Genomic DNA, 53,482 nt, shown 5'->3' on the forward strand with positions numbered 1-53,482 from the left:
GCTGGGCCTCGGCGACGACCACAACGGCATCATGGTGCTGCCCGCCGGCACGCCCATCGGCACCGACGTGGTCGAGCTGCTGGGCCTGCGCGACGACGTGATCGAGCTGGAGATCACCCCTGACATCGGCTACGCCCTGTCGATCCGCGGCGTGGCCCGCGAGGTGGCGACCGCGTTCGGCGTGGCCTTCCGCGACCCCGCCGACGTCGACGTGCCCGCCGAGGCCGAGCCGTCGTGGCCGGCCTCGATCGGCGACCCGACGGCGTGCGACCGGTTCGTGCTGCGCGAGGTACGCGGCTTCGACCCGGCCGCCCAGAGCCCGCTGTGGATGCGGGTGCGCCTGAGCCGGTCCGGCATGCGCCCGGTGTCGCTGGCCGTCGACATCACCAACTACCTGATGCTGGAGCTCGGCCAGCCGCTGCACGCCTTCGACCGGTCGAAGCTGACCGGCGAGATCGTCGTACGGCGGGCGCGGGCGGGCGAGCGGCTGGAGACGCTCGACCACGTCGTACGCGAGCTCGACCCCGACGACATCCTCATCACCGACGAGTCGGGCCCGATCTCCATGGCGGGCACGATGGGCGGCCTGGAGACCGAGATCTCCGACGGCTCGACCGACATCGTCATCGAGGCCGCGCACTTCTCGGCGACCGGCATCTCGCGCGAGTCGCGCCGGCACGGGCTGGTGTCGGAGGCGTCCAAGCGGTTCGAGCGCGGCGTCGACCGCGAGCTGCCGCTGGTCGCGTCCTGGCGGGCGGTGAGCCTGCTGGCCGAGCTGGGCGGCGCGAGCGTGCAGCCCGGCCTCACGCACGCCGAGGTGGAGGTCACCCCGGCGCGCATCGCGATCCCGGCGGGCCACCCGGCGGCCGTGGCGGGCCTGCCCTACTCCAAGGAGGTCGTGGTCGACCGCCTGGAGCAGGTGGGCTGCGTCGTGACCGACGGCGACGACCCGGCCGTACGCTCGGGCGGGGTCGACCCGACCGGCGTCGTGACCGGCGGCGAGCTGGCGGCCCGGCTGGCCGTCACCGGGCCCGACATGATCACGGTGACGCCGCCGTCGTGGCGGCCCGACCTCACCGACCCCAACGACCTGGCCGAAGAGGTCATCCGGCTCGAAGGCTACGACCGGCTGCCGTCGGTGCTGCCCAGCGCTCCGGCGGGCGCCGGGCTGACCGAGGGGCAGCGGCTGCGCCGCCGGGTCGGCCGGGCGCTGGCCGAGGGCGGCTACGTCGAGGTGCTCAGCTACCCGTTCATCGGGGCCGACGACTTCGACCACCTGCAGCTGCCCGCCGACGACGCGCGCCGCCGGGCCATGCGCCTGGCCAACCCGCTGTCGGAGGACGAGCCGCTGATGCGCACGACGCTGCTGCCCGGCCTGCTCAAGACGCTGGTCCGCAACGTCGGGCGCGGCTTCGGCGACGTCGCGCTGTTCGAGACGGGCGCGGTCTACCGGCCGCGGGAGAACGCCCCCGCCGTCGCGCCGGTGCTCGGCGTCTCGCGCCGGCCGACCGCCGAGGAGCTGGCCTCCATCGAGGCGGCGCTGCCGGACCAGCCGCTGCGGGTCGCGGTCGTGCTGGCCGGGGAGTTCGAGCGGTCCGGCTGGTGGGGTTCCGGCCGCCAGGCCTCGTGGGCCGACGCGGTGCAGGCCGCCCGGCTGGTCGCCGCCGAGTCGGGCGTCGAGCTGTCGATCAGCGCCGACCAGCACGAGCCCTGGCACCCGGGCCGGTGCGCCGCCCTCTACGCGGGCGACACGCTGGTGGGGCATGCCGGTGAGCTGCACCCGCGGGTCGTGGAGGCGTACGGGCTGCCGCCGCGTACGGCCGCCATGGAGCTGGAGCTGTCGCGGCTGGAGTCGAGGATGCCGGGGCCGGTGGAGACGCCGCCGGTGTCCCCGTACCCGGTGGCCACGCAGGACGTCGCGCTGATCGTGCCCGACTTCACGCCGGTGGCCGACGTGGAGGCGGCGTTGCGCGACGGGGCCGGCGAGCTGCTGGAGTCGGTGCGGCTGTTCGACGTGTACGCGGGGGAGCAGGTGGGCGAGGGGAACAAGTCGCTCGCCTACACGATGCGGTTCCGGGCTCCCGGCCGTACGTTGACGGTGGAGGAGACGACGGCGGCCAGGGACGCGGCGGTGGCGATGGCGGCCGACCGCGTGGGCGCGCACCTGCGCGGCGCCTGACGTCCAGGGAGAAGGCCGGTACGGCGGGTCGCCGTACCGGCCTTCCACGTGATCGGGGGGATGCGGCATGCGGGAGTTGCTGGTGTTCGCCGGGCGTGAGGACGCCGAGGAGGTCGCCGAGACGCTGGGGGAGTGGTTCCCGGCCCTCGGCGTGCCGAGGGTGGTGCGCGAGACGCTCGCCGGCGAGGACGACGCCGAGGACGCTCAGTGGGTCGTCGTCGTGGCGGGGCTCGACGAGGCCGCGCTGCTGCAGGTGGACGAGCTGGTGGAGCGGTACGAAGGCTGGCGGGAGACGGAGTGACCCGCCGCCCGCCGGCCGGATGCGTCAGGCGGGGGCGGCCTGGCCGGCCGCGGGATCGGCCGCGGGATCGGACGCGGGATCGGACGCGGGATCGGACGCCGTACGGCGGGCGCGTTCGGCCACGGCGTGTTCGTCGGTCGTGGCGTCGTAGCGGCGGAACTTGGGAAGGGCGGCGCTCAGGCCCAGGACGGCGGCCACGCACAGCAGGCCGCCCGCGCCCAGCGAGAAACGCAGGCCGCCCAGGTTGGCCATCAGGCTCGCGCGGGTGTTGCCCAGCATCGGGCCGCTGGCGTACGAGAGCAGTTCGATGCCCGCCAGCCGCCCGCGCAGTTCCTGCGGGATGGTCTGGTTCCACATCGTCGTACGGAAGATGCCGCTGATCATGTCGGCCGCGCCGGCGAGCGCGATGCACAGGAAGACCAGCCACACGGAGGGGGCCAGGGCGGTCAGGGCGATCGCCGCACCCCAGCACACCGCCGCGACGATCACACCGAGGCCCTGCCGCTGCACGCGGGCCGTCCAGCGGCCGGTCACCGAGGCGACCAGGGCGCCCACCGCGGCCGCCGAGTACAGCAGGCCGAGCGACTCCGGCGAGTCCAGCTCGTCGGCCAGGAACGGATAGAGCGCCTGGGCCATGGCGAACACCATGGCCGCGATGTCCACCAGGTACGTGCCCATGAGGTCGCTGCGGCCGGTGGCGTAGCGCACCCCCTCGACCAGCGACTTCAGTGACGCGGGCGCGGCGTCCTCGGCGGCCGGCAGCGACCTGATGCGCCAGAGCAGCGCCATGGAGAGCACGAAGGTCACCGCGTCGATGGCGTAGGCGACGTGCGTGCCGAGCTGGACCAGCAGCAGGCCGCCCAGCGCCGGGGCCAGGATCGCGCCGAAGTTCCAGCGCAGGCTGTTCAGCACCGCCGCCGCGGCCTGCTGGTCGTGGCTGACCACCTGCTGCATCACGGCCTCCAGGCTCGGACGCTGCAGGCAGGCGATGCCGGTGGACAGGGCGCCCATCACGTAGAGCACCCAGACCTGGGGGTCCGGGAGCAGCGCGTTGACCATGAGGGCGGCGGTGGTCACCAGCAGGCCCAGCTCGCTCAGCACGATGATCCTGCGCCGGTCGAGCGCGTCGGCGATCGCGCCGCCCCACAACCCGCACACCACCATCGGCACGAACTCCGCCAGGCTCATCAGCCCGACCGCGACGTAGGAGCCGGTCAGCTCCTTCATCTGGTACGGCAGCGCCACCATGGTGATCATCGTGCCGAACATGGTGATGACTCCGGCGCCGAACAGCAGGCGGTAGTCGCGGGAGTCGCGCAGCGGGCTCAGGTCGGGAGTGAGGTGACGGAGCAGGCGCATGAGTCGAGCGGGCACGAAGTCTGATTGTCCGGTGAACACCTGGGCTCGGGCAAACCATTTTGGAACGGCACAGGCCCCCGGCGATGACCGGGGGCCTCAGGGGGAGGGCCGTCAGGCGGGCACCTTGTCGAGGAAGCCGAGGACCCTGCGGATCCTGCCGTCCTCGGCCAGCTCGACCACGTCGAACCCGACGGCCAGGGGCTCCTCGCCGGCCGGGCCGAGGTGCCAGGTGAAGCGGGCGATGTTGTGGTGGGCGTCGAACACCTCGCCGGCGGTGAACACCAGGCCGGGGAACATGCCCTGCGCACCCTCGATCACGGCGGCGATCCCGGCGTGACCGGCCACCTCGGCCATCGGGTCGGTGTAGGTCGCGTCCTCGGTCCACAACTCGGCCACGGCCTTGGCGAGGGCGTCGGCGTCGGTCTCGTTCCAGGCGGCGATGTAGCGCTCGACAAGTTCGGTGGTCATGACGGTGCCTCTTTCTTCAGGGTCTCTTCAGGGGTTCTCAGGGGGTTCAGCGGCGGGCCTTGCGCAGGCCGGTGATCTGCAGCTCGGCGAACAGGGCCACGACCAGGGCCTGGGCGATCGCCCAGACGGCGCCGATCGTGGTGAACCCGAGTGCGCCGGTGACGACCGCGGCGACGCTGCCGAGGGTCCAGACGATGTTCAGGGCGATGATGACCTTGACGGCGGCCTGGCTGATCGAGGGGCGTGCGGCCACGAGGCCGACGCCGGCGCCGTACACGAGGAGGAAGATCCCGATCTCGCGCAGCAGGCCCGCCTCCGGGCCGAGCAGGCCGCTCACCGGGGCGGCGAGCGCCAGGTAGACCAGCCCGTTGACGCCGGTGACGGCGGCGAGCGCGGCCAGCGCGAGGCGCAGGAACTTGGTCCGGTCGGCGGTGACGGTGAGGGCGGTCATCTCGGTCTCCTTCAAGTGGTCGTTGCGACACTTGAACGATGTCAGCGAAGGCGTAGGGGCCGCGATTACGCGCCAGGTAATGAGCGCCGCGACCAGGCCGCCGACCTGCGGATCCGCCGGGAAAAGAAAACGGGGCACCCCCTTGCGGAGGTGCCCCGGAGGTGCGTCAGGAGCCCAGGACCTCCCTGCGCAGGTGGGTCTTGAGGATCTTGCCGCCCGGGTTGCGGGGCAGTTCGCCCTCGCGGAACCACACGTGCACCGGGATCTTGAACTTGGCGATCCGGTCCGCCAGGAACGAGCGCAGCTCCTCGGTCGTGACCGCCTGGCCCGGCGCCAGGCGCAGCAGCGCGCCGACCTCCTCGCCCAGCTCGTCATGGGGTACGCCGATGACCGCCGCGTCGTCCACGGCCGGGTGCTCGAACAGGGCCGCCTCGACCTCGGCGCAGTAGACGTTCTCGCCGCCTCTGATCACCATGTCCTTGGCGCGGTCCACGATGTAGACGAAGCCCTCGTCGTCGATCTTGGCCAGGTCGCCGGTGTGCAGCCAGCCGCCCACGAACGTCTGCGCCGTCGCCTCGGGCTGGTTCCAGTAGCCCATGATCACGTTCGGGCCGCGTACGCACAGCTCGCCGACCTCGCCGGGTGGCAGTTCCGTGCCCATGGGGTCCACCACGCGCACGTCCACCACGGCCGAGGGCCGGCCGATGCTGTCGGGCCTGGCCCGGTAGTCGTCGCCGCCGTTGCCGATGGCCAGGGCGGTCGTCTCGGTCATGCCGTAGCCGTTGGAGGGGGCGCGGTCGGGCAGGTTCGAGGTGATGCGCTCCAGCAGCTTGGGCGGGGCGGGGGCGCCGCCGTAGCCGAGGGTGGTCAGGGACGACAGGTCGTACTTGCCGAAGTCGGGGTGCGACATGAGCTGCCAGGCGTTGGTCGGGACGCCGATCATCGTGGTGACGCGCTCGCGTTCGATCAGGCGCAGCGCCTGCTCGGGGTCCCACTTGTACATGAGCACCAGGCCGCCGCCGGTGAACATCGAGGTGGTCATGCCGGAGAAGCAGCCCGTGACGTGGAACAGCGGCACCGTCAGCAGCGTCACCCGGCGCACGCCCGCCACCGCCCCCGCGTCCTTGCCGGCCATGGTGAGCGAGTGGATGAGGCCGTAGGCCACGGTCATGGGGGACTGGCCGAGGTTGCGGTGGCTGCCGAGCGCGCCCTTGGGCCGGCCGGTGGTGCCGGAGGTGTAGAAGATCGTCGCCGGGTCCTCGGGGGAGAGCTCCACGTCGGGCAGCCTGACGTCGGCGCCGACCTCGCCCAGCACGTCGGCGAACGAGCGCGCGCCCTCGGGCGCCTCGCCCCTGGTCACGATCATCGGCACGCCGGTGGAGGCCAGCCTGGCCGCCCGCTCGCCATCGGCGATCAGGACCTTGGCCCCCGAGTCGCTCACGCCGTAGGCCAGCTCGGCCTCCGTCCACCAGGCGTTCAGCGGTACGGCGACGGCTCCGGCGGCCAGCGCGGCCGAGAACGAGACCACCCATTCGGGGTAGTTGCGCATGGCGATGGCGACGCGGTCGCCCTTGGTCACCCCGTACTCATCGACCAGGCGGTTGGCCAGGGTGGCGGCGCGGCGGAAGTGCTCCTCGAACGTGAGGTGCTCGTCCTCGTAGGCCAGGAAGACCTGCTCGCCGTGGAATCTGCTCGTCTCCAGCAGGGTGCGGAAGTGGGCTGGCGCGTGCTTCCACGTACGGACCCCGGTCCCGCCGATCTCCTCGATCTCGAACAGCTGGCCGGGTCCGGTGAGCTGGGCCTGGACCTGGGCGTGCGAAAGGGACATACGCAGAACTCCCGCATCAGACGATTATTCCGGACTTCACAGTACCGACCGGCTGGTACGTCGCGCTAGAGCAGCGGAAATCGGTGCGAGTGATGCTGTGAAAGTTTCATGATTCTGACGATATTTTCAGGCTGTGAACTGCTGGTTTAGGTGTGGTACGTGGTTGGCATTGACCGTCCCCTTGCATGTCAATACCGTCTGCGGTGCGATCCGAGTGGGATCGAAAAGTTTCGGAATCGAGCGCCTTCCTCCGGAGGTAGATGCCCGTGCTCTCGTCCCTGTTCGTCAGAGTCCTCGCCTTGCTGGGGATTCTCGCAGCATTCCTCCTCCCCGCCACCTCCGCCGACGCCTCGGCGCCCCTGCGTACGCACGCGGCCGCCAAGGGCAAGTTCATCGGCACGGCGCTCGCCACCGGCCCCCTGGCCAACGAGACCTCCTACAAGAACATCGCCGCGACCGAGTTCAGCCAGGTCACCGCCGAGAACGCGATGAAGTGGGACGCCACCGAGCCCAGCCAGGGCCAGTTCAACTACTCCGGCGCCGACGCGATCGTCAACTTCGCCACCCAGAACAACCAGCAGGTGCACGGCCACACCCTCGTGTGGCACAGCCAGACGCCGGGCTGGGTGCAGAACCTGGGCGCGACGGCGATGCGCGCGGCCATGCAGAACCACATCTCCAACGTCGTCGGCCACTTCGCCGACAACCCGGCCGTGGTCTCGTGGGACGTGGTCAACGAGGTCTTCGACGACAGCGGCAACCTGCGTACGTCGTTCTGGTACAACACGCTCGGCTCGGGATACATCGCCGACGCCTTCCGCGCCGACCTCGCCGCCGACCCCGACGCCAAGCTGTGCATCAACGACTACAACACCGAGGGGATCAACGCCAAGAGCACGGCGATCTACAACCTGGTCTCCTCGCTGCGCCAGCAGGGCGTGCCGATCGACTGCGTCGGCTTCCAGTCCCACCTGGCCATCCAGTACGGCTTCCCCAGCGACTTCCAGCAGAACCTGCAGCGCTTCGCCGCCCTCGGCGTCCAGGTCCGGATCACCGAGCTGGACGTACGCGTACAGACCCCCAGGGACGCCACCAAGGACGCCACCCAGGCCACCTACTACCGCAACGTCGTCAACGCCTGCCTCGCGGTGACCGCCTGCCAGGGCGTGACGATCTGGGGCTTCACCGACAAGTACTCCTGGGTGCCCGACACCTTCCCCGGCCAGGGCGGCGCGCTGATCTACAACGAGAGCTACCAGCAGAAACCGTCGTACACGGCCGTGCACGACGCGCTGGCGGGCGGCACCACGACCGACACCACGCCGCCCACCACACCCGGCACCCCGGCGGCGAGCAACATCACCGCGAACTCGGCCACCCTGACCTGGGCCGCCTCCACCGACAGCGGCGGCAGCGGCCTGGCCGGCTACAACGTCCACCGGGAGCAGGGCAGCACCGACCCCCAGCTCGGCCAGTCCACCTCCAACACCGTCAACCTGACCGGCCTGACCGCCAACACCCAGTACCAGGTCTACGTGCGGGCGCGGGACGGCGCGGGCAACCTGTCCGGGAACTCCCCGCTGGTCACCTTCACCACCCTCACCGGCGGCGGGGGCGGCGGCTGCACCGCCGCCGGGACCGTACAGACGCAGTGGAGCGGCGGGTACGTCATCCAGCCCGTCACCGTCACCAACGCCGGCACCTCGGCGATCAACGGCTGGACCGTCACCTTCACCCTGCCCGCCGGGCACGCCGTGACCGGCTCCTGGAACGCCGCGATCACCGTCAGCGGGCAGAACGTCACCGCCAGGAACGCGGCCTACAACGGCACGCTCGCGCCGGGCGCGAACACCAGCTTCGGGTTCCAGGTCAGCAGGCCGAACGGCGACACCGCGACGCCGTCCTCCTACACCTGCGCCTGACCGGCCAGGCGCCCCGGGCGGGACATGGCCACCGCCCGGGGTCCGGCGCGCGCTTCCGCAGATAGTTGTACGCGCATATAAGATGGTCCGCGTGACCAGGGATGACGGCGGCGCCGTTCGACCGGGCGTGCCTGTCAGGGGACGGGGGTCAGAGGTTCTCCTCGTCGCGTTCGGCCTGGGCGAGCAGGTCGCGCATGGCCGACTCGGCCGCCTCGGGCTCGCCCGCGCGCACGGCGTCGAGTACCGCGCGGTGGGTGGCCGAGAAGCCGGGACGCTCGCCGGTCGAGTGCACCAGCCGGTCACGGGCCGTCAGCGCCGCCGCGATCACGACCTCCAGGCATTCCAGCAGCTCGTTGTGGGAGGCGGCGAGCAGCAGGCGGTGGAAGGCGACGTCGGCCTCGGTGTGGGCCACCGGGTCGGCGGCCGTCGCGGCCATGTGCTCATACGCCTTCTCCAGCGCCGCGACGTCGTCGTCGGTACGCCGGGCCGCCGCCAGGCGCGCGCCCGCCGGCTCGACCACGGCCCGCACCTCGGCCAGGTCGCGCAGCATGTCGCTGTCGCCGCGCTGGGTGAAACGCCAGCGCAGCACGTCGGCGTCGAGCAGCGACCAGTCGCCGCGCGGCCGCACGTACGTGCCGCGCTTGGGCCGGGCGTCGACCAGCCCCTTGGCGGCCAGCGTCTTCAGCGCCTCCCTGACCACGGTATGACTGACCTGGTAGCGGCGGCCCAGCTCGGCGGGGTCGAGCTGGCCCGAGGCGCCGGGGTCCCCGGCGACGATCCGGCGGCCGAGATCTTCGACGACCTCACCATGCATGCCTCGCCGTGGATAGCTCACGCGGCCCCTCCCCTTCCCTGTCTCATCCGGTCCTGTTAAATCATATTTTATGAAAAGCCGTCCACGTGTCCGCCGGGGCGGAGCGCGTGCGGGAGGGGCAGGGAGGTCGGCTCGTCTTCCTTCCCGGTGCGGGACAACCAGGTTCCCATGCCGCGGACCCTCCTGCGGGGCCCTTGGTGGGGCCTGCGGGCGGTGGTACACAGTGCACATGGCAGAGATCATCCTGTTGCACTCCGCACAGGGCCTGCGACCGGGGGTGCTGGGGGCGGCGGAGGCGCTGCGCGAGGGCGGGCACGTGGTGCGCACGCCCGACTACTACGACGGCGAGGTCTTCGACGACCTCGAATCCGGGCTTCGCAAACGGGACACGATCGGCTTCGAGGAACTGGGACGCCGCTGGCGGGCGATCGGCGAGCAGGCCCGCGGGCCGGTCGTGTTCGCCGGGTTCTCGCTGGGAGGATTCGGGGCGCAGGTCCTGGCCGCCACGCATCCGCTGGCCCGGGGGGCGCTGCTCTATCACGGGTGCGCGGCGGTGCCGGAGGTGAGCGACCGGGGGTGGCCGGTAACGGTCCCGATGCAGCTCCACTACGCCGAGGGTGATCCGTGGGTGGACGCCGACGACGTGCGGAGTCTGCGTACGGAGCTGGGGCCGATATTCGCGTGCTTCATTTATCCGGGAAATGTGCACTTGTTCGCCGATCCCGATCTCCCCGGATACTCGGCGGAGTCGGCGTCGCTAATGTGGAAACGATCACGCGACTTTATTTCACTGGTTTAAGGCATTTTTCGGATATTTTGTACTTGGGTCTATCAAAAGGGGTGATCGTTACTTTATGATCGCAGCGGCCCATCAAGATCGACGGAAGGATCGCTCATGACGATCGAGATCAAGAAGGTCGAAGAAGTCGAGACCACCGGTAACAGCAACAGCTGCTGACCGCTTCGGGCCTCCCGCGGCGTGGCCAACCCCCGCGGGAGGCCCTGACTCGTCCGGGAGCATCCCCCATGCCCAGGATTCAGGTGAATCCGGCCTTTCCCCTGTTCATCGACGACGCCCGCGGGCGCGTACGGCTCGGTGACTTCCCCCCGACCGGCCTGATCCTCGACCCCGCGCCGCCGCCACTGCGGCGATTGCTGCGGCTGTGCGCCGAGACCCCCGTCGAGCAGCCCGACCTGTACGCCCTCCTCGACGACGTCACCCCCGCCGAGATCGACTCGGCCGTCGAGCAGTTGCGCGCGGCCCGTTTCCTCGTGACGGACGCCGACCTCGACGCGCTGGCCGCCGACGCGAGGTTGTCCAGGTTCGCCCTGTTCCTGGCCATGTTCCACCCGGCGGACCAGGCCGTGGCCACGCTCGGCGACCTGGCCGGCAAGCACGTGGCGGTGCTCGGCGCGGGCGCGATCGGCGGCCAGGTCGCCCTCCAGCTCGCCACCTCAGGCGTCGGCCGCCTGACCCTCCTGGACGACGACCGCGTCGAACTCGGCAACCTGCACCGCCAGCACCTCTACACCGTCCGCGACCTCGGCGAGCCCAAGACCGACGCGGCGGCCCGCAGGCTGCGCGAGCACTGCCCGGACGTGCGCGTCACCCGGGTCGAACGGCGCATCACCGGCCCCGACGACGTGGTCACCGACGCCGACCTCGTGGTCAACACCGTCGACACCCCGCAGCCGCACATCCGCCGCTGGGTGAACCGGGCCTGCGTACGGGCCGGCACGCCGTTCGTCACCGGCGGGTTCAACCAGCACGTCGGCCTGATCGGCCCGCTGGTCGTACCCGGCGGAACGGGCTGCCTGGCCTGCCAGGAGGCCGCCCTGGCCGAACGGTACGGCTCGGCCGTCCTGCCGGCGAGCGACAACCCCGGGCGTGCCATCCCGTCGTTCGGGCCGCTGTGCGGGATCGTCTCGGGCATGATCGCCGCCGAGGTGATCCGCTTCCTGACCGGCGCCGGCACCACGGCCGTCGAGGGCCGCGCCGTCTGGCTCGACCTGCTGACGCTGACCACCACGGCCTACGAGTTCGACCGCCTGGACGGCTGCGAGGTGTGCGCGTGACGGCCGGGCCGCTGCCGGACCTGTCGTACCTGAGCGTGGTGGCCGACGGCCCGGACGACTACGTGATCGGCAACGGCGAGACGTTCGTCAACGTGCCGGGTGTGGCGGCGGCCGTGGTCGAGGCGCTCGACGGCACCAGGACGGCCGCGCAGGCCCGCGCCCTGGTGCTGGCCGAGCGCGGCGTGGACGTGGACGTGGCCGAGTTCGTGACCGGGCTCGACGCCGCCGGGCTGCTCGGCCGGCCCATGCGCCCGCCCAACCTGTGGGACCGGATCCGGCCCGGCCACGTGGCCTGGCTGTTCTCCCGCCCGGCGCACGCCGCGCTGGCCGTGCTGACCGGCTGCGCCCTGGCCGCGGCGGTCGCCAGGCCGGACGTGCTGCCGTCCTTCGCCGCGCTGGTGTGGTCGGACAGCCTCGCCTTCACCGTCGCCTTCGCGGCCGGCTCGTGGCTGCTCGTGCTGGTCCACGAGCTCGGGCACATCGCGGCGGCCCGGTCCCTGGGCGTACGGGCCGAGTTGTCGCTCGGCACCCGGCTGCAGTTCCTCGTCGTGCAGACCAGGATCACCGGGATCTGGGGTGTGCCCAGACGCGCCAGGTACCGGGCCTATCTGGCCGGCATGCGGATGGACTGGTTCCTCGTCTGCGCCGCGGCGTGCGTCCTGTACGTCGCCGACGTGCCCGCGGCGCGGCTGGTCATGGTCATCTGCCTGTCGCAGATCGCCTGGCAGTTCCTGTTCTTCATGCGGACCGACGTCTACTACGCCTTCGCCAACGCCAGTGGGAACAAGAACCTCATGGCCGACGCGCAGGCGTACCTGCGGGCACGACGGCCCCGTACGGCGCGGCGCAGCGTACGGGTCTACGCCTGGTTCCTCGTCGTCGGGCGGGTGCTCGGGCTGGCCTTCTTCGCCCTCTACACGGTTCCGGTGACGGTCGCGGTGTGCCGCCGGGCCCTCGCGGAGCCGCCGGGCTGGCAGCCGGTCGCCACACTGGCCGTGGTGGGCGCCGGCTGGGCGCTCTACCTGGCGGTGCTCGCCCGCCGCCTGCTCACCTCGGCGCCCTGGCGTACCCGGCGGGCCTCCTGAGAGTGACCGGCCGCCGGGCGGCGAACCTCTAGCGGGCCGCGACCCAGGCGGCGGACGGGGAGTCCAGGGCCGGGTCGTGGGCGCGGGTCAGCAGGGACTGGGAAACGCCCGCCTTGAGGAGGGCCGCGATCCGCAGCACCGGGACCAGCGTGAGCGCGAACAGCACGCCCGCCAACGTGTTGAACACCACGAACGGCACGGCGCCGGTGCCCAGGCCGAGCAGGGCGGGCAGGCCGCCGTCCACGCCGGGGATGGCGGCGATCGCCCAGCCGTACAGCGGGAAGGTCAGCCCGAGCACGGTGCCCGCCCACCACACCGCCCCCAGGACGAAGGCGGCCAGCGAGACCGGGAACGTGATGATCGCGTGCAGCAGGTCCATCGCCGCCTGGCCGGAGGCCAGCGGGTTCATCATGCGGCGGAACGAACCCGCCCCCGCGGGGGCCTGCGCGTAGCGAGGGCGGGCGATCGGGTGGCCCAGGACGCCGGGGAGCGCGGCGCGCTCCAGGTCGGCGAAGTTACGGGCCATGGCGGCGGTGCCGGCCAGGACGGGCAGTCCGACGAAGGCGACCGCCGAGCCCAGGCCGGCCGAGACGCCGGCGGCGGCGAGGGTGAAGGAGGCGGCGGCCGTGGGGAGGCCGAGCAGGACGTATCGGGTGTCGGCGGCGACGCGGTGCCGGAGGGATGTCATGCCCATGACGTTACGGATCCGGCGCGGCATGATCGATCCTGGCCACGGCCCTGTCCATGGTAGGGCCAGCCCTACCGGAACCCTCGGTGCGCGCGGTCCAGCCGGAAGGCGTCGAGGCGGTCGAGGTCGAGCCGGCAGGAGGACAGCGGCTCGTCCGGGCAGGCGGTGAAGAAGCCGTCGGCGGTGTCCGGGCAGGGGTTGGCGAACCCGGTCACGCCCGCGCACGGCCGGCCCTGGTAGGCGGCCTCGTGATGCCAGTCGCTGACCGCGACGTACGTCATGAACTCGTACGCCCGCGCCACGCTCATGTGCCGCCACAGCGCGCGGGCCGGTCCCGGGCCGTCCCAGCGGGTGACGGAGAAGGCGGCGACGAGCACGGCGTCGAGGTCGTCCTGACCGGCCAGGGTCGCCGAGTACCACAGGTCGGCGCAGAGCAGCACGCGCAGGCGGCGGCCGGCCAGCTCGAACGCGCCGCCGGCCCGGCCGGGCACCACGCCCGAGCGGCGTTCGACGTCGTAGGGGTGGACCTTGTCGTACTCGGCCACCAGCGCGCCGGACGGGTCGATCACCGCGCCCCGGTTGACCAGGCCGGCCTCGGTGCGGTCGTAGTGGGAGCCGCCGGCGACCGTCGCGCCGGTGCCCGCGGCCAGGGCGGCGACCCGGGCCAGGTAATCGGCGCGCGGTAAGGAGGATCCGGCCAGCTCGGGCAGGAGCAGCACGCCCCCGCGTGCGGGCTCGCGGGCGGCCAGCTCCTCGATGGCGTCGAAGTTGGCGTGGCCGTCGGGGGACCAGGCGGGGGGTTGGACGAGGAGGACGTTCACCCCTCTACTGTGGCTGGTCCACGCGGATGACGGTCAGGTCCTCCGGGCGTACCGGCTCCCGGCAGCTCGCGCACACCGTGAGCGGCTCCAGGGGCTCGCCGCACGAATGGCGCCACACGGTGGGCGGCTCGCCCTCGGTGACGTACCGGTCGCCCCAGTCCATGAGGGCGAGCAGCACCGTGTGCAGGGCCTGGCCCGCCTCGGTGAGCACGTACTCGTGGCGCGGCGGGTGCCGTTCGTACGGCACCCGCTCCAGCAGGCCCACCTCGACCAGCTTGCGCAGGCGGGCGGTGAGGATGTCGCGGCTGGCGCCGGTGTTGCGGGCGATCTGGTCGAAGCGGCGCACCCCGAGCATGATCTCGCGCATCGCCAGCAGGCTCCACCGCTCGCCCACGACGGCCAGCGCGTTGGCGATCGAGCACTCTCTCGGGCGGGACACAGCGCCTCCGCTCAGGTAGGTCCGGATTTCCAACTTACCATCAGGCGGCCTGCCCCGGGATGGCGGCGAGCAGCTCGCGGGTGTAGTCGGCCCGCGGCGAGCCGAAGATCTCGGCCGTGGTGCCGCTCTCCACGATCCGGCCCGCCTGCATCACGTGCACCCGGTGGGAGATCATCCGTACGACGGCCAGGTCGTGGCTGATGAACAGGTAGCTGAGCCCGAGATCGCGTTGCAGCTCGGCGAGCAGCTCCAGGATCTGCGCCTGGACCAGCACGTCCAGGGCGGAGACGGCCTCGTCGAGCACGACCAGCTCGGGGGAGAGCGCCAGCGCCCGCGCGATGGCCACCCGCTGGCGCTGGCCGCCGGACAACTCGTGCGGCAGCCGTTCGGCCAGCGACGCGGGCAGGGACACCTTCTCCAGCAGCTCGGCCACGGTCCTCGCGCGTTCGGCCGGGGTGCCCACGCGGTGCACGCGCAGCGGCTCGGCGATCGACTTCTCCACCGTGTAGCGGGGGTCCAGCGAGGCGTACGGGTTCTGGAAGACCGGCTGCACCCGGCGGCGGAAGGCGAACAGCTCCCGCCGGCCGAGCGAGGTCAGGTCGGTGCCGTCGAACAGGATCCGGCCCGAGGTGATGCCGTCCAGGCCGAGCAGCAGGTTCGCGGTGGTCGACTTGCCCGAGCCGGACTCGCCCACGACCGACACGGTACGACCGCGCGGGATCGTGAAGGAGACCCCGTCCACCGCGGTGAACTCCCCGGCGCCGCCCCTGAGCGGGAACACCTTGCGCAGGTCCTCCACCACCAGCAGGTCGTCGGCCGGCTCCCCGGCCGGGGGCTCGGACACCCGTACCGACGACAGGCTCGGTACGGCCTTCAGCAGCCGCCGGGTGTACTCGTGCCGCGGGTCGGCCAGGATCTCGGCCGCCGGGCCCGTCTCCACGATCTGGCCCCGGTACATGACGGCCACCACGTCGGCCCGTTCGGCGGCCAGCGCCAGGTCGTGCGTGATGAGGAAGACGGCCGTGCCCATCTCGGCGGTGAGCTGTTCGAGCTGGTCGAGGATGCGCCGCTGGACGGTCACGTCCAGGGCCGAGGTCGGCTCGTCGGCGATGAGCAGCTTCGGCCGGCAGGCCAGGCCCATGGCGATGAGCGCCCGCTGCCGCATGCCGCCGGAGAACTCGTGCGGGTACTGCCCGGCCCGCCGCTCCGGGTCCGGGATGCCGACCATCTCCAGCAGCTCGGTCACCCGCGCCCGCGCGGACCTGCCCGCGGCGATGCCGTGCACCTCCAGCGCCTCGGCGATCTGGTCGCCGATGCGCATGAGCGGGTTGAGGTTGGACATCGGGTCCTGGGGCACCAGGCCGATGCCCGCGCCCCGGACGGCGGTCATCTCCCGCTCGCTCACCCCGGCCAGGTCGCGGCCGTCGAACAGCACCTGGCCGGTCGTGATGCGGCCGCCCGCGGGCAGCAGCCGGTTGACCGCGGCGGCGGTGGTGGACTTGCCCGAGCCCGACTCGTCCACCACGGCCACGGTCTGTCCCGGCATGATCTCCATGGAGACGTTCTGTACGACGGTGACGTCCTGCTTGCGGGTACGGAAGGCGACCGAGAGGTCGCGGATCTCCAGGAGCGGGGTCATGCGGTCCTCGATCGGTGGGTGATGGCCTGCAGCAGGCCGGTCCAGAGGGCGTCGGTGGGCGTCGGGGCGGCCTCGGTCAGCAGCCGGTTGCTCGCCAGCGCGATCGCGACGTCCCGGCCGGGGACGAACCCGACGGCGCAGCCGACGTAGCCGGGGTGGCCGAGCACGGTGACGGTCTCGTCCCGCAGGGTGAGCTCGTACGTGCGGAAGCCGAGCGCCTGGCCGGGGTCGGGGCCGGGGCGGAAGAACTCGCGGGCGACCTCGGGCCGCCACAGCCGGTCGTGCTCCTCGTAGCGGGACAGCGCGGTGGCCCAGCGCAGCAGGTCGGGCACGGTGGAGAACAGCCCGGCGTGGCCCGACACGCCGCCGAAGGCGTGGTAGGCGTTGCCGTCGGCGACTTCGCCGAGCACGGGCGCGTGCCGCCAGCCGGTGAAGCCGGCGCTGCGGAAGGGCACCGGGTAGGGCTCCGAGGTGTCCAGCATGCGCATCTCGACCCGGTCGTCCAGGGCGCTCATGGCGACCTCGGGCCCGGCGGGCCGCGCGTACGTCGTGTCCGCCAGGCCGAGCGGGCCGGTGACCAGTTCGGCCACCGCCCGCTCCAGCGACGTGCCGGTGACGGCCTCCACCACCCGGCCGAGCAGGATGAAGCCCAGGTCGGAGTAGTGCCGTTCGCGGCCTGGCCGGTAGCGCGGCGCGGGCACGTGCGGGTCGAGGTACATCGGCCACCACTCCCACAACCCGGCCCGGTGCAGGAGCAGGTCGCGCACGGTGACGTCCTCGGGGCAACCCGCCGCCAGGTACGCCCGCGCCCGCCCGTCCAGATCCACCAGGCGGTCGGAGACCAGCCGGATGAGGGCCGTCGTGGTGGCCATGACCTTGGTGACCGAGGCCAGGTCGTGCCACGTGCCGAGCGTCATGGGCGCCTCGCCGGCGCGTACGCCGTCCGCCCACCGCACGGTGCGGTGGCCGGTGCACTCGGTCAGCTCGAACCACGGCGTACGAGCCGCCCGTACCAGCCCGGCGGGCCCGTCGGGGCCTGCCGGGGCGGCAGCGGCGCCGGGGGCCGGGGTCATCGGCGCAGCACCAGCGAGCGGGGCGGGGCGGGCAGCGGCGCGGGCAGGACGAGCGGGTCCGCGCCCGGTGTGAGCGTGCCGAGCACGCGGGCGGCCCGCGCGCCCGTCCCGCCGGGGGCCGTGCCGGGCAGGCCGTGGGCGGTCAGCCAGCCGATGAGCGCGAAGGCGATGGCCTCCTTGTCGTCGGCCGGGGCGCCCAGCTCGTCGGAGAGCGACACCCGCACGCCCGGCAGGGCGGCACGCAGGCCGTCCATGATCACCGGGTTGCGGCAACCGCCGCCGGAGGCGACGAGCACGTCCACGCCCGCCGCGGCGACGTCCCTGGCGACCGTACGGACCGTCAGCTCGGTCAGCGTCGCCACCAGGTCGGCGTCGGAGGGCCCGGTGCCCGCCCTGGCGACGGCCTCCTCGACGTAGGCCAGGTGGAACAGCTCCTTGCCGGTGCTCTTCGGCGCCGGCAGGCCGTAGTACGGCTCGTCCAGCAGCACGGCCAGCAGGAGCTCGTCCACCTGGCCGGAGGCCGCGATCCGGCCGTCCTCGTCGTACCCGCGCGGGTTCAGGCCCCGGGCGGACACGACGGCGTCGACGAGGGCGTTGGCGGGGCCGATGTCGTAGGCGCTCAGGCTCGCGCCGCGCACGACGGTCATGTTGGAGATGCCGCCCAGGTTGAGCGCCGCCGCGCCGCCCTCGTGCCCGCCCAGCAGCAGGCCGTCCAGCACGGAGACCAGCGGGGCGCCGTGCCCGCCCGCGGTGATGTCGCGGATGCGCACGTCCGACAACACGGGCGCGCCGGTGCGCTCGGCGATCCAGGCGGGCTGGCCGATCTGCAGGGTGCCGCGTGCGTGCGTGCCCTCCACCCAGTGGAACACCGTCTGGCCGTGGGAGACGATCAGGTCCACGGGCCCGGCCTGCTCGACCGCGGCCTCGGCGGCCTCGGCGAAGCACTGGCCGATGAGCGTGTCGAGCACGCACACCTCGGCCAGCGTCACCGGCGCGGGCGGCAGCGCCGCCACCAGCCGGGCGCGCAGCTCGTCCGGGTACGGGGTGCTCGCGGTGTGCAGCACGCGGCCGGTCAGGACGTCGCCCCCGTCGCCGGACCCGAGGTCGAAGTCGACCACGGCCACGTCGATGCCGTCGTGCGAGGTGCCGGAGATCATGCCGAGGACTCTCATGCCGACTCTCCCAGGGCCGCGCGCAGCCGTCCGCCGCTGCGTGCCAGCATCGCCGCGGCCTCCTGCGGCCCGAGCCCGAGCCGGGCGCCGAGCACGGCCTGCTTGACGTTGAAATCGTGCTGGTCGAGCACCCGTTCCGCCTCCTCGCGGTCCACTCCTGCGATCGTGCGCACGATCCTGATCGCCCGCTCGCGCAGCTTGCCGTTGCTGGCCTTGACGTCGACCATGAGGTTCCCGTACGTCTTGCCGAGCCGCACCATGACGATGGTCGAGAACATGTTGAGCACGAGCTTCTGCGCCGTGCCCGCCTTGAGCCTGGTCGAGCCGCTGACCACCTCGGGGCCGACCAGCACCTCGATCGCGTGCTCGGCGGCCTCGCTGAGCGGGGTGCCCGGGTTGCACGACAGGCCGACCGTCAGCGCGCCGCGCTCGCGGGCCCGCCGCACGGCGCCCAGCACGTACGGCGTGCGCCCGCTGGAGGCGATGCCCACCAGCGTGTCCAGCGGTCCGATACCGGCCGCGTCCACGGCGGCCGCGCCGGCCCCGGCGTCGTCCTCGGCCCCCTCGCACGGGTGCACGATCGCCCGCTCGCCGCCGGCGATGATGGCGAAGACCTGCTCGGGCGGGGTGCTGAAGGTGGGCGGGCACTCGGAGGCGTCCAGCACGCCGAGCCTGCCGGGCGTCCCGGCGCCCACGTAGACCAGCCGGCCGCCGGCCCGTACGAGCTCGGCGGCGGCCTCGATGGCCCGGGTGATCTGCGGCAGCGCCGCCGCGACCGCGCCGGGGACGGTGGCGTCGGCCGTGTTCATGGTCTCCGCGAGCTCGGCCACGCTCATGGTGTCGATGCCCGCGAAGCGCGGGTCGGCCGATTCCGTGGTCAGTTCTGAGAGGTTCACCGCTTGCCTCGGGTTCTGGGGTCGAGAGTGTCACGAAGGCCGTCGCCGAGCAGGTTCAGGCCCACCACCAGCAGGACGACGACCGCGCCGGGCGCGATCAGCGTCCAGGGGGCGATGAAGACCAGGCTGCGCGCCTCGAAGATCATCGAGCCCAGGGACGGGGCGGGCGGCGGCGTGCCCAGGCCGAGGAAGCTCAGCGACGCCTCGGTCAGCACCGCCCACGACAACGACAGCGCCACCTGGATGACGATGATCGAGGTGATGTTGGGCAGCACGTGCCTGAACATGATCTGCCAGCGGCTCTGGCCGGTGGAGACCGCGGCCTTGACGTACTCGATCTCCCTGAGCGAGAGCACCGGGCCGCGCGTGACACGGATGAAGATGGGGACGTACACGATCGCGATGGCGACGGCCACCGTGAACCAGTTGCGGTCCAGCACCGAGGCCAGCGAGAGCGCGAGCAGCAGCGGCGGGAACGCGAACAACACGTTCGTCACGCCGCCGATGGCGCCGTCGGCGAAGCCGCGGTAGAAGCCGGACACCAGACCGCCCAGCGTGCCGACCACGGTGGCGAAGGCCACCGCGACCACCGCGATGAGCGCCGAGTTGCCGACCCCGGCCGCCACCCTGGAGAAGACGTCCCGGCCGAACTGGTCGGTGCCGAACAGGTGCGCGCCCGACGGTGACAGGAACCGCTGGGGCGGGTTCTGCGCGATCGGGTCGTAGGGGAGCAGCCCGGCGTACGACAGCGCCGCCAGCACGGCCAGGACCAGCAGCACGATCGTGCCCGCCAGCATGGCGGGGCTCCTGCGCAGCGCGGTCACGACGCCCTCACCCGCGGGTCGATGATCCGGTACAGCGCGTCGGTCAGCAGGTTGACCAGCACGAACGCCAGCGCGATGACCAGGACCGTGCTCTGCACGACCGCGTACTCCTTCTGCTGGATGCCGAGCAGCACCTGCCGGCCCACGCCGGGCACGGAGAAGATCTGCTCGACCACGACCGCGCCGCCGAGCAGGTAGCCGAACTGCAGCCCGGTCATCGTCACGATCGGCACCAGCGCGTTGCCGAGCACGTGCCTGACCTGCAACCGGCGCGGCGGCACGCCCTTGGCGCGGGCGGTGCGCACGAAGTCCTCCGAGCGCACCTCCAGCACCGCCGTACGGGTGGTGCGCAGGATCGGCGCGGCGATGCCGAAGCCGAGCACGAGCGAGGGCAGGAACATCTGCTGAAGGTTCAGCAGCGGGTTCTCGGCGAGCGAGGCGAAGCCCTGGCCGTTGGGGTTGAAGCCGAACGACGCCGCGAAGACCGACAGCAGCGTCGTGGCCAGCAGGAACGCCGGGACCGACAACCCGGCCAGGCTCACGACCTGGCCGAAGGCGTCCCGCGGCGAGTTCGTCCTGGACGCCGACAACATGCCGAGCGGCACGCCCAGCAGCAGCGCCAGCACGATCGAGAACACCGCCAGCTCGAACGTCACCGGCAGCGAGTGCAGCGTCATCTCCAGCACGCTCTGCTGCGAGCGCGCCGAGTAGCCGAAGTTGCCCGTGAGCATGTTGCCCAGCCAGGAGAAGAACTGCGTGACCGGCGACTGGTCCAGCCCGTAGTACTGCTCCAGGGCCGCGCGCTGCGCCGGGGTGAGCGCGGCGGCCTCCGTGCCGAGCCCGGCCGTGATCTGGTCGCCGGGGATCGCCCGGAGCATGACGAAGACGAACACGGCCACCCCGAACAGGGTGCCGATCGTCGCGGCCACGCGCCGGACGGCCCGGTTGGCGAGGATCCGGCGCATCAGCCGACGGACGTCGTACGCAGGTACTGCAGTGATCCGCTGACCATCGGTACGAACCCGGACACGTTGGACGTGGTGCCGGTGTAGGTGTAGCTGGTGAACAGCCAGATCCAGGGCGCGTTGGCCTCAAGCTCGGCCGAGACCTTCTCGTAGATCGCCTTGCGGGCGGCCGGGTCGGTCGTGGCCTTGCCCTCGGCGAACAGCTTGTCCAGCTCCGGCGAGCTGTACCCGGCGACCTTGTTCAGGTTGCCCTTGCTGGTGAAGTAGCGGCCGTAGGAGCCGTCGGGGTCGGGACGCCCGCCGTTGAGCGCGACGGCCGCGTCGAAGTCGGCCGCCACCCAGCGGTCCACGAACGCGCCCGACTCCAGCACCTCCAGGTCCAGGTTGATCTTCGCCTCGGCGAGCTGCGCCTTGAGGTTCTGGGCCTCGTTGACCGAGGTGGCGTACTCGCCCTGGGAGACGATGGCCTTGACGGTCAGGCCGCCGGACTTGCCCGCCTTGCCCAGGTACTCGGCGGCCTTGGCCAGGTCGCGCTGCGGGCAGGGACGCTTGGCCGGGTCGGACTTGAAGGCCGGGGCGGTGATCGGCCCGGTCACCTCGCCCTCGCCGAGCGCGGCGGTGTCGAGCACCTGCTTGCGGTCGATCGCGCACTGGATCGCCAGGCGCACGTTGACGTCCTTGAGGTCGCCGTGCTGGGCGTTGAGCTGGAGGGCGTGGTAGCTGAGCTGCGGCGTCTTGGTGACGGTGATCGTGCCGCCGCCCTGCGCGGTCTGGGCGACCAGCGGGTCGTTGAAGACCGCGAGCTGCACGTTGCCCGACTGCATGGCCGAGACGATGGACGACTCGTCGGGGATCACCCGGAACTCGACGCTTGCCACCTTCGGCTTCTCGGCGCCCCAGTACTTGTCGTTCCTGGCCAGCGTCAGCGACTGGCTCGGGACACGCTTGCCCAGGGTGAACGGGCCGGTGCCGTTGGGGGTGGCGTTGAGCTTCTCCTCGGTGTCGTCGGAGGAGAGCATGGCCATGTTGACGGTGGCCAGGTTCGCCGGCAGCGCGGCGTCGGGCCCGGTCAGCTCCAGCACGACCGTGTTCTCGTCGGGGGCCTCGACGGACTTCACCGAGGCGAGCGACGCCCGCGCCACGGCGGCCGTCTTCTCGTCCATGATCTTCTCCAGGGACGCCTTGACGTCCTTGGAGTCGAAGGCGCTGCCGTCGCCGAACGTCACGCCCTTGCGGAGCGTGAGGGTCAGCTTCTTGCCGTCCTCGGAGGCCTGCCAGGACTCGGCCAGGCCCGGCACGACGTTCAGGTCCTTGTCGAACTCGGTGAGCGTGCCGTAGATGTTCTGCAGCACGTTCACGGCCGTGAACTGGGTGGCCTTCCACGGGAAGAGCGTGTCCGGGTCGGAGGTCACGCCGACGACGAGCGGTCCGCCGGACTTGCCCGTTTCACCGGTGCTGGTCGCGGGCCCGGAGGATGATGAGCAACTGGTCAGGGCGATGGACAGCACAGCGGCGGCGCCGATCGCGGAGAGCGCGCCACGGGGCATGTGGTCTCCTCAGGGCAGTAGGTCATAAAATTACGCAGACCCTACCACTCAGGTACTAACTTTCCTCAACAGGGATGGATGACGCATGGTGGAAGACGACGGCAGCCTGTTGATCCGCATCCGGGCCGCCATGCCCGCACTGCGGCCCTCGGAAAGGCGCATCGCCGAGACGTTCACCGGCGACCCGGCCGCCGCCGCCAACCTGTCGATCGCCGAACTGGCCGCCCGCTGCGAGACCTCGACCACCTCGGTCGTGCGCTTCTACCAGCGCATGGGCTACGCCCACTTCAAGGACTTCCGGATCGCCCTGACCAGGGCCGCCGCCCGGGAGGAGCTGACCACGTCGAGCCTGCCGGAGGTGTCGGGCGACATCGACCGCCACGACAGCCTGGAGGGCATCGTCTCCAAGGTGGCGACGAACGAGACCCTGTCCATCGCCGACACCGCCCGCTCCCTCGACATGGACGCCCTGGCCCGCGCGGTCTCGCTGCTGCTGTCCGCGCGCCGGATCGACACCTTCGGCGTGGGCGCCAGCGCCCTGGTCGGCCTCGACCTGCAGCAGAAGCTCTCGCGCATCGGGCGTACCGCGATCAACTGGCACGACTCCCACTCCGCCTGGACGTCGGCGGCCACGCTCGACGCCTCCTGCGTGACCGTCGCGGTCTCCCACACCGGCGCCACGGTGGACACCGTCGAGTTCCTGGCCATCGCCCGCCGGTCGGGCGCGGCCACGGTGGCGATCACGAACTTCCGCGACTCGCCGCTGGCCGGCGCCGCCGACGTGACGCTGACGACGGCCGCCCGCGAGACGCAGTTCCGCTCGGGCGCCCTCGGCAGCCGTATCGCCCAGCTCATGGTCGTCGACTGCCTGTTCACCGGCGTCGCCCAGGCCAGCTACGACGAGTCGATGGCGGCCCTGCGCAACACGTACGCGGTCGTGCACGAACGGACCGTGCACAAACGGGGGTGATGTTCACAGGCCGGATTCACCTGCGGTTCACGGGGTCTGTCTAGCTTGAGGGCGCATGAGCTGGAGGTACAAGGCCAACGCGACGCTCGAAGGGCTGACGGGCTACACACTGAGCCGGCGGCTGCGCAGGGAGACGCCCAAACCGCCCCCCAAGGTGCCGCTGGAACTGCAACGGCTGCCGGGGGACGCGGTCAGAGGGCCGGTGGACGGGGTTCACGACCGCTTGCTGCGTGAGCCCGTCTTCCTGCTGTCGTCGGTCCGGTCGGGATCGACCCTGCTGCGGGTCATGCTGAACAGCCACTCGCGGGTGCACTCGCCCATCGAGACGCATTTCCGCCGGATGACCGTCGGCCTGCCCACCGAGCCCGTACGGCAGGCCGCGCAACTGCTCGGCCACACCCACAGCGACCTGGAACACCTGGTCTGGGACCGGCTGCTGCACCGGGAGCTGGGCCGCAGCGGCAAGCCGATCCTGGTGGAGAAGACGCCGAGCAACGTTTTCGCCTGGCGGCGCATCGCCACCTGCTGGCCGGACGCCAGGTTCGTGTTCCTGCTGCGGCACCCGGCCTCCATCACGCAGTCCTGGCACGAGGCCGATCCCGGGCGGCGGCCCATGGAGGAGGCCGTACCGCGCACGCTGAGCTACATGACCTACCTCCAGGAGGCCCGTACGCATCTGACCGGGCTGACCCTGCGCTACGAGGACCTGGTCGCCCGCCCCGAGGACGAGCTGCGCCGGGTGTGCGCGTTCCTCGGCGTGCCGTGGGAGCCCGCGATGCTGGAGTACGGCGCCCAGGACCACGGCGCGTTCGTCAAGGGCATCGGCGACTGGCGGGACAAGATCCGCGCGGGCACGGTCGTCGAGGCGCGCCCGCTGCCCACCCCGGAGGAGGTGCCCGCCGAACTGCACGAGATCTGCCGGTTGTGGGGATACGGCCCCTTCGCGTAGCCGGGTCGGCGCGAGAGTTCGCCTCGCGTTCGCCGTGCGTTCCGGCACGGGCTCGATAGGTTGCCCCCGTGATCACCGGGCCCTCGCGCCGCGCCATGCTCGCCGGAACCCTCGCCTCCCTCGCCGTGCCCGCGCCTGCCGCTGAGGCGGAGGTGGAGGTGGAGGCCGCCGGGCTCCCGCACCGGCCCAACGTCGTCGTCATCCTGGCCGACGACCTGGGCTGGGGCGAGATCGGCAGCCAGGGGCAGCGCCTGATCCACACCCCGAACCTGGACCGGCTGGCCCGGGAGGGGGTGCGCTTCACGACGGCGTACTCGGGCGCGCCGCTGTGCGCGCCCTCGCGCTGCGCCCTGCGCACCGGCCTGCACGCCGGGCACGGCACGGTCCGCGAGAACCCCGAGGGCGGCGAGCAGCGCGCGCTGACGGCCGCCGACCTCACCTTCGCCGAACTGCTCCGGCTCGCCGGCTACCGGACGGCCTGCATCGGCAAGTGGGGCTTCGGGCCCGACCGGGCCGGCCAGGACTCCCATCCCAACGCCCGCGGCTTCGACGAGTTCTTCGGCTACATCGGGCACAAGCACGCCCACCAGTACTATCCCCGCTACCTGTGGCACAACGGCAGGAAGGTCTGGCTCGACGGCCGCTCGTACGCGCCCGACCTGTTCCGCGAGCGGGCGGCCGACTTCATCAGGCGGCGCGGCCGGGCGCCCTTCCTGCTCTACCTCGCCGACATCCTGCCCCACTCGCCGAGCGTGGTCCCCGGCGACGCGGGCCGCTACCGCGACGAGCCCTGGAGCGGCCCCAACCGCCGGCACGCCGCGCAGGTCTCCCGCCTGGACGCCGACGTCGCCGCCCTCGTGCGCACGCTGCGCGCGGAGGGCGTCGCCCGTTCCACGCTCGTGCTGTTCACCAGCGACAACGGCCCCCACAGCGAGAAGGGCGTGACGCCGGAGCTGTTCGACTCCAACGGCCCGCTGCGCGGCGACAAACGCGACCTGTACGAAGGCGGCATCCGCGTCCCGCTGATCGCCTGGTCGCCCGCGCTGCGCCCGCGCGTGGAGGAGCAACCGGTGGCCTCCTGGGACGTGCTGCCCACGCTGGCGGACCTGGCCGGGATCCCGGTCCCGGCCCACCTGGACGCCCGCTCCTTCCGCGGCCTGCTCACCGGGACCGGCGCGCCCGCCCACGACCACCTGGTGTGGAACCGGCCGCGCAAGATCCAGGCGATCCGGCGCGGCCGGTGGAAGGCGATCAGGTTCGCCCCGCACATCGCCGCCGCCGGGCCCGGCGGCCGGACCGAGCTGTACGACCTGGCCGCCGACCCCGCCGAACGCCACGACCTGGCCGCCGTACGGCCCGCCCTGGCGGGGGAGCTGCTGGCCCTGCTCGACCGGGAGATCGGGGCCGATCCGCGGACCCCGTACGGGCTGCGGGCACGCGTACGGGACGGGCGGCTCGTCGTGACCCTGCGCAACGGTTCGGGCGTGCCCTGGCACGACGTGCGCCTCGGCGTACGGGCGCCCCACCGGCACGAGGCCCCGCCGGTCGCCCGCGTGGACCCCGGGACGGCCGCCGAGGCGACCTTCCCCCTGCCCGCTGCAGGCCCGGTCACCGTACGGGCCCGCTTCCGGGCGGAGGGCCGCCCGCACACCTTCACAGTGGTCCGCGGCGGCCTGACCAGCAGAGAAGTCTCACTTTGACGGCACGTGAATCTAGTGACAAAAAGTGATGACACGGCTACTTTAGGTTGACATTCTGCTGGCGAGGCATCGTCTACCAGGAGAGACACCACATGCAGCTGATCACTCGTGCCGACTGGCACGCGAAGAAGCCCAGCACCAGCTACACGCGCCTGGCCTCCACGAAAGGCGTCAAGATCCACTACACCGGCGGCAAGGTGCCCGCCGACCTGCCCGACGCCGACAACCACGAAAAATGTGTCGACCTGGTGAGGGACATCCAGCGTATGCACATGTCCGGCGGGCGCGGCGAGACCTACATCGACGTCGGCTACAACATGGTGTGCTGCCCGCACCGGCGCACCTTCATGGGCCGCGGTCCCCACGTCCTGCCCGCCGCCAACGGCCCCGGGCTCAACTCCGGCCACTACGCCGTGCTCGCCCTGCTCGGCAACACCGGCTTCACCGAGCCCAACGACGACCTGCTCAACGCCCTAGTCGACGCCATCGAGTACCTGCGCGAGCACGGCGACGCCGGCCACGAGGTCAAGGGCCACCGGGACGGCTACGACACCGACTGCCCCGGCGACCCTCTCTACCACTGGGTACGAGGAGGCGCCGAACGCCCCTAGACCAGCCGGCCCACGTGCGCCAGCGCCTGCTTCAGCAACACTCCCTGCCCGCCGGTCATCTCCTGCTGCACCGCCGGCGAGGCCGCCTCCTCCGGGGTGAACCAGACCAGGTCCAGCGCGTCCTGCCGGGGCCGGCAGTCACCGGCGACGGGCACGATGTAGGCCAGGGACACCGCGTGCTGCCGCGGATCGTGGTACGGCGTGACACCCGGCGTCGGGAAGTACTCGGCGACGGTGAAGGGCTGCGGTGAGATGGGGATGCGGGGAAGGGCCACGGGACCGAGGTCCTTCTCCAGGTGGCGCAGCAGCGCGTCGCGGATGCGCTCGTGCAGCAGCACCCGCCCCGAGACCAGCGCCCGGCTGACCGTCCCGTCCGCCGCGATCCGCAGCAGCAGGCCCACGCGGGTCACCACGCCGGTCTCGTCCACCCGCACCGGCACGGCGTCGATGTAGAGGATCGGCAACTGGCCGCGCACCGATTCGAGCTCTTCGGGGGCCAGCCATCCAGGCGCGGTTTCGGTCTTTTCGGTCATCTGCCGATCGTATGCCCCCGGCCGTCCTCGGCGCCGTACGCCCCACCGGCCGGTCACGTACCGGCGGGCCCGGCGCGGCCGGGTCCGCCGGGGCGCTCAGCCGCGTCTGGGTGGCCGGCCGCGGCCCGCGAACCACGACGCCGTGCAGATGACCAGCACGATGCCCATGAACGGCAGGTATTCGGCGATTCTTCTCATCTGAGATCACGCTCCGCTCTCGACGTGGCGAGCCGCGCGAGTTGCGGCTCGACGGTGTACCGGGGGTCCTCGCCCGAGGCGATCCCGGCGTGGAAGATCCCGAACCGGGTGCACGCCGACCCGGCCAGCAGGGCCGCGCCCGCGGCCATCGCCGCGACCCGGCTGCGGCGGCCGAGGGCCTGCCCGAGCAGGGCGCCCGTCACCGACAGCGCCATGCCCGCCTTGAGCAGGCGGCTGCGCCGCAGCGGCTCGGCGGTCATGCCCATGCGGCGCCGCATGCGGAACGTCGCCGCGCACTCCAGGGCAGTGCCCGCCAGCGCCACCCGGCGGGCCGGGCCCGCCTGCGCGACCGGGGCGGCCAGCATGCCCAGCCCGCCCGCCGAGGCGGCGGCCGAGCCGGCGAACAGGAACGGCATCTCCCTGAACCCGTCGTGCCAGGCCGGTACGGCGGTGTCGCAGATCAGCGCGGCGGTGTAGGTCGCCAGCGCGGGCCCGGCCAGCCCGGCGCCCACGGTCGCGGCCCGGCCCAGCCGGGGGAACAGCCCGGTCAGCTCGGTCGCCGCCGCCGTCGCGGCCTGCGGCCCGTACGCGGTCAGGATCCAGGTGCCGACGCTCATCGGCGAGGTCACCTTGAACACACGCAACATGTTCAGGAAGCGCGACGGCTTGCCCAGGTCGTGGATCAGCGCGTACAGCGAGCCGCCGACCGCGCCCAGGGCGGCGACCTTGGCGGCCCGGGCCAGCGCCGGCCGTCCGGTCAGCTCGGCGGCGGCGGCCAGCGTGGAGGAGGCGCCGGCCAGGCCGCCGAGGAACAGGTAGCCGGCGATGTCGTGGTCGCTCCAGGGTGTCCGGTTCAGGACCGGCAGGCCGTAGTAGGAGCCGGCGTCCCGCTCGCCCGGCCGCAGGGAACGGCTGCCGCGGCCCGCCGAGCCCGGCGTCGCCTCGCGCTCGGTGCGCAGGTCGGGTGCGTCGTCCAGGCGAACGTCGGTCTGGCTGCTCATCTGCCCCTCCTCCAGGCCGCCACGGCGATCCCGGCCAGCAGGGCCAGCGCCGCCGCTCCCGCGTGCCGCCACATCGACGGCAGGTCCGCCGTCGTCACCACGGGATCGGGCGGCAGGCCGTAGACCTGCGGCTCGTCCAGCAGCAGGAAGAGCGCGCCGGTGCCGCCCACGCCGTCGGCGGGGTCGTGGCCGTACAGGCGGGCCGAGGACGTGCCCGCCGCGCGCACCTGCTCCAGGCGGCGGGCGGCGCGCTCGCGCAGCTCGGCCAGCTCGCCGAACTGGATGGAGTCCGTCGGGCACGTCTTGGCGCAGGCCGGCTCCTGGCCGACCTCCAGCCGGTCGTAGCACATCGTGCACTTGGCCGCCGTGCCGCTCGCCTCGCGCCGCCCGATCACCCCGAAGGGGCAGGCGGGCACGCAGTAGCCGCAGCCGTTGCAGATGTCCTCCTGGACGACGACCGTGCCGTACTCGGTGCGGAACAGCGAGCCGGTCGGGCAGACGTCGAGGCAGGCCGCGTGCGTGCAGTGCTTGCACACGTCGGAGGCCATCAGCCAGCGGAAGTCCAGGTCACGGGCGCCGGTCTCCTGGTGGCCCAGCGGCTTGCGCTGCTCGACGAACGCGACGTGCCGCCAGGTGTCGGCGCCGAGCCCGACGGAGTTGTCGTAGGACATGCCGGTGAAGGACAACCCGTCCTCCGGCACGGCGTTCCACTCCTTGCAGGCCACCTCGCACGCCTTGCACCCGATGCAGATGCTGGTGTCGGTGAAGAAGCCCATGCGCGGGGGCGGGTCGGCGTACCCGGCGTCGAGCGGCGCCCGATCGAGGTCGAAGGCCACGGCTCACACCTCCGTTCCGGTGTGCTCGGTCACGCCCGCCCGCCGCCGGTAGCTCAGCACCAGCTCCGGCAGGGCCGGGCCGCGCGGCCGGCGCCCGGGGCGGATGTCGGCCGACAGGGCCTTGACCTCCTGGATGTGGGAGTTGGGGTCCAGCGAGATCGAGACCAGCTCGTTGGCCGCGTCGCCCCTGGCCAGCCCGTTGGGCCCGAAGTGGAAGGGCAACCCGATCTGGTGGATGACCTTGCCGTTCAGGTGCAGCGGCGCGATCCGGTCGGTGACCAGCACACGCGCCTCGATGGCGCTGCGCGCGGTGATGACCGTGGCCCACTCGCCGTGCACGAGCCCGCGCTCGGCGGCCAGCTCCGGCGAGACCTCGCAGAACATCTCCGGCTGCAACTCGGCCAGGTACGGCGTGTGCCTGCTCATGCCGCCCGCCGTGAAGTGCTCGGTCAGCCGGTAGGTGGTCACCACGTACGGGTAGACCGAGGCGCCCGGCTCCTCGCCGCTCGGCTGGTACCGGTTGTCCTCGTGCCGGTAGAGCTTGCGGGCGGGATTGCGCTGGTGTCCGTACAGCGGGTTGGCCACGGGGGAGTCCTGCGGCTCGAAATGGCTGGGCAGCGGGCCGTCCACCACCCCGGAGGGGGCGAACAGCCAGCCCTTGCCGTCGGACTGCATGATGAACGGATCGATGCCCGACAACGCCGCCGGCCCCTGCGCCCCCGGCTCGGGACGGTAGGACGGCGGCTTGTCCTCCTCGAAGTCCGGCACGTCGTGGCCGGTCCAGCGGCCGGCGGACTCGTCCCACCAGACGAGCCTCTTGCGTTCGCTCCACGGACGTCCGTCGGGCGCGGCCGAGGCCCGGTTGTAGAGCACCCGCCGGTTGGCGGGCCAGGCCCAGGCCCACTCGGCGGCGACCCAGTCCTGTTCGGCGGCCGGTTTGCGGCGGGCGGCCCGGTTGACGCCGCCGGCGTACACGCCGCAGTAGATCCAGCAGCCGCACACCGTCGAGCCGTCGTCCTTGAGCTGGCTGTAGGCGTCGAGCGGCCGGCCCTCGGCGTCCCAGCCGTTGATCTCGGCGAGCACCGCCTCGGCGACCGGCTCGGCGCTCTCGCCCTCGACCGGGTAGTCCCACGTGAGGTCGAGCAGGGGCCGGTCCATCGGGTCGGCGGAACCGGCCAGCTTCCGCCGGATGATCCGGCCGAGGTGGTACATGAACCACAGGTCGCTGCGCGCGTCGCCCTCCGGCTCGACGGCCCGGTGGTGCCACTGCAGCCAGCGGTTGGTGTTGGTGAAGCTGCCGCTCTTCTCGGTGTGGGCCGCGGCGGGGAAGAAGAACACCTCGGTGCCGATCTCGGAGGTGGTCAGCTCGCCGGTCTCGATCTCCGGGCCGTCCTTCCACCAGGTGGCGCTCTCGATCATGTTGAGGTCGCGCACCACCAGCCAGTCGAGCTCGGCCATGCCGAGGCGCTGCATCCGGGCGTTGGCCGACCCCACGGCCGGGTTCTCGCCGAGCAGCAGGTAGCCCTTGCACGTGCCGTCGAGCTGCGCCAGCACCGTGTCGTACGTGCTGTGGGAGCCGGTCAGGCGGGGCAGGTAGTCGAAGTGGAAGTCGTTGTCGCGCGTCGCGGACGGCCCCCACCACGCCTTGAGCAGGCTCACCAGGTAGGCGGGCATGTTCGCCCAGAAGCCGCGGCACGGCGAGTCGGCGCGCAGGAAGTCGCGCATGCGCTCGTGCTCGTGCGCGTGCGGCATCGGGATGTAGCCGGGCAGCAGGTTGAACAGCGTCGGGATGTCGCTGGAGCCCTGGATACTGGCGTGCCCGCGCAGCGCCTGGATGCCGCCGCCGGGCCGGCCGATGTTGCCGAGCAGGAGCTGCAGGATGCCGGCCGTACGGATGAACTGGGCGCCGTCGCTGTGCTGGGTCCAGCCCACCGCGTAGACGAACTCGGCGGTCCTGTCCGGGCCGGAGTTCTCCGTCAGGTGGCGGCACACCTGGGCGAACAGCTCCGGCGGCACCCCGCACACCCGCTGCACCATCTCCGGCGTGTAGCGGGCGAAGTGGCGGCGCAGGACCTGCAGCACGCAGCGCGGGTGCCGCAGCGTCTCGTCCCGTACCGGCTCGCCGTGCAGCGGGACGCCGGTGCCGCCCTGCACCTCGGCGCGGCCGGGCGGCATGGTGCCCGCCGGGCGGTCGTAGTGCTCGTCCCGCCCGCCGGAGGCCGCGACCGTGCGCATGCCCTCGTACTGCCAGGTGTCGTCGTCGTAGTCGCGGGTCTCGGGGTCGAAGCCGGAGAACAGGCCGTCGAGGTCCTCGGCGTCGCGGTAGTCCTCGCGCAGGATGGTCGAGGCGTTGGTGTAGTGCAGGACGTAGTCGCGGAAGAACAGCTCGTTCTCCAGTACGTGGTTGACGATCGCGCCGAGGAAGGCGACGTCCGAGCCCACCCTGATCGGCACGTGCAGGTCGGCCAGCGCGCTCGTACGGGTGAACCGCGGGTCCACGTGGATGACCACCGCGCCGCGCGCCTTGGCCTCCATCACCCACTGGAACCCGACCGGATGCGCCTCGGCGAAGTTCGACCCCTGGATCAGCACGCAGTCGGAGTGCTGCAGATCCTGGAGGAACGTCGTGGCCCCGCCGCGCCCGAACGACGTGCCGAGGCCCACCACGGTCGAGCTGTGGCACACCCGCGCCTGGTTCTCGATCTGCACCACGCCGAGCGCCGTGAACAGCTTCTTGATGAGGTAGTTCTCCTCGTTGTCCAGCGTCGCGCCGCCCAGGCTGGCCACGCCCATCGTGCGGGCCACCCGGCGGCCGGCGTTCTCCCACTCCCAGGTCGCCCGCCGGGTCTCGATGATCCGGTCGGCCACCATCTCCATGGCGGCGTCCAGGTCGAGCTCCTGCCAGTCGGCGGCGTGCGGCGGGCGGTAGAGCACCTTGCGCAGCCGGCCGGAGCCGGTGGTGAGCTGGAGGCTGGAGGCCCCCTTCGGGCACAGCCGGCCCCTGCTGATCGGGGAGTCGGGGTCGCCCTCGATCTGCACGACCTTCTCGTCCCGGACGTAGACGTTCTGGGCGCAGCCCACCGCGCAGTACGGGCACACCGACTTGACCACCCGGTCGGCGGCGGCCGTACGGGCCGGTCGGGAGCCCGTACGCGGGGACTTCGCCGCGGCGGCCCGCCCGAGCCTGTCCTTGCCCGTGAGCTGCCGCAGCAGCGGCCAGGAGAACTCCATGCCGCTCACGCCCCCGCCTGGCGCATGCGCCGGTCGCGCCAGGCCCGCTCGCGCATCCAGGCGTGCACGTCGCCGCGCTCGACCGGCCCGACCTCGCGCGGGTTGACCAGTTGCTGCGTGCGCCCGGCCAGCAGGCCCGGCCGTCCCCGGCGGCGCGCGACGGCGTCGCTCCCGTCGGCCGGCACGCCCATCGCGATCAGGTACGCGCGCCCCGGCGGCACGCCCAGCAACCTGGCGATCTCGGCGTAGTCCAGCCCCTGCGACAGCAGCCGCAGCACCTGCTCCTTGCTCGGCATCGTTCCCCCCGGCGCCCGTGCCCCTGGTCTCGGTCCTGCCCCTGGCGAGCGGCAGGAAAACCGAAGTCCCAGGTCAAAGGCGCTTTTTTGGGGACAGGCCGGGATCAGGTGAGGCGGGCGGCGGCCTCGGCCCAGGCGGCGGTGTCGCCGGACGGCTCGTACCGGCGCAGCTCCTGCGTGGAGGCGACCAGGTCGCGCATCGCGCCGAGGTCGGCGACCAGCCCGGCCGCCCGCGCCTGCGTCAGCACGTTGCCGAGCGCGGTCGCCTCGGCCGGCCCGGCCACGACCGGCAGGCCGCACGCGTCGGCCGTGAACCGGCACAGCAGCTCGTTGCGCGACCCGCCGCCCACCAGGTGCACGACCTCCACCTCGCGTCCCGACAGCTCCATGGCCTGCCGCACCGCCCGCCGGTGCCCCAGCGCCAGGCTCTCCAGCACGCACCGTACGAAGCCCGCCGGCGTGGACGGCGGCCGCTGCCCGGTACGCCGGCACTCGGCGGCGATGCGCGCGGGCATGTCGCCCGGCGGCAGGAACGCGGGCACGTCGGGGTCGACCACGGCGGCGAAGGGCCGCTCCCGGGCCGCCGCCGCCAGAAGGTCGCCGAGCGAGGAGCCGGGCCAGGCCCGCAGGCACTCCTGCAACAACCACAACCCCATGACGTTGCGCAGGTAGCGGACGGTGCCGTCGATCCCGGCCTCGTTGGTGAAGTTGGCGGCCCGGCCCGCCTCGGTGAGCACGGGGGCGGGCAGTTCCACCCCGGCCAGCGACCAGGTGCCGCACGAGATGTAGGCGAAGGCCGATCCGGCGGCGGGTACGGCGGCCACGGCGGAGGCGGTGTCGTGCGAGGCCACCGCCCGTACCGGCGCCGAGAAGCCGATCTCCCCGGCGACGTCGCGGCGCAGCCCGCCGATCGCCTCGCCGGGCTGCCGCAGCCGGGGGAAGAGCCCCGCGGGCAGGCCCAGCCGGTCGATCAGCGGGACCGCCCAGGACCGCGTGCGCACGTCGAGCAGGCCCGTGGTCGAGGCGTTGGTCACCTCGGCGCCGATCTCGCCGGTCAGCCAGTAGGCGATCAGGTCGGGGACGAGCAACATCGTCGCGGCGCCGTCCAGCCGGTCGGCCAGGAGCTGGTAGACCGTGTTGAACGGGAGCACCTGAAGCCCGGACACCTCGTACAGCGCCTCGGCCCCGACCGTCGCGGCGACCTGCTCGGCCACCCCGCGCGTCCGGTCGTCGCGGTAGTGCACCGGGTTGCCCAGCAGCGCGCCGGTCTCGTCGAGCAGCCCGTAGTCGACGGCCCACGAGTCGACCCCGATCGAGGTGACCGGACCGGCCGCGCGCAGGCCGGTGAGGATCTCGCGGTAGAGGCCCAGGATGTCCCAGTGGAGGCGGCCGGCCAGGCGGACCGGGCCGTTGGGGAAGCGGTGGACCTCGGTCGTGGCCAGGCCCTCCGACAGGTCGGCGACCAGCACGCGCCCGCTGGAGGCGCCCAGGTCCACGGCGGCGAATCGGCTCACTGGGTGGACTCCCTCACGACCAGTTCGGGCTGGAACATGATGTGTTGATGCGGATGTGTGTCTGGGTTGTCGCACTCGTCCAGCAGCAGCTCGGTGGCGATGCGGCCGAGCTGGTACGTCGGCTGCCGCATCGAGCTGAGCGACACGGCGGAGGCGGCGGCGAAGTCGATGTCGTCGTAGCCCATCAGCGCCACGTCGCCGGGCACCCGCACCCCGGCGCGCAGCAGCGCCCGCAGCACGCCCAGCGCGAGCAGGTCGTTGGCGCAGAACACGGCCTCGGGCAGGCCCCGGGCCATCAGGTCGGCCGCGGCCTGCTCGCCCGCGCGGGCCGTCATCGTGGCCGTCTCGGCCACCCGCAGCGCGGCCGGGTCGAGCCCGGCCGCCGCGAGCGCCTCGGCCGCCCCATGCCGCCGCTCGGCGCACTGCCGGATGGTCAGCGGCCCGGTCACGTACGCGACCTCGCGCGCGCCTCCGGCCAGCAGGTGGGCCATCGCGGCCCGCCCGCCGGCGACGTCGTCCACCGCGACCGCGCACTGGTCGGGCCGGTGGGCCGGGTGGTCGACCAGGACGACGCTGATGCCGCGCTCGCGCAGCCGTTCCAGGCGGGCCGGGTCCTCGTCCGACGGCGTGATCAGCACGCCGCGCACCCGGTGCTCGGCCAGCACCCGCAGGTTGCGGTCCTCCTTGTCCGTGGAGCCCGCCGAGTTGCCGAGGATCACCGCGTAGCCCAGCTCGCTGGCGACGTCCTCGACGCCGGCGGCGACCTCGGTGAAGAACGGGTTGCCGATGTCGATGACGCTCAGGCCGATCGTCCTGCTGTGCCCGGCGCGCAGGGTCGAGGCCGAGCCGTGCCTGACGAACCCGAGCTCCCGGATCGCCGCCTCCACCCGTTCCCGGGTGTCGGGGGCGACCTTCGCGGGCCGGTTCAGGACGTTGGAGACCGTGCCGGGGGAGACGCCGGCGCGGGCGGCGACGTCCTTGATGCTGACCATGGCCATGGCGCCTCATTAAAACGTACTAACGAACGGATGGCCAGCGCCAGTTCGGCGGCGTGCCGTACGTCACGCATTGACAGCGGTCGGCGCTGATCGTAGGTTCCTCGGCAGCGCATTAAAACGTTTTGAAGGAGAGCGCCTGTGCGACGTGTCTGCTTTCTGCTCAAGGTCCGTCCGGAGCGGCTGGCGGAGTACCGCGAGCGCCACCGGGCCGTGTGGCCGGACATGCTCGACGCGCTGCGCCGCGCCGGCTGGCACAACTACTCCCTCTTCCTCCGGGACGACGGCCTGCTCGTGGGCTACCTGGAGACCGCCGACTTCGAGGCGGCGAAGCGGGCGATGGCCGCGACCGAGGTCAACGCCCGCTGGCAGGCCGAGATGGCGCCCTTCTTCGAAGACCTCGACGGACGCCCCGACGAGGGCATGCGCCCGCTGGACGAAGTGTTCCACCTGGACTGATCGGGAAGTCATGACCACTGACATCAAGGCCGCCCTGCGCGCGCTGCACATCGAGACGCCGTCCTGGGCGTACGGCAACAGCGGCACCCGGTTCAAGGTGTTCGCGCAGCGGGGAGTGCCGCGCGACCCGTACGAGAAGCTGGCCGACGCCGCCCGGGTGCACGCCCACACCGGCGCCGCCCCCACGGTCGCCCTGCACATCCCGTGGGACAAGGTGGCCGACTACGGCGACCTGGCCGCCCACGCCCGCGACCTGGGCGTCGGCATCGGGGCGATCAACTCCAACGTCTTCCAGGACGACGACTACATGCTCGGCAGCGTCACCAACCCCGACCCGGCCGTCCGCCGCAAGGCCCTGGACCACCTGCTGGAATGCGTCGACATCATGGACGCCACCGGCTCCGGCACGCTCAAGCTCTGGTTCTCCGACGGCACCAACTACCCCGGCCAGGACGACATCCGCGCCCGCCAGGACCGCCTGGCCGAGGCCCTGTCCGCCGTGTACGACCGCCTCGGCGCCGACCAGCGTTTCCTGCTGGAGTACAAACTGTTCGAGCCCGCCTTCTACACCACCGACGTGCCCGACTGGGGCACCGCGTACGCCCACTGCCTCAGGCTCGGCCCCAAGGCGCAGGTCGTCGTGGACACCGGCCACCACGCGCCGGGCGTCAACATCGAGTTCATCGTGGCGTTCCTGCTGCGCGAGGGGAAGCTCGGCGGCTTCGACTTCAACTCCCGCTTCTACGCCGACGACGACCTCATGGTCGGGGCGGCCGACCCGTTCCAGCTCTTCCGCATCATGTACGAGGTCGTGCGCGGCGGCGGGCTGGAGGCGGGCGTCGCGTTCATGCTCGACCAGTGCCACAACATCGAGCCGAAGATCCCCGGCCAGATCCGCTCGGTCATGAACGTCCAGGAGGCCACGGCCAAGGCGCTGCTGGTGGACCGGGACGCGCTGGCCGCGGCCCAGGCCGGGGGAGACGTACTGGGCGCGAACGCCGTGCTCATGGACGCCTACAACACCGACGTGCGGCCGCTGCTGGCCGAGATGCGCGAGGAGGCGGGCCTCGCGCCCGACCCGATGGCCGCGTACGCCAAGTCCGGATATTTCGAGAAAATCGCTGCCGAGCGTGTCGGCGGCACGCAGGCCGGCTGGGGGGCCTGACCACCATGGACCACGTCATCGACGAACTTCTGGACCGCTCCCACCGCCTGGGCGCCGACCCGCGCAACACCAACTACGCCGGCGGCAACACCTCGGCCAAGGGCCACGCCCCCGACCCGGTGACCGGCCGGGACGTAGAGCTGCTCTGGGTCAAGGGCTCGGGCGGCGACCTCGGCACGCTCAAGGAGGACGGCCTGGCCGTCCTGCGCCTGGACCGCCTGCGCGCCCTCGCCGGCGTCTACCCCGGCGTCGAGCGCGAGGACGAGATGGTCGCCGCCTTCGACTACTGCCTGCACGGCCGGGGCGGCGCGGCCCCCTCGATCGACACCGCCATGCACGGCCTGGTCGAGGCCGTGCTCGTGGACCACCTGCACCCCGACGCCGGGATCGCCCTGGCCACCGCCCGCGACGGCGAGGAGCTGACCCGGCGCGTCTTCGGCGACCGCGTGGTGTGGGTGCCCTGGCGGCGGCCCGGCTTCCAGCTCGGCCTGGACATCGCCGCCGTCAAGGAGGCCAATCCGCAGGCCATCGGGTGCGTGCTCGGCGGCCACGGCATCACCGCCTGGGGCGCCACCTCGCAGGAGTGCGAGGCCCGTTCCCTGGAGATCATCCGTACCGCCGAGGAGTACCTGGCCGCCCACGGCCGCCCCAACCCGTTCGGGCCGGTGCTCTCCGAGCCGCTGCCCGAGGCCGTACGGCACGAGCGCGCCGCCGCGCTGCTCCCCGTCGTACGCGGGCTGGCCTCCTCCGACGTACGGCAGGTCGGCCACTACACCGACACCCCGGAGGTGCTGGACTTCCTGTCGCGGGCCGAGCACCCGCGCCTGGCCGCGCTCGGCACGTCCTGCCCCGACCACTTCCTGCGGACCAAGGTCGCCCCGCTGGTCCTGGACCTCCCGCCGGACGCGCCCCTGGACCAGGCCGTCGAACGGCTGCGCGAGCTGCACGCCGCCTACCGCGCCGACTACACCGCCTACTACGAGCGCCACGCCGCCCCGGACTCGCCGCCGATGCGCGGCGCGGACCCGGCCATCGTGCTGGTGCCCGGCGTCGGCATGTTCTCCTTCGGCAAGGACAAGCAGACCGCCCGCGTGGCCGGCGAGTTCTACGTCAACGCGATCAACGTCATGCGCGGCGCCGAGTCCGTCTCGGCCTACGAGCCGATCCCGGAGTCGGAGAAGTTCCGCATCGAGTACTGGGAGCTGGAGGAGGCCAAGCTGCGGCGTATGCCGCGGCCGAAGCCGCTGGCCGGCCGGGTGGCGCTGGTCACCGGGGCCGGGTCGGGCATCGGCGCGGCGACCGCGCGGCGGCTGGGGGCCGAGGGCGCGTGCGTGGTGCTCGCCGACCGCGACCTGGCCGCCGCCGAGAAGGTCGCCGCCGAGATCGGCGCCGGGGCGTACCGGACGTCCGACGTGGCCGTGGCCGTACGGGTGGACGTCACATCCGAGGAGGGGGTCGTGGGGGCCGTACGGGCGGCCGTACTCGCCTTCGGGGGCGTGGACCTGGTGGTGAACAACGCCGGCCTGTCGTTGTCGCGTTCCCTGCTGGAGACCACCCTGGACGACTGGGACCTCCAGCACGACGTGATGGCGCGGGGCTCGTTCCTGGTCTCCCGGGAGTGCGCGCGCGTTCTCGTCGAGCAGGGGATGGGCGGGGACATCGTCTACATCTCCTCCAAGAACGCCGTCTTCGCCGGGCCGAACAACCTCGCGTACGGGGCGGCCAAGGCCGACCAGGCCCACCAGGTCCGCCTCCTGGCCGCCGAACTGGGCGAGCACGGCATCCGCGTCAACGGCGTGAACCCCGACGGCGTGGTACGCGGCTCCGGTATCTTCGCCTCCGGCTGGGGCGCCAACCGCGCGGCGGTGTACGGCGTGGAGGAGGAGCGCCTGGGCGAGTTCTACGCCCAGCGCACCCTGCTCAAGCGCGAGGTGCTGCCCGACCACGTGGCCGCCGCCGTCTACGCCCTCACCGGCGCCGACCTCCCCCACACCACGGGCCTGCACATCCCCGTGGACGCCGGCGTCCCCGCCGCCTTCCTCCGCTGACGCCCCCCTCCACCAACCGCCGCCGGGCAACCGGCGGCGGCTGGCCGGGCGCGGAGGGCCCTTCACCCCCGCGGTCCCGCACCGCCGCCCTTCCTCTCAAAGGGACCTACACCCCCGCCGTCCTGCGCTGCCGTACGAAGGGGAAATAGCCGAAATAGCCGAAATGCGTAAACCGTGGATTCACCCCCGCATCTGTGCGAGACATGAGAAGTGCCCCCCAGCCCCGCACAGAGAAGGCGAACCCTCGTGTCAGCACCGCTGTCCCGTCGCACGTTCCTCCGCCGAAGTACGGCCGGCGGCCAGGCCCTGGCCCTGGCGGGCAGCGTGGAGGCCATCGCCAGCCCCGGCCCCGCCCGCGCCGCCACCCGCGGCGAGGCCGGCTACGGCCCGCTCGTCCCCGACCCCGCCGGCCTGCTGGCCCTGCCCGCCGGGTTCTCCTACACCCTCGTCGCCGAGAGCGGCCGCACCCTCCTGGACAGCGGCGAGCCCACCCCCAGCGACCCCGACGGCATGGCCTGCTTCACCGGCCGGAACGGCACGGCCCTGGTCTGCAACCACGAGATCGGCGGGAGCGAGCCGTACCGGGTGCCGGCCCTGCCCGGCCTCACCTACGACCCCGGCGCGGGCGGCGGCACCACCACCATCGAGGTGAGCCGCCGGGGCGCACGCCTCAGGGAGTACGTCAGCCTGGCCGGCACCCACAACAACTGCGCCGGCGGCCGAACCCCCTGGAACACCTGGCTGACCTGCGAGGAAACCGAGCAGCGCGCCGGCGGCGCCTTCCAGCGCGACCACGGGTACGTCTTCGAGGTGGACGCCTTCGACCAGCGCGCCAACCAGGACCCGGTCCCCCTGAAGTTCCTGGGCCGCTACTCCCACGAGGCCGTCGCCGTGGACCCCCGTACCTCCGCGATCTACCTGACCGAGGACGCCAACGCCCCGCACGGCCTGTACTTCCGCTGGACCCCGCCGCCCGGGTTCCGCGGCGGCAAGGGCGCGCTGCGGGCCCTGGCCACCGCGCCCGGCGGCGACACGGCGGGCCGCCTCCAGGCGATGAGCTGCTACGACGGCTCCCGCCAGATCGCCGACCTGTCGCAGGCCACCGCCCCCGGCACCAGGTACGGGGTGCGCTGGGTGGACGTCCCCGACCGCGACGCCGGTACGGTCTCGGTGCGCTCCCAGTTCGCCGAGGGCCAGGTGACCCGCTCACGCAAGCTGGAGGGCGCCTACTGGGGCGACGGCGGCGCGTACTTCGTGGCCAGTTACGCCCGCGCCGCCGACGGCAGCCTCAACGAGCACGACGGCCAGGTGTGGCTCTACGACCCCCACGCGCGGACGGTCACGCTCAAGACCGTCTTCGGCCTCAACCCCGACCCTGCCCAGGACACCTCCTTCGACGGCCCCGACAACATCACCGTCTCCCCGTACGGCGGCGTGATCCTGGCCGAGGACGGCGAGGGTGTCAGCCACCTGGTCGGCGTCACCAGGCGGGGCACGCCCTACCCGCTGGCCCGCAACGAGCTGAACGAGAGCGAGTTCACCGGCCCCACCTTCGACGCCGGCGGCTCGACCCTGTACGCCTGCGTCCAGTCCCCCGGCCACGTCTTCGCCGTCACCGGTCCATGGCGACGTCCTCACGAGTAGGCCGCGACCATCCCCACGACCGTCAGCAGCGCCCCGGCAGCGGTGATCACGCAGCCTGCCGCGACGGCGGTCCGCCTGGCCCGTCGCCGTGCCCCGGCCCAGTACAGCAGCACGTAGGGCAGGAAGCCGATCCCGCCCAGGCCCACCGCGGGCAGCGCCAGCGCGGCCAGCACGCCCTTGGTCCCGTCCGGCGCCGCCCGGTCGCCCTCGGGTGTGAGCCGCGCCCGCAGCACGTCGCCCGCCTCGGAGTCGGGGGAGGCGTCCACCGCGACGGCCGGGCCGCCGGAGTCGGGGGTGAAACGTCCCTTGCAGTCGTAACGGCCGTGGCCGAGGTCGGCGCAGGAGAGCACGGTCAGCGTCCCCGGCGTGCCCGTACGGCCGGTGGCCAGCCGCAGGTCCGGCACCGCGAGCACGGCCGGCAACACGCACATCCCCACCCAGAGCAGTACGAGGACGGCACGCCCGAACGGTCCGGGGCCGCGCCCGCGCGCGGGGGTGACGAACGTGAGATCGGGCAGGAAGTCGCTCATGCCCGCCAGCATCCCGCCCGCCACTTGGGGGTGGCCTGGAAGGGACTGGGATATGGCCCCTTGGGCGGCGCGGGCCGTCTCAGCTTGCATAATCATCCTCTTGAGTGCATCATCTTCACAAGTAAAGTCATGAGATAGGGTGCATGAATATGCAGGAGGGTCGAATGAGGGCAGCGATCGCGGGAGCCAGCGGCTACGCCGGAGGTGAGCTGCTCCGCCTCCTGCTCGGCCATCCCGAGTTCGAGATCGGCGCGCTCACCGCCGCCTCCAGCGCGGGCAGCCGGCTCGGCGCCCACCAGCCCCACCTGCCGCAGCTCGCCGACCGCGTCGTGGAGGAGACCACCCCCGGCGTGCTCGCCGGGCACGACGTGGTCTTCCTCGCGCTGCCGCACGGCCACTCGGCCGCCGTCGCCGCCCAACTCGGCGAGGACACCATCGTGGTCGACTGCGGCGCCGACCACCGGCTCGCCGACCCCGCCGCCTGGCAGGAGTTCTACGGCGGCGACCACGCCGGCACCTGGCCCTACGGCCTGCCCGAGCTGCCCGGCCAGCGCGAGGTGCTGAAGACGGCCCGGCGCATCGCCGTGCCCGGCTGCTACCCGACCTCGGTCCTGCTGGCCCTGTCGCCCGCCTTCGCCGCGGGCCTGGCCGCGCCCGACGTCGTCGTGGTGGCCGCCAGCGGCACCAGCGGCGCGGGCAGGTCGGCCAAGGCCCACCTGCTCGGCAGCGAGGTGATGGGCTCGGTCAGCGCGTACGGCGTGGGCGGCGTCCACCGCCACACCCCCGAGATGGAGCAGGGCCTGTCCGCCGTCGCCGGCGCCCCCGTACGCGTCTCCTTCACCCCCACCCTGGCCCCCATGAGCCGCGGCATCCTGGCCACCTGCACCGCCCCCGCCGCCCCCGGCCTCACCCGCGAGTCGCTGCGCACCGCCTACGAGGTCGCGCTGAAGGCCGAGCCGTTCGTCCGGCTGCTGCCCGAGGGCGTCTGGCCGGCCACCTCCATGACGTACGGCGCCAACACCGCCGCCCTTCAGGTGACGCTCGACGAGCGCGCGGGCCGCGTGGTCGCCGTCATCGCCATCGACAACCTCACCAAGGGCACGGCCGGAGGCGCGATCCAGAGCGTCAACCTCGCCCTCGGCCTGCCGGAAGAGCTCGGCCTTCCCCTGACAGGAGTTGCACCATGAGTGTCACCGCCCCCTTGGGCTTCCGGGCCGCCGGCATCGCCGCGGGCATCAAGTCCGGCGACGCGCGCGACCTGGCCCTCGTCGTCAACGACGGGCCCAGCCGCGCCGCCGCGGGCGTCTTCACCGCCAACCGCGTCAAGGCCGCCCCCGTGGTGTGGTCGCAGCAGGTCCTGTCGGGCGGACGGCTGCGCGCGGTGGTGCTCAACTCCGGCGGCGCCAACGCCTGCACCGGCCCCGAGGGCTTCCAGGACACCCACGCCACCGCCGAGAAGGTCGCCGAGGTCCTCGACGACAGCGCGGGCGAGATCGCGGTCTGCTCCACCGGCCTGATCGGCGAGCGGCTGCCGATGGAGGCCCTGCTGACCGGCGTACAGACCGCGGCGGGCCAGCTCAGCCGCGACGGCGGCCTGGCCGCGGCCGACGCCATCCGCACCACCGACACCGTCTCCAAGATCTCCTTCAAGCGGGCCGACGGCTACATGGTCGGCGGCATGGCCAAGGGCGCCGGCATGCTCGCCCCCGCCCTGGCCACCATGCTCTGCGTGATCACCACCGACGCCGACCTGACCAGCGAGGAGCTGGACACGGTCCTGCGCGCCGCCACGGCCAGGACGTTCGACCGCCTCGACTCCGACGGCTGCATGTCCACCAACGACACCGTGCTGCTGCTGGCCAGCGGCGCCGCCGGGGTCAGGCCCGACCTGGCCGAGTTCGGGCAGAAGGTGCAGGAGGTCTGCGCCGACCTGGCCAGGCAGCTCCTCGTGGACGCCGAGGGCGCCTCCAAGGCCATCGCCGTCGAGGTCGTCGGCGCCGCCTCCGAGGACGACGCCGTCGAGGTCGGCCGCACCGTCGCCCGTTCCAACCTGCTCAAGTGCGCCATCCACGGCGAGGACCCCAACTGGGGCCGCGTCCTAGCCGCCGTCGGCACGACGAAGGCCGCCTTCGAGCCCGACCGCGTCAACGTCGCCATCAACGGCATCTGGATCTGCCGCGACGGCGCCGTCGGCGACGACCGTTCCAAGGTGGACATGCGGCCCAGAGACGTGACGATCACCATCGACCTGTCGGCCGGCCGTCACAGCGCCACGATCCACACCACCGACCTGACCGCCGAGTACGTCCACGAGAACTCGGCGTACTCCTCGTGAGGGCCGTCACCGCCGCGACCAAGGCCGAGGCGCTGATCGAGGCCCTGCCCTGGCTGACCCGCTTCCACGGCGCGACCGTCGTCATCAAGTACGGCGGCAACGCCATGACCGACGAGGCGCTCAAGGAGGGCTTCGCCGAGGACGTCGTGTTCCTGCACCACGCCGGCCTGCGCCCGGTGGTCGTGCACGGCGGCGGCCCGCAGATCAGCAGCGCCCTCGACCGGCTCGGCATCGAGTCCACCTTCACCGCCGGCCTGCGGGTCACCACGCCCGAGGCCATGCAGGTCGTCAGGATGGTCCTGGTCGGCCAGGTGGGCCGCGAGATCGTCGGCCTGGTCAACCGGCACGGCCCGTTCGCCGTCGGCATGTCCGGCGAGGACGCCCGCCTGTTCACCGCCGAGCGCAAGCCAGCGATCGTCGACGGCGAGCCCGTGGACATCGGCCAGGTGGGCGAGATCGTCAAGGTCGATCCCGGAGCCGTCCGCGCGCTGATCGACGACGGCCGCATCCCGGTCGTCTCCAGCGTCGCCACCGGCGAAAACGGAGAAATCTACAATGTAAATGCGGACACCGCGGCCGCCGCGCTGGCCGTGGCCCTGCAGGCCGAGAAGCTGATCGTGCTCACCGACGTCGAAGGCCTGTACGCCAACTGGCCCGACGACACCGACGTGATCGACGAGCTCGACGCCGGCGAGCTGGAGACGCTGCTGCCCGCCCTGTCCAGCGGCATGGTGCCCAAGATGGAGGCGTGCCTGACGGCCGTACGCGGGGGAGTGCCGCAGGCGCACGTCCTCGACGGCCGGGTGCCCCACTCGATGCTGCTGGAAATCTTCACCAACGAAGGAATCGGAACCATGGTGATGCCCTGATGAGCCTCCACAAGCGGTTCGAGCAGGCGTTCATGCCCAATTACGGCGTTCCCCCGATCGCCCTGGCCCGCGGCGAGGGCACCCGCGTGTGGGACGTGGACGGCAGGGAATACCTCGACTTCATCGGCGGCATCGCGGTCAGCTCGCTCGGCCACGCCCACCCTGCCCTGGTCGAGGCGGTCTCCAAGCAGGTCGCCACGCTCGCCCACACCAGCAACCTGTTCCTGCACGAGCCCGAGGTGCTGCTCGCCGAGCGGCTGCTCGGCCTGCTCAACGCCCCGGCCAGGATCTTCTTCGCCAACTCCGGCACCGAGGCCAACGAGGCCGCCTACAAGCTCGCCGTCAAGTACGGCAAGCGCGAGGGCCGCTCCTACTTCGTGGCCGCCGAGAACGGCTTCCACGGCCGTACCATCGGCGCCCTGTCGCTGACCGGCAAGAAGGCCATCCGCGACCAGTTCGGCCCGTTCCCGGTGGACGTACGCTTCGTCCCGTACGGCGACGCCGACGCGCTCAAGGAGGCCGTGACCGGCGACTGCATCGCGGTGTTCCTGGAGCCGACGCAGGGCGAGGCCGGCGTGGTCCCGCCGCCCGACGGCTACTTCGAGGCCGCCCGCCAGATCTGCGACTCGACCGGCGCGCTGCTGGTCGCCGACGAGATCCAGTCGGCGATCGGCCGTACCGGCCACTGGTTCGCCCACCAGGCCGACGGCGTCACGCCCGACATCCTGACCCTGGCCAAGGGCCTGGGCGGCGGCCTGCCGATCGGCGCGTGCGTCGGGTTCGGCGAGGCCGGCCGGCTGTTCGACAAGGGCGACCACGGCTCGACCTTCGGCGGCAACCCGGTCTCGTGCGCGGCGGCGCTGGCCGTCCTGGACAACCTCGACCTCGGCCACGTCAGGTCGGTGGCCGCCGGGCTGCGGGGCGGGCTGGAGGCGATCCGCCACCCGCTGCTGAAGGGTGTGCGCGGGCGCGGCCTGTGGCTGGCCGCCGTCCTGAAGGAGGAGCGCTCGGCGCAGGTCCAGCAGGCCGCCGCCGAGGCGGGCTTCCTGGTCAACGCCCTCCAGCCGGACGCCGTACGCCTCGCGCCCCCGCTGGTGGTCACCCACGAGGAGGTCAACGCCTTCGTCGAGGCGTTCCCCGCGATCCTCTCGGAGGCCGCGGCGTGACCAGACACTTCCTGCGCGACGACGACCTGACGCCCGAGGAGCAGGCGGAGGTCCTCGACCTGGCCGCCGCGATGAAGAAGGACCGGCTCGGCTACCGGCCGTTCGAGGGGCCGCGCAGCGTCGCCGTCCTGTTCGACAAGCCGTCGGCCAGGACCCGCGTCTCCTTCCACACCGGCATCGGCGAGCTCGGCGGCCTGCCGCTCGTCGTGGACAACGTCTCGGTGCTGATGGGCAGGGGCGAACCGGCCGCCGACATCGCCCGCGTGCTCGAGCGCCAGGTCGCCGCCATCGTCTGGCGCACCACCGGCCAGCACCTCGTCGAGGAGATGGCCGCCGCCTCGTCGGTGCCCGTCGTGAACGCGCTCACCGACGACTTCCACCCCTGCCAGATCCTCGCCGACCTGCAGACCGTCCGTGAGCGGCTGGGCAGCGCCGCGGGGCAGACCCTGACGTACGTGGGCGACGGCGCCAACAACATGGCCCACTCCTACCTGCTCGGCGGCGCGACGGCCGGCATGCACGTACGGATCGCCGCCCCCGCCGGCTACCAGCCCGACGCCGTGATCCTCGGCCAGGCGGCCGCCATCGCGGCCAGGACCGGCGGCTCGGTGGTCGCGCTGACCGACCCGGCCGCCGCCGTCCAGGGGGCGCACGTGGTCACCACCGACACGTGGGTGTCGATGGGGCAGAGCGGCAAGGACGAGCGGGTCGCCGCGCTCATGCCGTACCAGGTGAACGCCGAGTTGCTGGAGCACGCCGCGCCCGAGGCGATCGTCCTGCACTGCCTGCCCGCCTACCGCGGCCTGGAGATCACCGCCGACGTCCTCGACGGCCCGCGCAGCGTCGTGTGGGACCAGGCGGAGAACCGGCTGCACGCCCAGAAGGCCCTGCTCCACTGGCTGGTGACGCGCGGATGACCATCCCGATGACCAAGGCCGCGCGGCAGGCGAGGATCACCGACCTGCTGCAGCGGAAGGCGGTGCGCTCGCAGCCCGAGCTGGCCAAGCTGCTGGCCGAGAGCGGCGTCGAGGTCACCCAGGCCACCCTCTCCCGCGACCTGGACGAGCTCGGCGCGCTCAAGCTGCGCGCCGACGACGGCTCCCTGGTGTACGCGCTGCCCGGCGAGGGCGGCGATCGCATCCCCCTCACCAGGACCGGCGGCGGCGGCGAGACCCCGGCGGCACGGCTGCACCGAATCGCCGAGGAACTGCTGGTCGCCGCCGAAGCCTCGGCCAACCTGGTCATCGTCAGAACCCCGCCGGGCGCCGCCCAGTTCCTCGCCTCCGCCATCGACCACGCCGACTGGGAGTCGATCCTCGGCACGGTGGCGGGCGACGACACGATCCTGGTCATCAGCCGGGACCCGTCGGGCGGCCAGGCCGTCGCGGAGGCGCTGCTGCGCGTGGCGGACCGACGTGGTTGACCCGGCCGGGATCACGGCCTGCCCTGACGCCAAGAAGGACTGAGTTGCACTATGGTCGCGTGGGAAATGGAGGAGATGACGGTGAGTGATGGCAAGCCGATGCGGCTGTGGGGCGGACGCTTCGAGAGCGGTCCGTCCGACGCGCTGGCCCGGCTTTCGGTGAGTGTGCACTTCGACTGGCGGCTGGTGCCGTACGACCTGGCGGCGTCCAGGGCGCACGCCCGCGTGCTGCACAGGGCGGGGCTGCTGACCGACGACGAGCTGGAGCGCATGATCGGTGCGCTCGACGACCTGGAGGCCGCCTGCAAGGCGGGCGAGTTCCGCCCGACCGTGGCCGACGAGGACGTCCACACCGCGCTGGAACGCGGCCTGCTGGAGCGGCTCGGCTCGCTCGGCGGCAAGCTCCGCGCCGGACGCAGCCGCAACGACCAGATCGCCACCGACCTGCGCCTCTACCTCCGCGACCACGTGCGCACCATCGTCTCCCGCCTGGTCGAGCTGGAGACCGCGCTGATGGCCCAGGCCGAGCAGCACGCCGAGACCGCCGCGCCGGGCATGACCCACCTGCAGCACGCCCAGCCGGTCTCCTTCGGCCACCAGCTCCTGGCCCACGTGCACGCCTTCACCCGCGACGTCGACCGGCTCACCGACTGGGACAAGCGCGCCGCGGTCTCCCCGCTCGGCGCCGGCGCCCTGGCGGGCTCCTCGCTGCCGCTCGACCCGCAGGCCGTGGCCGACGAGCTGGGCTTCTCCGCCGCCGCGCCCAACTCGATGGACGCCGTCGCCGACCGCGACTTCGCCGCCGAGTTCCTGTTCGACGCGGCCATGGTCGGCGTGCACCTGTCGCGGCTGGGCGAGGAGATCGTCCTGTGGGCCTCGCAGGAGTTCCGCTGGATCGAGATGGACGACGCCTACTCCACCGGCTCGTCGATCATGCCGCAGAAGAAGAACCCCGACGTCGCCGAGCTGGCCCGAGGCAAGTCCGGGCGGCTCATCGGCAACCTGATGTCGATGCTGACCACGCTCAAGGGCCTGCCGCTGACCTACAACCGCGACCTTCAGGAGGACAAGGAGCCGGTGTTCGACTCGGTCGACACGCTGCTGCTCGTCCTGCCCGCGATGGCCGGCCTGGTCGCGACCATGCGCGTCAACACCGCCCGCATGGAGGCGTCCGCGCCCGACGGCTTCGCCCTGGCCACCGACCTGGCCGAGCTGCTGGTGCGGCGCGGGGTGCCGTTCCGCGAGGCGCACGAGGCCGTCGGCCACCTGGTGGTCTGGTGCCAGGTCAACGACAAGGACCTCGGCGATCTCACCGACGACGAGCTGGCCAAGGTCTCGCCGCACCTGACGCCCGACGTACGCGACGTGCTGAGCGTGCCCGGCGCGCTGGCCGCCCGCAAGGCCCACGGCGGCACCGCGCCCGACCGCGTACGCGACCAGCTCGTCGCGCTGCGCGAGGCGGTCGACGCGCAGGCGGCATGGGCCTCGGGGAGCTGAGCGCCACGCCGCTGCCGCGGAGCTTCTTCGACCGGCCCTCGCACGAGGTCGCGCCCGACCTGCTCGGCCGCGTCCTCGTGCACGGGCCGGTCGCCGTACGCCTCACCGAGGTCGAGGCGTACGGCGGCCCCGGCGAGGACCCGGCGGCCCACACCTACCGCGGCAGGACCCCTCGCAACGCCGTCATGTTCGGCCCGCCCGGCCACCTGTACGTCTACTTCACCTACGGCATGCACTTCTGCGCGAACCTCGTCTGCCTGCCCGAGGGGTCCGGCTCGGCCGTCCTCCTGCGCGCCGGCGAGATCGTCACCGGCCTCGACGAGGCCCGCGCCCGCCGCGCCCCCGCCTCCGCTTCCGAGCGTCGCGGGCCCGCGACCGGCAAGGCGAAGGTGGTGCCGGACCGTGACCTGGCCCGCGGCCCCGCGAGGCTGGCCGTAGCGCTGGGCCTGCTGCGCGAGCACAACGGCCTCGACGCGATCTGGGAAGGCTCACCCGCCGCCCTCCCACCCCTCGCAGAAGACGGCGCCGACCACGGGACCGAACACGGGACCGAAGACGGGACCGGGCACGCCGCTTGGCTCACCGGACTGCCCCACGGTTTCGCGGCCGTCCTCGAAGGCCGCCCCGCCGGCCCCGGCACGATCAGGTCAGGCCCGCGCACCGGCGTGTCGACCGCCAAGGACACCCCGTGGCGGTTCTGGGTCGGCGACGACCCGACCGTCTCGCCGTACCGCGTTCACGTGCCGCGCCGGCGCAGCTCCGCGGCCACCTCCGTCGGGGAGGCGCCCAGCTCGTGAGCGCTGAAGACGTGCAGATGGTCGCCGGTGTCGATCTCCAGCATCTCGCTGCGCAGCCCGTACCGCCTGCGCACGTCCACCTTGACGTCCTCGACCGCCTCCCATGGCACGTGCCGCCGCCCGGCGAACCCGTGCACGACCGTGATGCCGCTCGCGTCGGCGGCCAGCCGCACCGGCACCAGCAGGTCACGCAGCCCCATCCCGCCCACCAGCACGGCGGCGGGCACCGCCAGGATCACCCCGCGCACGTCCCCGGCGGCCCACCAGAACACGGCGAGCCCGGCGCACACCAGAGCCCCTAAGATCTTGAAAACGGCCAGCTCGCGACGGACCCTCCACATGGACACCGAGCGTATCCAAGTGGCGCGCACACGCACCGATCGGGCAGGCTAAAGGCACCGACATCCGACCCAGGGAAGCCATCACCGTGACCGACATCATCGACGACCTCGCGTGGCGAGGATTGATCGCCCAGTCCACCGACCTCGACGCCCTGCGCGCGTCCATGGCCAAGGCGCCGATCACGGTCTATTCCGGCTTCGATCCCACCGCGCCGTCCCTGCACATCGGTCACTTCGTGCCGCTGCTCACGCTGCGCCGCCTGCAGGACGCCGGCCACCACCCGATCGGGCTCGTCGGCGGCGCCACCGGCCTGATCGGCGACCCCAGCGGACGCAACACCGAGCGTTCGCTCAACTCCGCCGAGATCGTCGCGGAGTGGGTGGAACGGCTGCGCGGCCAGGTCGGCAAATTCCTCGACTTCGACGCCGAGGCCAACCCGGCCCGCCTGGTCAGCAACCTCGACTGGACCGGCGAGCTGAGCGCCATCGACTTCCTGCGCGACATCGGCAAGCACTTCCCGGTCAACCGCATGCTCGCCAGGGAGTCGGTCTCCGCCCGGCTGGCGGGGGAGGGGCTGAGCTACACCGAGTTCAGCTACCAGATCCTGCAGTCCAACGACTACCTGGAGCTGTTCCGGCGCTACGACTGCACCCTGCAGATCGGCGGCAGCGACCAGTGGGGCAACATCACCGCGGGCGCCGACCTGATCCGCCGCGTCGAGGGCGGTCACGTGCACGTCCTCACGCAGCCGCTGATCACCAAGGCCGACGGCACCAAGTTCGGCAAGACCGCGGGCGGCGCGCTCTGGCTCGACCCCGAGATGACCTCGCCGTACGCCTTCTACCAGTACTTCCTCAACTCCGACGACCGTGACGTGATCCACTACCTGAAGGTGTTCACGTTCCGGAGCCGCGAGGAGATCGAAGAGCTGGAGAAGGCGGTCGCCGAACGGCCCTTCGCCCGCGAGGCCCAGCGCACGCTTGCCGAAGACCTCACCGAGCTGCTGCACGGCCGGGCGGAGCTCGACGCCGTGGTGGCCGCGTCCAAGGCGCTGTTCGGCCAGGGTTCGCTGGACGAGCTGCCCGCCGCCACCCTGGCGGCCGCCCTGGCGGAGGTCCCCAAGGCCGCCGTCCCCGAGCTCGGCGCGGCCTTCGTCGACCTGCTGGCCGACAGCGGCCTGGTGGAGTCGAAGTCGGCGGCCAGGCGCGCGGTCAAGGAGGGCGGCGCGTACCTGAACAACGTCAAGATCACCGACGAGTCGTACGTGCCGGCGGCCTCCGACCTGCTCGCGGGCCGGTTCATGGTCCTGCGCCGCGGCAAGAAGTCGATCGGCGGGGTCGAGGTCGGCTGACCGGAGAGGCGGGCTCTCAGCTCAGCGATGAGCCCGCCTCTCGAACAGGGCCACCGTCAGCCCCGGCAGATCCGCCGAGTGCTTGACCGACACGGCCTCGAACCCCGCCCGCTCGACCTGCCCCACCCGCGGCACGGAGTTCCCCTGGAGCCCCGACTGCTTGGTGCCGCGCCACACCACCCACACCCGTTCGCGACCCTTCAACGCCGCCGCGACATCCGACCTTTCCGGATAGCCGAAGCCGTCTGGCTCGGGCGCGTCACCGGCCTTGAGCACGTCGTCGGGCATCGCCGAGTCCGCGTAGTAGCCGAATCCGGCGCGCAGCTGGCTCTGTCCGTACACGACGGCGTCCCCGGGCTCGGCCCGTACCACCCGCAACGCCCACGGGACGTTGTCGAACCGGCCGTTCTCCTCGCGTACCGTCATGTGGTCGGAAACCCCGAGCAGGCCCCCCACCAGCACGATCGCCACCCCGGCCGGCACCGGGAAGCGCGGCACGCCCGCCACGGCCACCCCCGCCAGGAGCGCCAGCGCCGGAGCCGTCACGAACAGATACCGGTCCACGTACGCCGGCGTCACCAGATGCGAGACCGCGAGCAGCAGCAGCGGCGGCAACACCAGCCACCCCAGCGCCGCCAAGGCCCACCGGCCTCCCTCGCCACGCCCCTCCGACCTCCACAACACCGCCACCCCGGCCAGCGCGACCGCGAACAGCAACACCCCGAGCCCGGTCGCGCCCGCCGCCATCTTGGGGAACTTCAGCCACACCTCCGGACCCCGCTGCGGGATCCAGCTGATCGCATGCCGCTCCCCGAACCCGACCACCCCCAGCACGACCGCGGGCAGACCTCCGACGGCCAGCGCCGCCGCCATCCGCAGCAGCAGCCCGCGCCGGGCCAGCGCGAGATGCGCGGGCAACGCCAGCACCGCGAACAGGTGCGTGCAGCACACCAGCGCCACCGCCACGCCGTAGGTCACCCAGCGCCGCCCGCCCGGCCGCTCCACCGCCCGGTGCAGCGCCCAGAACGAGAAGACCACCGCCGCCGCCGCGAAGGCGTATGACCTGGCGAAAGCCCCGTAATAGGAGACCGAGGGCAGGATCGCGAACAGTGTCGCCCCGATGACCCCAGCCCGCGTACTGTGCAGCCGCCTCCCCAGCTCGACCAGGAACCAGGCCGCCACGCCGATCGCGACCGCCGACGGCAGCCGCAACCACACCTCGGACGTGCCGGCCTTCACCCAGAAGTGCATGAACAGGTAGTAGGGGAGGAAGTGCCCGTCGATGTTCCGAGCCAGCTCCCACAATCCCGCCATCGACCGGGAGGCCGCGCTGATAGTGGCCAGCTCGTCACCGTTCAGGGTGGCCGCGCCCGATCCCGAGAACGCCGCCGCCCCCGCGGCCAAGGCCATCCACCAGGGGGTCGAGGCGCGAGTGCGGGTCGCCGGTGGGGCGGGGGGAACAATTGTGGCGGCAGTGGTCACCGGGGCAGAATACGCGCCCCCACCGTCCCTTTCAGTCCGTACGAGCCCGTCCCGGCCTCGTACGACACCGCGATGCAGTGGGCCATGCCGCGATGGCTCCTCCCGTCGGCGCGTTGGGAGCGGCAACCCCTTGGCCTACGCCGTCCCCCACCCTGGACAGCCACGCAGCAACCCCACCACGACCACCCGCCGACACCGTTCCTGCCGGCACGCAAACCCCGACGCCAGCCCCCGAACGCCGGCCCCCGTGGGCCAGCCCCCGTAGGCCAGCCCCGTCCCGCGAGCCTTGGCCCATGAGCCTTGGCGCGCGAGCCCTGGCATGCGCGAGCCACGGAAGGCCGACCACCCGCCACCATGAGCCGGCCGATCCGTGTATGTGCCCCCCAGCATCGTGGCTCGTCGGCGCGGGAAGCTCCGCTTGCGCGCGTGGCCCGCGCGGGGCGCAGCGACGGCGTGCGGGGCGCTGCGGCAGGGCACGGCCGGCCGCCGTTCCGTCCCTGTTGCGCCATGCTCGCGCCCGGCGATTTGACGTGTCGCGGATCGCGACCTAATCTTTCACTTCGCCCCGGGAGTGAGCCGGACGCCTACCAGGCGGACGGGCCCCCAGGGCAAGCCCCTTGAGATGACAAGCCACCTCGGTCGAGGCGCTTCCACGCGCTTTGGCATGGGTTGTCCTCGGGCGCCCGAACCACGCCGAATAATCGGTTGATTCGACAGGTGCCGGATGACACGGTAAGTTACGAGGGTTGCCTCGGAAGCGAGGCATCCAATCCTAGATAGGTTTGGTCGGTTTTGTTCAAGTCTCCGGATTTGACACGAAATCACCGGGTCTGCTAAGATTAAGAACACGAACGAACGCCTCTGAACGAGGATCCGGGAACGGGTTCTGGTGAGGAAGTACGCGTCCGTTTCTTGAGAACTCAACAGTGTGTTTAAAAGCCAGTGCATGAAAACCATGCATAACCCCGTCACATCTTCGGATGGACGGATTCC

General features: G+C 72.3%; 48 protein-coding genes (1 of these 48 cut by a window edge). 23 read left to right on the forward strand and 25 right to left on the reverse strand.

Annotation, left to right across the window (positions count from 1 at the left end):
• On the forward strand, positions 1-2,179 hold the 3' portion of the coding sequence (locus DMB42_RS17290; RefSeq protein WP_125635673.1) for a phenylalanine--tRNA ligase subunit beta. 377 nt of this gene lie to the left of the window's left edge; 2,179 of the gene's 2,556 nt are visible here — the last part of the coding sequence; the start codon falls outside the window, past its left edge; the stop codon is at positions 2,177-2,179.
• 67 nt (positions 2,180-2,246) lie between these two features.
• The gene (locus DMB42_RS17295) at positions 2,247-2,480 is read left to right on the forward strand and encodes a hypothetical protein (RefSeq protein ID WP_125635675.1); all 234 of its coding nucleotides are present in this window, start codon (positions 2,247-2,249) and stop codon (positions 2,478-2,480) included.
• A gap of 24 nt (positions 2,481-2,504) precedes the next feature.
• Here DMB42_RS17295 and DMB42_RS17300 read toward each other — a convergent pair whose 3' ends face one another.
• The 4 genes from DMB42_RS17300 to DMB42_RS17315 all read right to left on the reverse strand — a co-directional run bounded on the left by DMB42_RS17300 (position 2,505) and on the right by DMB42_RS17315 (position 6,586).
• On the reverse strand, positions 2,505-3,854 hold the full coding sequence (locus DMB42_RS17300; protein WP_260477748.1) for an MFS transporter: 1,350 nt from the start codon (positions 3,852-3,854) through the stop codon (positions 2,505-2,507).
• A 96-nt stretch (positions 3,855-3,950) separates the two neighbouring features.
• Complete coding sequence (locus tag DMB42_RS17305; protein WP_125635677.1) at positions 3,951-4,307, reverse strand: nuclear transport factor 2 family protein; 357 nt, start codon at positions 4,305-4,307, stop codon at positions 3,951-3,953.
• A gap of 46 nt (positions 4,308-4,353) precedes the next feature.
• Positions 4,354-4,758 carry a hypothetical protein gene (locus DMB42_RS17310; protein WP_125635679.1) on the reverse strand — a complete coding sequence of 135 codons (405 nt, stop codon included), beginning with the start codon at positions 4,756-4,758 and terminating at the stop codon, positions 4,354-4,356.
• Between the two features lie 166 nt (positions 4,759-4,924).
• Entirely contained in the window at positions 4,925-6,586 is a 1,662-nt protein-coding gene (locus DMB42_RS17315; protein WP_125635681.1) for a class I adenylate-forming enzyme family protein, read from the reverse strand.
• Positions 6,587-6,885: 299 nt separating this feature from the next.
• Here DMB42_RS17315 and DMB42_RS17320 point away from each other — a divergent pair, with 299 nt between their 5' ends.
• Positions 6,886-8,508 (forward strand): endo-1,4-beta-xylanase, encoded by a 1,623-nt coding sequence (locus tag DMB42_RS17320; protein WP_260477749.1) that lies wholly within the window; start codon positions 6,886-6,888, stop codon positions 8,506-8,508.
• Positions 8,509-8,656: 148 nt separating this feature from the next.
• Here DMB42_RS17320 and DMB42_RS17325 read toward each other — a convergent pair whose 3' ends face one another.
• Complete coding sequence (locus DMB42_RS17325) at positions 8,657-9,343, reverse strand: FadR/GntR family transcriptional regulator (protein WP_260477750.1); 687 nt, start codon at positions 9,341-9,343, stop codon at positions 8,657-8,659.
• A gap of 208 nt (positions 9,344-9,551) precedes the next feature.
• Here DMB42_RS17325 and DMB42_RS17330 point away from each other — a divergent pair, with 208 nt between their 5' ends.
• The 3 genes from DMB42_RS17330 (at position 9,552) to DMB42_RS17340 (ending at position 12,483) form a co-directional block, all read left to right on the forward strand.
• Positions 9,552-10,121 (forward strand): dienelactone hydrolase family protein, encoded by a 570-nt coding sequence (locus DMB42_RS17330; protein WP_185844699.1) that lies wholly within the window; start codon positions 9,552-9,554, stop codon positions 10,119-10,121.
• Positions 10,122-10,348: 227 nt separating this feature from the next.
• The gene (locus DMB42_RS17335; RefSeq protein ID WP_125635687.1) at positions 10,349-11,398 is read left to right on the forward strand and encodes a TOMM precursor leader peptide-binding protein; all 1,050 of its coding nucleotides are present in this window, start codon (positions 10,349-10,351) and stop codon (positions 11,396-11,398) included.
• The gene (locus DMB42_RS17340; protein WP_125635689.1) at positions 11,395-12,483 is read left to right on the forward strand and encodes a hypothetical protein; all 1,089 of its coding nucleotides are present in this window, start codon (positions 11,395-11,397) and stop codon (positions 12,481-12,483) included. The genes DMB42_RS17335 and DMB42_RS17340 overlap by 4 nt, the downstream gene beginning before the upstream one ends.
• A 28-nt stretch (positions 12,484-12,511) precedes the next feature.
• Here DMB42_RS17340 and DMB42_RS17345 read toward each other — a convergent pair whose 3' ends face one another.
• The 10 genes from DMB42_RS17345 to DMB42_RS17390 form a co-directional block, all read right to left on the reverse strand.
• On the reverse strand, positions 12,512-13,171 hold the full coding sequence (locus DMB42_RS17345; RefSeq protein ID WP_185844700.1) for a sensor domain-containing protein: 660 nt from the start codon (positions 13,169-13,171) through the stop codon (positions 12,512-12,514).
• A 71-nt stretch (positions 13,172-13,242) separates the two neighbouring features.
• On the reverse strand, positions 13,243-13,992 hold the full coding sequence (locus DMB42_RS17350; RefSeq protein ID WP_125635693.1) for a carbon-nitrogen hydrolase family protein: 750 nt from the start codon (positions 13,990-13,992) through the stop codon (positions 13,243-13,245).
• A 4-nt stretch (positions 13,993-13,996) separates the two neighbouring features.
• Positions 13,997-14,431, reverse strand: coding sequence for a helix-turn-helix domain-containing protein (locus DMB42_RS17355; RefSeq protein ID WP_125635695.1), 435 nt, complete (start codon positions 14,429-14,431; stop codon positions 13,997-13,999).
• A gap of 40 nt (positions 14,432-14,471) precedes the next feature.
• Positions 14,472-16,070 (reverse strand): ABC transporter ATP-binding protein, encoded by a 1,599-nt coding sequence (locus DMB42_RS17360; RefSeq protein ID WP_125635697.1) that lies wholly within the window; start codon positions 16,068-16,070, stop codon positions 14,472-14,474.
• Positions 16,067-17,143, reverse strand: coding sequence for a serine hydrolase (locus DMB42_RS17365; protein ID WP_125635699.1), 1,077 nt, complete (start codon positions 17,141-17,143; stop codon positions 16,067-16,069). Before DMB42_RS17365 ends, DMB42_RS17360 begins: the two co-directional genes overlap by 4 nt.
• A complete protein-coding gene (locus tag DMB42_RS17370) occupies positions 17,140-18,315 on the reverse strand; it encodes an anhydro-N-acetylmuramic acid kinase (RefSeq protein ID WP_125635701.1) in 1,176 nt (391 codons plus the stop codon). The genes DMB42_RS17365 and DMB42_RS17370 overlap by 4 nt, the downstream gene beginning before the upstream one ends.
• Positions 18,312-19,211: an N-acetylmuramic acid 6-phosphate etherase gene (murQ, locus tag DMB42_RS17375; RefSeq protein WP_125635703.1), complete on the reverse strand. Its 900-nt coding sequence runs from the start codon at positions 19,209-19,211 to the stop codon at positions 18,312-18,314. Before murQ ends, DMB42_RS17370 begins: the two co-directional genes overlap by 4 nt.
• Complete coding sequence (locus DMB42_RS17380; RefSeq protein WP_125635705.1) at positions 19,208-20,035, reverse strand: ABC transporter permease; 828 nt, start codon at positions 20,033-20,035, stop codon at positions 19,208-19,210. The genes murQ and DMB42_RS17380 overlap by 4 nt, the downstream gene beginning before the upstream one ends.
• Positions 20,032-21,000, reverse strand: coding sequence for an ABC transporter permease (locus DMB42_RS17385; RefSeq protein ID WP_125635707.1), 969 nt, complete (start codon positions 20,998-21,000; stop codon positions 20,032-20,034). Before DMB42_RS17385 ends, DMB42_RS17380 begins: the two co-directional genes overlap by 4 nt.
• Positions 21,000-22,547 carry an ABC transporter substrate-binding protein gene (locus DMB42_RS17390; RefSeq protein ID WP_125635709.1) on the reverse strand — a complete coding sequence of 516 codons (1,548 nt, stop codon included), beginning with the start codon at positions 22,545-22,547 and terminating at the stop codon, positions 21,000-21,002. The genes DMB42_RS17385 and DMB42_RS17390 overlap by 1 nt, the downstream gene beginning before the upstream one ends.
• Before the next feature lie 85 nt (positions 22,548-22,632).
• Between DMB42_RS17390 and DMB42_RS17395 the strand changes: the two genes are divergently transcribed.
• The 4 genes from DMB42_RS17395 to DMB42_RS17410 all read left to right on the forward strand — a co-directional run bounded on the left by DMB42_RS17395 (position 22,633) and on the right by DMB42_RS17410 (position 26,777).
• Positions 22,633-23,517 carry a MurR/RpiR family transcriptional regulator gene (locus DMB42_RS17395; protein WP_125635711.1) on the forward strand — a complete coding sequence of 295 codons (885 nt, stop codon included), beginning with the start codon at positions 22,633-22,635 and terminating at the stop codon, positions 23,515-23,517.
• Between the two features lie 55 nt (positions 23,518-23,572).
• Positions 23,573-24,466 carry a sulfotransferase gene (locus tag DMB42_RS17400; protein ID WP_125635713.1) on the forward strand — a complete coding sequence of 298 codons (894 nt, stop codon included), beginning with the start codon at positions 23,573-23,575 and terminating at the stop codon, positions 24,464-24,466.
• Between the two features lie 68 nt (positions 24,467-24,534).
• Positions 24,535-26,166, forward strand: coding sequence for an arylsulfatase (locus tag DMB42_RS17405; protein WP_221762190.1), 1,632 nt, complete (start codon positions 24,535-24,537; stop codon positions 26,164-26,166).
• A gap of 92 nt (positions 26,167-26,258) precedes the next feature.
• Positions 26,259-26,777, forward strand: a complete 519-nt coding sequence (locus tag DMB42_RS17410; RefSeq protein ID WP_125635715.1) for a peptidoglycan recognition family protein — start codon at positions 26,259-26,261, stop codon at positions 26,775-26,777.
• Here DMB42_RS17410 and DMB42_RS17415 read toward each other — a convergent pair.
• From DMB42_RS17415 to DMB42_RS17445, 7 genes are all read right to left on the reverse strand, one after another.
• On the reverse strand, positions 26,774-27,310 hold the full coding sequence (locus DMB42_RS17415; RefSeq protein ID WP_125635717.1) for an NUDIX hydrolase family protein: 537 nt from the start codon (positions 27,308-27,310) through the stop codon (positions 26,774-26,776). The two genes, DMB42_RS17410 and DMB42_RS17415, sit on opposite strands and share 4 nt — an antisense overlap.
• Before the next feature lie 194 nt (positions 27,311-27,504).
• Entirely contained in the window at positions 27,505-28,509 is a 1,005-nt protein-coding gene (gene nrfD, locus DMB42_RS17420; protein ID WP_125635719.1) for an NrfD/PsrC family molybdoenzyme membrane anchor subunit, read from the reverse strand.
• Positions 28,506-29,285 carry a 4Fe-4S dicluster domain-containing protein gene (locus DMB42_RS17425; RefSeq protein ID WP_125635883.1) on the reverse strand — a complete coding sequence of 260 codons (780 nt, stop codon included), beginning with the start codon at positions 29,283-29,285 and terminating at the stop codon, positions 28,506-28,508. Before DMB42_RS17425 ends, nrfD begins: the two co-directional genes overlap by 4 nt.
• A gap of 63 nt (positions 29,286-29,348) precedes the next feature.
• Complete coding sequence (gene fdh, locus DMB42_RS17430) at positions 29,349-32,576, reverse strand: formate dehydrogenase (RefSeq protein ID WP_125635885.1); 3,228 nt, start codon at positions 32,574-32,576, stop codon at positions 29,349-29,351.
• A gap of 5 nt (positions 32,577-32,581) precedes the next feature.
• Positions 32,582-32,872 carry a hypothetical protein gene (locus DMB42_RS17435; RefSeq protein WP_125635720.1) on the reverse strand — a complete coding sequence of 97 codons (291 nt, stop codon included), beginning with the start codon at positions 32,870-32,872 and terminating at the stop codon, positions 32,582-32,584.
• Positions 32,873-32,976: 104 nt separating this feature from the next.
• Positions 32,977-34,386, reverse strand: coding sequence for a rhamnulokinase family protein (locus tag DMB42_RS17440; RefSeq protein ID WP_125635722.1), 1,410 nt, complete (start codon positions 34,384-34,386; stop codon positions 32,977-32,979).
• Positions 34,383-35,384, reverse strand: coding sequence for a LacI family DNA-binding transcriptional regulator (locus DMB42_RS17445; protein WP_125635724.1), 1,002 nt, complete (start codon positions 35,382-35,384; stop codon positions 34,383-34,385). The genes DMB42_RS17440 and DMB42_RS17445 overlap by 4 nt, the downstream gene beginning before the upstream one ends.
• Before the next feature lie 138 nt (positions 35,385-35,522).
• Between DMB42_RS17445 and DMB42_RS17450 the strand changes: the two genes are divergently transcribed.
• From DMB42_RS17450 to DMB42_RS17465, 4 genes are all read left to right on the forward strand, one after another.
• Positions 35,523-35,840, forward strand: coding sequence for an L-rhamnose mutarotase (locus DMB42_RS17450; protein WP_125635726.1), 318 nt, complete (start codon positions 35,523-35,525; stop codon positions 35,838-35,840).
• A gap of 10 nt (positions 35,841-35,850) precedes the next feature.
• The gene (rhaI, locus tag DMB42_RS17455) at positions 35,851-37,005 is read left to right on the forward strand and encodes an L-rhamnose isomerase (protein WP_125635728.1); all 1,155 of its coding nucleotides are present in this window, start codon (positions 35,851-35,853) and stop codon (positions 37,003-37,005) included.
• 5 nt (positions 37,006-37,010) lie between these two features.
• A complete protein-coding gene (locus DMB42_RS17460) occupies positions 37,011-39,053 on the forward strand; it encodes a bifunctional aldolase/short-chain dehydrogenase (protein ID WP_125635730.1) in 2,043 nt (680 codons plus the stop codon).
• 246 nt (positions 39,054-39,299) lie between these two features.
• Positions 39,300-40,697 (forward strand): alkaline phosphatase PhoX, encoded by a 1,398-nt coding sequence (locus DMB42_RS17465; protein ID WP_260477752.1) that lies wholly within the window; start codon positions 39,300-39,302, stop codon positions 40,695-40,697.
• Here the strand turns inward: DMB42_RS17465 and DMB42_RS17470 are convergent.
• Positions 40,688-41,227 (reverse strand): hypothetical protein, encoded by a 540-nt coding sequence (locus tag DMB42_RS17470; RefSeq protein WP_125635731.1) that lies wholly within the window; start codon positions 41,225-41,227, stop codon positions 40,688-40,690. The two genes, DMB42_RS17465 and DMB42_RS17470, sit on opposite strands and share 10 nt — an antisense overlap.
• A 164-nt stretch (positions 41,228-41,391) precedes the next feature.
• Between DMB42_RS17470 and argC the strand changes: the two genes are divergently transcribed.
• The 8 genes from argC to DMB42_RS17510 all read left to right on the forward strand — a co-directional run bounded on the left by argC (position 41,392) and on the right by DMB42_RS17510 (position 49,314).
• Entirely contained in the window at positions 41,392-42,414 is a 1,023-nt protein-coding gene (gene argC, locus DMB42_RS17475) for an N-acetyl-gamma-glutamyl-phosphate reductase (protein WP_125635733.1), read from the forward strand.
• Positions 42,411-43,562 carry a bifunctional glutamate N-acetyltransferase/amino-acid acetyltransferase ArgJ gene (gene argJ, locus DMB42_RS17480; protein ID WP_125635735.1) on the forward strand — a complete coding sequence of 384 codons (1,152 nt, stop codon included), beginning with the start codon at positions 42,411-42,413 and terminating at the stop codon, positions 43,560-43,562. Before argC ends, argJ begins: the two co-directional genes overlap by 4 nt.
• Complete coding sequence (gene argB, locus DMB42_RS17485; protein WP_125635737.1) at positions 43,559-44,431, forward strand: acetylglutamate kinase; 873 nt, start codon at positions 43,559-43,561, stop codon at positions 44,429-44,431. Before argJ ends, argB begins: the two co-directional genes overlap by 4 nt.
• A complete protein-coding gene (locus tag DMB42_RS17490) occupies positions 44,431-45,597 on the forward strand; it encodes an acetylornithine transaminase (protein ID WP_125635739.1) in 1,167 nt (388 codons plus the stop codon). The genes argB and DMB42_RS17490 overlap by 1 nt, the downstream gene beginning before the upstream one ends.
• Positions 45,594-46,514: an ornithine carbamoyltransferase gene (gene argF, locus DMB42_RS17495; RefSeq protein ID WP_125635741.1), complete on the forward strand. Its 921-nt coding sequence runs from the start codon at positions 45,594-45,596 to the stop codon at positions 46,512-46,514. Before DMB42_RS17490 ends, argF begins: the two co-directional genes overlap by 4 nt.
• Positions 46,511-47,020: an arginine repressor gene (locus tag DMB42_RS17500; RefSeq protein WP_125635743.1), complete on the forward strand. Its 510-nt coding sequence runs from the start codon at positions 46,511-46,513 to the stop codon at positions 47,018-47,020. The genes argF and DMB42_RS17500 overlap by 4 nt, the downstream gene beginning before the upstream one ends.
• Positions 47,021-47,095: 75 nt before the next feature.
• A complete protein-coding gene (argH, locus tag DMB42_RS17505; protein ID WP_125635745.1) occupies positions 47,096-48,517 on the forward strand; it encodes an argininosuccinate lyase in 1,422 nt (473 codons plus the stop codon).
• A complete protein-coding gene (locus DMB42_RS17510; protein ID WP_125635747.1) occupies positions 48,499-49,314 on the forward strand; it encodes a DNA-3-methyladenine glycosylase in 816 nt (271 codons plus the stop codon). Before argH ends, DMB42_RS17510 begins: the two co-directional genes overlap by 19 nt.
• Here DMB42_RS17510 and DMB42_RS17515 read toward each other — a convergent pair.
• Positions 49,254-49,655: a PH domain-containing protein gene (locus DMB42_RS17515; protein WP_125635749.1), complete on the reverse strand. Its 402-nt coding sequence runs from the start codon at positions 49,653-49,655 to the stop codon at positions 49,254-49,256. The two genes, DMB42_RS17510 and DMB42_RS17515, sit on opposite strands and share 61 nt — an antisense overlap.
• 86 nt (positions 49,656-49,741) lie before the next feature.
• On the opposite strand from DMB42_RS17515, the gene tyrS reads away from it, so the two are divergent.
• A complete protein-coding gene (gene tyrS / locus DMB42_RS17520; protein ID WP_125635751.1) occupies positions 49,742-51,007 on the forward strand; it encodes a tyrosine--tRNA ligase in 1,266 nt (421 codons plus the stop codon).
• Between the two features lie 21 nt (positions 51,008-51,028).
• Here tyrS and DMB42_RS17525 read toward each other — a convergent pair whose 3' ends face one another.
• On the reverse strand, positions 51,029-52,417 hold the full coding sequence (locus tag DMB42_RS17525) for a glycosyltransferase family 39 protein (protein WP_125635753.1): 1,389 nt from the start codon (positions 52,415-52,417) through the stop codon (positions 51,029-51,031).
• Positions 52,418-53,482 lie beyond the last annotated feature (1,065 nt).

The sequence above is a fragment of the Nonomuraea sp. WAC 01424 genome (assembly GCF_003947315.1).
Classification (GTDB): Bacteria; Actinomycetota; Actinomycetes; order Streptosporangiales; family Streptosporangiaceae; genus Nonomuraea; species Nonomuraea spiralis.

What these genes read in the sequence shown, in the direction of transcription:
- DMB42_RS17305 (WP_125635677.1), bottom strand. Translation starts at nt 4,307, where the DNA reads ATGACCACCGAACTTGTCGAGCGCTACATCGCCGCCTGGAACGAGACC.
- argJ (WP_125635735.1), top strand. Translation starts at nt 42,411, where the DNA reads ATGAGTGTCACCGCCCCCTTGGGCTTCCGGGCCGCCGGCATCGCCGCG.
- DMB42_RS17460 (WP_125635730.1), top strand. Translation starts at nt 37,011, where the DNA reads ATGGACCACGTCATCGACGAACTTCTGGACCGCTCCCACCGCCTGGGC.
- DMB42_RS17410 (WP_125635715.1), top strand. Translation starts at nt 26,259, where the DNA reads ATGCAGCTGATCACTCGTGCCGACTGGCACGCGAAGAAGCCCAGCACC.
- DMB42_RS17395 (WP_125635711.1), top strand. Translation starts at nt 22,633, where the DNA reads ATGGTGGAAGACGACGGCAGCCTGTTGATCCGCATCCGGGCCGCCATG.
- DMB42_RS17490 (WP_125635739.1), top strand. Translation starts at nt 44,431, where the DNA reads ATGAGCCTCCACAAGCGGTTCGAGCAGGCGTTCATGCCCAATTACGGC.
- DMB42_RS17445 (WP_125635724.1), bottom strand. Translation starts at nt 35,384, where the DNA reads ATGGCCATGGTCAGCATCAAGGACGTCGCCGCCCGCGCCGGCGTCTCC.
- argC (WP_125635733.1), top strand. Translation starts at nt 41,392, where the DNA reads ATGAGGGCAGCGATCGCGGGAGCCAGCGGCTACGCCGGAGGTGAGCTG.
- DMB42_RS17510 (WP_125635747.1), top strand. Translation starts at nt 48,499, where the DNA reads ATGGGCCTCGGGGAGCTGAGCGCCACGCCGCTGCCGCGGAGCTTCTTC.
- argH (WP_125635745.1), top strand. Translation starts at nt 47,096, where the DNA reads ATGACGGTGAGTGATGGCAAGCCGATGCGGCTGTGGGGCGGACGCTTC.
- DMB42_RS17515 (WP_125635749.1), bottom strand. Translation starts at nt 49,655, where the DNA reads ATGTGGAGGGTCCGTCGCGAGCTGGCCGTTTTCAAGATCTTAGGGGCT.
- DMB42_RS17315 (WP_125635681.1), bottom strand. Translation starts at nt 6,586, where the DNA reads ATGTCCCTTTCGCACGCCCAGGTCCAGGCCCAGCTCACCGGACCCGGC.
- DMB42_RS17385 (WP_125635707.1), bottom strand. Translation starts at nt 21,000, where the DNA reads ATGCGCCGGATCCTCGCCAACCGGGCCGTCCGGCGCGTGGCCGCGACG.
- DMB42_RS17470 (WP_125635731.1), bottom strand. Translation starts at nt 41,227, where the DNA reads ATGAGCGACTTCCTGCCCGATCTCACGTTCGTCACCCCCGCGCGCGGG.
- DMB42_RS17525 (WP_125635753.1), bottom strand. Translation starts at nt 52,417, where the DNA reads ATGGCCTTGGCCGCGGGGGCGGCGGCGTTCTCGGGATCGGGCGCGGCC.
- DMB42_RS17370 (WP_125635701.1), bottom strand. Translation starts at nt 18,315, where the DNA reads ATGAGAGTCCTCGGCATGATCTCCGGCACCTCGCACGACGGCATCGAC.
- DMB42_RS17435 (WP_125635720.1), bottom strand. Translation starts at nt 32,872, where the DNA reads ATGCCGAGCAAGGAGCAGGTGCTGCGGCTGCTGTCGCAGGGGCTGGAC.
- fdh (WP_125635885.1), bottom strand. Translation starts at nt 32,576, where the DNA reads ATGGAGTTCTCCTGGCCGCTGCTGCGGCAGCTCACGGGCAAGGACAGG.
- DMB42_RS17310 (WP_125635679.1), bottom strand. Translation starts at nt 4,758, where the DNA reads ATGACCGCCCTCACCGTCACCGCCGACCGGACCAAGTTCCTGCGCCTC.
- DMB42_RS17390 (WP_125635709.1), bottom strand. Translation starts at nt 22,547, where the DNA reads ATGCCCCGTGGCGCGCTCTCCGCGATCGGCGCCGCCGCTGTGCTGTCC.
- DMB42_RS17335 (WP_125635687.1), top strand. Translation starts at nt 10,349, where the DNA reads ATGCCCAGGATTCAGGTGAATCCGGCCTTTCCCCTGTTCATCGACGAC.
- DMB42_RS17365 (WP_125635699.1), bottom strand. Translation starts at nt 17,143, where the DNA reads ATGACCCCGGCCCCCGGCGCCGCTGCCGCCCCGGCAGGCCCCGACGGG.
- DMB42_RS17500 (WP_125635743.1), top strand. Translation starts at nt 46,511, where the DNA reads ATGACCATCCCGATGACCAAGGCCGCGCGGCAGGCGAGGATCACCGAC.
- DMB42_RS17345 (WP_185844700.1), bottom strand. Translation starts at nt 13,171, where the DNA reads ATGACATCCCTCCGGCACCGCGTCGCCGCCGACACCCGATACGTCCTG.
- nrfD (WP_125635719.1), bottom strand. Translation starts at nt 28,509, where the DNA reads ATGAGCAGCCAGACCGACGTTCGCCTGGACGACGCACCCGACCTGCGC.
- DMB42_RS17400 (WP_125635713.1), top strand. Translation starts at nt 23,573, where the DNA reads ATGAGCTGGAGGTACAAGGCCAACGCGACGCTCGAAGGGCTGACGGGC.
- rhaI (WP_125635728.1), top strand. Translation starts at nt 35,851, where the DNA reads ATGACCACTGACATCAAGGCCGCCCTGCGCGCGCTGCACATCGAGACG.
- DMB42_RS17330 (WP_185844699.1), top strand. Translation starts at nt 9,552, where the DNA reads ATGGCAGAGATCATCCTGTTGCACTCCGCACAGGGCCTGCGACCGGGG.
- DMB42_RS17295 (WP_125635675.1), top strand. Translation starts at nt 2,247, where the DNA reads ATGCGGGAGTTGCTGGTGTTCGCCGGGCGTGAGGACGCCGAGGAGGTC.
- DMB42_RS17360 (WP_125635697.1), bottom strand. Translation starts at nt 16,070, where the DNA reads ATGACCCCGCTCCTGGAGATCCGCGACCTCTCGGTCGCCTTCCGTACC.
- DMB42_RS17425 (WP_125635883.1), bottom strand. Translation starts at nt 29,285, where the DNA reads ATGGGCTTCTTCACCGACACCAGCATCTGCATCGGGTGCAAGGCGTGC.
- DMB42_RS17415 (WP_125635717.1), bottom strand. Translation starts at nt 27,310, where the DNA reads ATGACCGAAAAGACCGAAACCGCGCCTGGATGGCTGGCCCCCGAAGAG.